Annotated in this window: 62 protein-coding genes and 3 pseudogenes (2 of these 65 running past the window's edge); 13 read left to right on the top strand and 52 right to left on the bottom strand. The window is 63.5% G+C overall.

Annotated features, from left to right (window positions below):
- From RPMA_RS11125 to RPMA_RS11045, 17 genes are all read right to left on the bottom strand, one after another.
- Positions 1–296, bottom strand: partial view of a heme lyase CcmF/NrfE family subunit gene (locus RPMA_RS11125; protein WP_211912859.1) — the start only. The gene continues 1,687 nt to the left of window position 1, outside the view; only the first 296 of its 1,983 coding nucleotides appear in the window; the start codon lies at positions 294–296; the stop codon falls past the left edge of the window.
- Positions 293–802, bottom strand: a complete 510-nt coding sequence (gene ccmE / locus RPMA_RS11120) for a cytochrome c maturation protein CcmE (protein ID WP_211912858.1) — start codon at positions 800–802, stop codon at positions 293–295. Before ccmE ends, RPMA_RS11125 begins: the two co-directional genes overlap by 4 nt.
- A 62-nt stretch (positions 803–864) precedes the next feature.
- Complete coding sequence (gene ccmI, locus RPMA_RS11115; protein WP_211912857.1) at positions 865–1,983, bottom strand: c-type cytochrome biogenesis protein CcmI; 1,119 nt, start codon at positions 1,981–1,983, stop codon at positions 865–867.
- Between the two features lie 220 nt (positions 1,984–2,203).
- Positions 2,204–3,070: a hypothetical protein gene (locus RPMA_RS11110; protein WP_211912856.1), complete on the bottom strand. Its 867-nt coding sequence runs from the start codon at positions 3,068–3,070 to the stop codon at positions 2,204–2,206.
- 99 nt (positions 3,071–3,169) lie between these two features.
- Positions 3,170–4,492, bottom strand: coding sequence for an HlyD family type I secretion periplasmic adaptor subunit (locus RPMA_RS11105; RefSeq protein WP_211912855.1), 1,323 nt, complete (start codon positions 4,490–4,492; stop codon positions 3,170–3,172).
- On the bottom strand, positions 4,492–6,198 hold the full coding sequence (locus tag RPMA_RS11100) for a type I secretion system permease/ATPase (protein WP_249225632.1): 1,707 nt from the start codon (positions 6,196–6,198) through the stop codon (positions 4,492–4,494). The genes RPMA_RS11105 and RPMA_RS11100 overlap by 1 nt, the downstream gene beginning before the upstream one ends.
- Before the next feature lie 118 nt (positions 6,199–6,316).
- Positions 6,317–6,586 carry a hypothetical protein gene (locus RPMA_RS11095; protein WP_211912854.1) on the bottom strand — a complete coding sequence of 90 codons (270 nt, stop codon included), beginning with the start codon at positions 6,584–6,586 and terminating at the stop codon, positions 6,317–6,319.
- 330 nt (positions 6,587–6,916) lie between these two features.
- Complete coding sequence (locus RPMA_RS11090; protein ID WP_211912853.1) at positions 6,917–8,299, bottom strand: hypothetical protein; 1,383 nt, start codon at positions 8,297–8,299, stop codon at positions 6,917–6,919.
- 98 nt (positions 8,300–8,397) lie between these two features.
- A complete protein-coding gene (locus tag RPMA_RS11085; protein WP_211912852.1) occupies positions 8,398–8,871 on the bottom strand; it encodes an RT0821/Lpp0805 family surface protein in 474 nt (157 codons plus the stop codon).
- Between the two features lie 103 nt (positions 8,872–8,974).
- A complete protein-coding gene (locus tag RPMA_RS11080; protein ID WP_211912851.1) occupies positions 8,975–10,366 on the bottom strand; it encodes an ATP-binding protein in 1,392 nt (463 codons plus the stop codon).
- Between the two features lie 181 nt (positions 10,367–10,547).
- On the bottom strand, positions 10,548–11,219 hold the full coding sequence (locus RPMA_RS11075) for a response regulator transcription factor (RefSeq protein ID WP_211912850.1): 672 nt from the start codon (positions 11,217–11,219) through the stop codon (positions 10,548–10,550).
- A gap of 78 nt (positions 11,220–11,297) precedes the next feature.
- Positions 11,298–11,885 carry a 3TM-type holin gene (locus tag RPMA_RS11070; RefSeq protein ID WP_211913613.1) on the bottom strand — a complete coding sequence of 196 codons (588 nt, stop codon included), beginning with the start codon at positions 11,883–11,885 and terminating at the stop codon, positions 11,298–11,300.
- Between the two features lie 2 nt (positions 11,886–11,887).
- Positions 11,888–12,625, bottom strand: coding sequence for a glycoside hydrolase family 19 protein (locus tag RPMA_RS11065; protein WP_211912849.1), 738 nt, complete (start codon positions 12,623–12,625; stop codon positions 11,888–11,890).
- A 185-nt stretch (positions 12,626–12,810) separates the two neighbouring features.
- Positions 12,811–13,869, bottom strand: a complete 1,059-nt coding sequence (locus RPMA_RS11060) for a DUF2793 domain-containing protein (protein WP_211912848.1) — start codon at positions 13,867–13,869, stop codon at positions 12,811–12,813.
- A gap of 115 nt (positions 13,870–13,984) precedes the next feature.
- Positions 13,985–17,827 carry a baseplate multidomain protein megatron gene (locus RPMA_RS11055; RefSeq protein ID WP_211912847.1) on the bottom strand — a complete coding sequence of 1,281 codons (3,843 nt, stop codon included), beginning with the start codon at positions 17,825–17,827 and terminating at the stop codon, positions 13,985–13,987.
- A gap of 97 nt (positions 17,828–17,924) precedes the next feature.
- Positions 17,925–18,470 (bottom strand): hypothetical protein, encoded by a 546-nt coding sequence (locus tag RPMA_RS11050; protein ID WP_211912846.1) that lies wholly within the window; start codon positions 18,468–18,470, stop codon positions 17,925–17,927.
- Between the two features lie 306 nt (positions 18,471–18,776).
- Positions 18,777–19,259, bottom strand: coding sequence for a C40 family peptidase (locus RPMA_RS11045; RefSeq protein WP_211912845.1), 483 nt, complete (start codon positions 19,257–19,259; stop codon positions 18,777–18,779).
- Between the two features lie 173 nt (positions 19,260–19,432).
- Here RPMA_RS11045 and RPMA_RS11040 point away from each other — a divergent pair, with 173 nt between their 5' ends.
- The 4 genes from RPMA_RS11040 to RPMA_RS28240 all read left to right on the top strand — a co-directional run bounded on the left by RPMA_RS11040 (position 19,433) and on the right by RPMA_RS28240 (position 22,101).
- Positions 19,433–19,855: a GFA family protein gene (locus RPMA_RS11040; protein WP_211913612.1), complete on the top strand. Its 423-nt coding sequence runs from the start codon at positions 19,433–19,435 to the stop codon at positions 19,853–19,855.
- A 17-nt stretch (positions 19,856–19,872) separates the two neighbouring features.
- Positions 19,873–20,391: a DUF3455 domain-containing protein gene (locus tag RPMA_RS11035; RefSeq protein ID WP_249225631.1), complete on the top strand. Its 519-nt coding sequence runs from the start codon at positions 19,873–19,875 to the stop codon at positions 20,389–20,391.
- 292 nt (positions 20,392–20,683) lie between these two features.
- A complete protein-coding gene (locus RPMA_RS11030) occupies positions 20,684–21,865 on the top strand; it encodes a helix-turn-helix transcriptional regulator (RefSeq protein WP_249225630.1) in 1,182 nt (393 codons plus the stop codon).
- A 107-nt stretch (positions 21,866–21,972) separates the two neighbouring features.
- The gene (locus RPMA_RS28240; protein ID WP_256438236.1) at positions 21,973–22,101 is read left to right on the top strand and encodes a hypothetical protein; all 129 of its coding nucleotides are present in this window, start codon (positions 21,973–21,975) and stop codon (positions 22,099–22,101) included.
- Between the two features lie 4 nt (positions 22,102–22,105).
- On the opposite strand, the gene RPMA_RS11025 is transcribed toward RPMA_RS28240, so the two are convergent.
- The 9 genes and pseudogenes from RPMA_RS11025 to RPMA_RS10985 all read right to left on the bottom strand — a co-directional run bounded on the left by RPMA_RS11025 (position 22,106) and on the right by RPMA_RS10985 (position 26,261).
- Entirely contained in the window at positions 22,106–23,008 is a 903-nt protein-coding gene (locus tag RPMA_RS11025) for a DUF2163 domain-containing protein (RefSeq protein WP_211912844.1), read from the bottom strand.
- The gene (locus RPMA_RS11020; protein WP_211912843.1) at positions 23,005–23,631 is read right to left on the bottom strand and encodes a DUF2460 domain-containing protein; all 627 of its coding nucleotides are present in this window, start codon (positions 23,629–23,631) and stop codon (positions 23,005–23,007) included. Before RPMA_RS11020 ends, RPMA_RS11025 begins: the two co-directional genes overlap by 4 nt.
- 12 nt (positions 23,632–23,643) lie before the next feature.
- Positions 23,644–23,913: pseudogene (locus tag RPMA_RS11015) on the bottom strand (phage tail tape measure protein); the annotation flags it as partial.
- 88 nt (positions 23,914–24,001) lie between these two features.
- Positions 24,002–24,214, bottom strand: coding sequence for a rcc01693 family protein (locus RPMA_RS11010; protein ID WP_211912842.1), 213 nt, complete (start codon positions 24,212–24,214; stop codon positions 24,002–24,004).
- A complete protein-coding gene (locus tag RPMA_RS11005; RefSeq protein WP_211912841.1) occupies positions 24,211–24,528 on the bottom strand; it encodes a gene transfer agent family protein in 318 nt (105 codons plus the stop codon). Before RPMA_RS11005 ends, RPMA_RS11010 begins: the two co-directional genes overlap by 4 nt.
- A 10-nt stretch (positions 24,529–24,538) precedes the next feature.
- Positions 24,539–24,946 (bottom strand): phage major tail protein, TP901-1 family, encoded by a 408-nt coding sequence (locus RPMA_RS11000; protein WP_211912840.1) that lies wholly within the window; start codon positions 24,944–24,946, stop codon positions 24,539–24,541.
- An 11-nt stretch (positions 24,947–24,957) separates the two neighbouring features.
- A complete protein-coding gene (locus RPMA_RS10995; protein ID WP_211912839.1) occupies positions 24,958–25,368 on the bottom strand; it encodes a DUF3168 domain-containing protein in 411 nt (136 codons plus the stop codon).
- A gap of 15 nt (positions 25,369–25,383) precedes the next feature.
- Positions 25,384–25,704, bottom strand: coding sequence for a head-tail adaptor protein (locus tag RPMA_RS10990; protein ID WP_211912838.1), 321 nt, complete (start codon positions 25,702–25,704; stop codon positions 25,384–25,386).
- Complete coding sequence (locus tag RPMA_RS10985) at positions 25,701–26,261, bottom strand: head-tail connector protein (protein WP_211912837.1); 561 nt, start codon at positions 26,259–26,261, stop codon at positions 25,701–25,703. Before RPMA_RS10985 ends, RPMA_RS10990 begins: the two co-directional genes overlap by 4 nt.
- A gap of 72 nt (positions 26,262–26,333) precedes the next feature.
- Between RPMA_RS10985 and RPMA_RS10980 the strand changes: the two genes are divergently transcribed.
- From RPMA_RS10980 to RPMA_RS10970, 3 genes are all read left to right on the top strand, one after another.
- The gene (locus tag RPMA_RS10980; protein ID WP_211912836.1) at positions 26,334–27,116 is read left to right on the top strand and encodes a S1 family peptidase; all 783 of its coding nucleotides are present in this window, start codon (positions 26,334–26,336) and stop codon (positions 27,114–27,116) included.
- A 138-nt stretch (positions 27,117–27,254) separates the two neighbouring features.
- Complete coding sequence (locus RPMA_RS10975; RefSeq protein ID WP_211912835.1) at positions 27,255–27,587, top strand: hypothetical protein; 333 nt, start codon at positions 27,255–27,257, stop codon at positions 27,585–27,587.
- Between the two features lie 132 nt (positions 27,588–27,719).
- A complete protein-coding gene (locus RPMA_RS10970; protein WP_211912834.1) occupies positions 27,720–27,929 on the top strand; it encodes a hypothetical protein in 210 nt (69 codons plus the stop codon).
- A 38-nt stretch (positions 27,930–27,967) separates the two neighbouring features.
- Here RPMA_RS10970 and RPMA_RS10965 read toward each other — a convergent pair whose 3' ends face one another.
- The 10 genes from RPMA_RS10965 to RPMA_RS10920 form a co-directional block, all read right to left on the bottom strand.
- Positions 27,968–28,660: a hypothetical protein gene (locus RPMA_RS10965; RefSeq protein ID WP_211912833.1), complete on the bottom strand. Its 693-nt coding sequence runs from the start codon at positions 28,658–28,660 to the stop codon at positions 27,968–27,970.
- Between the two features lie 524 nt (positions 28,661–29,184).
- Positions 29,185–30,480 (bottom strand): DNA-packaging protein, encoded by a 1,296-nt coding sequence (locus RPMA_RS10960; protein WP_211912832.1) that lies wholly within the window; start codon positions 30,478–30,480, stop codon positions 29,185–29,187.
- On the bottom strand, positions 30,428–31,126 hold the full coding sequence (locus tag RPMA_RS10955) for a hypothetical protein (RefSeq protein WP_211912831.1): 699 nt from the start codon (positions 31,124–31,126) through the stop codon (positions 30,428–30,430). Before RPMA_RS10955 ends, RPMA_RS10960 begins: the two co-directional genes overlap by 53 nt.
- A gap of 334 nt (positions 31,127–31,460) precedes the next feature.
- Positions 31,461–31,862, bottom strand: a complete 402-nt coding sequence (locus RPMA_RS10950; RefSeq protein ID WP_211912830.1) for a hypothetical protein — start codon at positions 31,860–31,862, stop codon at positions 31,461–31,463.
- The gene (locus RPMA_RS10945) at positions 31,852–32,334 is read right to left on the bottom strand and encodes a Panacea domain-containing protein (protein WP_249225629.1); all 483 of its coding nucleotides are present in this window, start codon (positions 32,332–32,334) and stop codon (positions 31,852–31,854) included. Before RPMA_RS10945 ends, RPMA_RS10950 begins: the two co-directional genes overlap by 11 nt.
- A gap of 346 nt (positions 32,335–32,680) precedes the next feature.
- Entirely contained in the window at positions 32,681–33,943 is a 1,263-nt protein-coding gene (locus RPMA_RS10940) for a phage major capsid protein (protein WP_211912828.1), read from the bottom strand.
- A complete protein-coding gene (locus RPMA_RS10935; protein ID WP_211912827.1) occupies positions 33,940–34,611 on the bottom strand; it encodes an HK97 family phage prohead protease in 672 nt (223 codons plus the stop codon). The genes RPMA_RS10940 and RPMA_RS10935 overlap by 4 nt, the downstream gene beginning before the upstream one ends.
- Positions 34,612–34,864: 253 nt before the next feature.
- Positions 34,865–35,035, bottom strand: a complete 171-nt coding sequence (locus RPMA_RS10930; RefSeq protein WP_211913879.1) for a hypothetical protein — start codon at positions 35,033–35,035, stop codon at positions 34,865–34,867.
- A gap of 20 nt (positions 35,036–35,055) precedes the next feature.
- A complete protein-coding gene (locus RPMA_RS10925; protein ID WP_211912826.1) occupies positions 35,056–35,280 on the bottom strand; it encodes a hypothetical protein in 225 nt (74 codons plus the stop codon).
- A gap of 39 nt (positions 35,281–35,319) precedes the next feature.
- The gene (locus tag RPMA_RS10920) at positions 35,320–35,988 is read right to left on the bottom strand and encodes a metallophosphoesterase (RefSeq protein ID WP_211912825.1); all 669 of its coding nucleotides are present in this window, start codon (positions 35,986–35,988) and stop codon (positions 35,320–35,322) included.
- Between the two features lie 195 nt (positions 35,989–36,183).
- Between RPMA_RS10920 and RPMA_RS10915 the strand changes: the two genes are divergently transcribed.
- Complete coding sequence (locus RPMA_RS10915) at positions 36,184–36,378, top strand: hypothetical protein (protein WP_211912824.1); 195 nt, start codon at positions 36,184–36,186, stop codon at positions 36,376–36,378.
- Here RPMA_RS10915 and RPMA_RS10910 read toward each other — a convergent pair.
- From RPMA_RS10910 to RPMA_RS10855, 12 genes and pseudogenes are all read right to left on the bottom strand, one after another.
- Positions 36,370–37,544 (bottom strand): annotated as a pseudogene (locus tag RPMA_RS10910) (phage portal protein). The gene RPMA_RS10915 and the pseudogene RPMA_RS10910 overlap by 9 nt on opposite strands.
- Before the next feature lie 13 nt (positions 37,545–37,557).
- Positions 37,558–38,829, bottom strand: coding sequence for a DNA-packaging protein (locus RPMA_RS10905; RefSeq protein ID WP_211913609.1), 1,272 nt, complete (start codon positions 38,827–38,829; stop codon positions 37,558–37,560).
- On the bottom strand, positions 38,798–39,427 hold the full coding sequence (locus RPMA_RS10900; RefSeq protein WP_211912823.1) for a hypothetical protein: 630 nt from the start codon (positions 39,425–39,427) through the stop codon (positions 38,798–38,800). The genes RPMA_RS10905 and RPMA_RS10900 overlap by 32 nt, the downstream gene beginning before the upstream one ends.
- Positions 39,428–39,503: 76 nt before the next feature.
- A complete protein-coding gene (locus RPMA_RS10895) occupies positions 39,504–39,656 on the bottom strand; it encodes a hypothetical protein (RefSeq protein WP_211912822.1) in 153 nt (50 codons plus the stop codon).
- 306 nt (positions 39,657–39,962) lie between these two features.
- Positions 39,963–40,262: a DUF3551 domain-containing protein gene (locus RPMA_RS10890; RefSeq protein WP_211912821.1), complete on the bottom strand. Its 300-nt coding sequence runs from the start codon at positions 40,260–40,262 to the stop codon at positions 39,963–39,965.
- Positions 40,263–40,284: 22 nt separating this feature from the next.
- Positions 40,285–40,560: a DUF3551 domain-containing protein gene (locus RPMA_RS10885; protein ID WP_211912820.1), complete on the bottom strand. Its 276-nt coding sequence runs from the start codon at positions 40,558–40,560 to the stop codon at positions 40,285–40,287.
- Between the two features lie 197 nt (positions 40,561–40,757).
- A complete protein-coding gene (locus RPMA_RS10880) occupies positions 40,758–40,922 on the bottom strand; it encodes a Flp family type IVb pilin (RefSeq protein WP_211912819.1) in 165 nt (54 codons plus the stop codon).
- Between the two features lie 152 nt (positions 40,923–41,074).
- Complete coding sequence (locus RPMA_RS10875) at positions 41,075–41,368, bottom strand: hypothetical protein (protein WP_211912818.1); 294 nt, start codon at positions 41,366–41,368, stop codon at positions 41,075–41,077.
- Positions 41,365–42,684: an EF-hand domain-containing protein gene (locus RPMA_RS10870; protein ID WP_211912817.1), complete on the bottom strand. Its 1,320-nt coding sequence runs from the start codon at positions 42,682–42,684 to the stop codon at positions 41,365–41,367. Before RPMA_RS10870 ends, RPMA_RS10875 begins: the two co-directional genes overlap by 4 nt.
- A gap of 131 nt (positions 42,685–42,815) precedes the next feature.
- Positions 42,816–44,416: pseudogene (locus RPMA_RS10865) on the bottom strand (MDR family MFS transporter).
- A gap of 167 nt (positions 44,417–44,583) precedes the next feature.
- Positions 44,584–45,345, bottom strand: coding sequence for a glycosyltransferase family 2 protein (locus RPMA_RS10860; RefSeq protein WP_211912816.1), 762 nt, complete (start codon positions 45,343–45,345; stop codon positions 44,584–44,586).
- A complete protein-coding gene (locus RPMA_RS10855) occupies positions 45,342–45,857 on the bottom strand; it encodes a YcgN family cysteine cluster protein (RefSeq protein ID WP_211912815.1) in 516 nt (171 codons plus the stop codon). Before RPMA_RS10855 ends, RPMA_RS10860 begins: the two co-directional genes overlap by 4 nt.
- A 284-nt stretch (positions 45,858–46,141) precedes the next feature.
- Between RPMA_RS10855 and RPMA_RS10850 the strand changes: the two genes are divergently transcribed.
- From RPMA_RS10850 to RPMA_RS10835, 4 genes are all read left to right on the top strand, one after another.
- Positions 46,142–48,412, top strand: coding sequence for a transglycosylase domain-containing protein (locus RPMA_RS10850; protein WP_211912814.1), 2,271 nt, complete (start codon positions 46,142–46,144; stop codon positions 48,410–48,412).
- 24 nt (positions 48,413–48,436) lie between these two features.
- Positions 48,437–49,015, top strand: a complete 579-nt coding sequence (locus tag RPMA_RS10845) for a DUF1214 domain-containing protein (protein ID WP_211912813.1) — start codon at positions 48,437–48,439, stop codon at positions 49,013–49,015.
- Positions 49,012–49,590, top strand: coding sequence for a DUF1254 domain-containing protein (locus RPMA_RS10840; RefSeq protein ID WP_211912812.1), 579 nt, complete (start codon positions 49,012–49,014; stop codon positions 49,588–49,590). Before RPMA_RS10845 ends, RPMA_RS10840 begins: the two co-directional genes overlap by 4 nt.
- Before the next feature lie 225 nt (positions 49,591–49,815).
- On the top strand, positions 49,816–50,799 hold the full coding sequence (locus RPMA_RS10835; RefSeq protein ID WP_211912811.1) for a sterol desaturase family protein: 984 nt from the start codon (positions 49,816–49,818) through the stop codon (positions 50,797–50,799).
- A 28-nt stretch (positions 50,800–50,827) separates the two neighbouring features.
- Here RPMA_RS10835 and RPMA_RS10830 read toward each other — a convergent pair whose 3' ends face one another.
- Positions 50,828–51,607: a hypothetical protein gene (locus RPMA_RS10830; protein ID WP_211912810.1), complete on the bottom strand. Its 780-nt coding sequence runs from the start codon at positions 51,605–51,607 to the stop codon at positions 50,828–50,830.
- A 16-nt stretch (positions 51,608–51,623) separates the two neighbouring features.
- The gene (locus RPMA_RS10825) at positions 51,624–51,830 is read right to left on the bottom strand and encodes a hypothetical protein (RefSeq protein WP_211912809.1); all 207 of its coding nucleotides are present in this window, start codon (positions 51,828–51,830) and stop codon (positions 51,624–51,626) included.
- A 197-nt stretch (positions 51,831–52,027) separates the two neighbouring features.
- Between RPMA_RS10825 and RPMA_RS10820 the strand changes: the two genes are divergently transcribed.
- A complete protein-coding gene (locus tag RPMA_RS10820; RefSeq protein ID WP_249225628.1) occupies positions 52,028–53,011 on the top strand; it encodes a class I SAM-dependent methyltransferase in 984 nt (327 codons plus the stop codon).
- A 4-nt stretch (positions 53,012–53,015) separates the two neighbouring features.
- On the opposite strand, the gene RPMA_RS10815 is transcribed toward RPMA_RS10820, so the two are convergent.
- Together RPMA_RS10815 and RPMA_RS10810 are read right to left on the bottom strand one after the other, a co-directional pair.
- A complete protein-coding gene (locus RPMA_RS10815; RefSeq protein WP_211912808.1) occupies positions 53,016–55,298 on the bottom strand; it encodes an autotransporter domain-containing protein in 2,283 nt (760 codons plus the stop codon).
- A gap of 101 nt (positions 55,299–55,399) precedes the next feature.
- Positions 55,400–55,546, bottom strand: the 3' end of a protein-coding gene (locus RPMA_RS10810; RefSeq protein ID WP_211912807.1) for a beta strand repeat-containing protein. It continues 1,962 nt past the right edge of the window; the window shows 147 of its 2,109 coding nt (coding positions 1,963–2,109); the start codon falls outside the window, past its right edge; the stop codon is at positions 55,400–55,402.

Raw genomic sequence — 55,546 nt, 5'->3', positions numbered from 1 at the left:
CACAGCAGCATCGAGCCTTCGTGGTTCCCCCACACGCCGGTGATCTTATAGAGCAGCGGCTTTGCCGAGTGCGAATTCTGGAACACGTTGGCGACGGAGAAATCCGACGTCACGTAAAGCGTCGTCAGCGCCAGGAATGACAGGCCGGCGAACATGAACTGCGCCATGGCGGTGGAGCGCGCCACATTCATCAGCGCCACGTCGCGCAGCTTCGCACCGGCCACCGGCACGGTCGACTGAATCAAGGCCAATGCGAGCGCCAGGATCAGCGCATAATGTCCGGCTTCGGCGATCATTGCGTCACACTCGGCTTGCCGCCGGTCGTGTTGGCACTGGTCGTGTCTTGCGAGACCACGGGCTTGCCGCCCTCGCCTTCCTTCCAGCGCCCTTGCTTCTTCAGCGCGTCGGCGACTTCCTTCGGCATATAGGTTTCGTCATGTTTGGCGAGAACCGTATCGGCCTTGAACACGCCATTGGCATCCAGCGCGCCCTCGGTCACGACGCCCTGCCCTTCACGAAACAGATCCGGAAGAATGCCCTTGTAGTTCACCGGCAATGTCGCGCCGCCGTCGGAGACCTTGAAACTGACCGCGAGATTTTCGCCGCGCACCAGCGAGCCCGCTTCGACCATGCCGCCGAGGCGGAAACGCTTGCCGGCGGGGATCTGCTTTTCCGCCGCCATGGTCGGGGTCGAGAAGAACACGATGGAATCGCGCATGGCGTTCAGCACGAGGCCAGCCGCGATCGCCAGGATCGCGAGCGCACCTGATATCATCGTCAATCGCCGCTGCTTGCGTGTCATGATGCACCTTCAAGGCGCATGATGTCGTCCGAAAACCGTTGCACACTTTTCGGCATCATGCGTTATCCATCCAGCCCAGTCTCTTTCAGGCCGTCATTCAGTTTACGCAGTCGCTCGGCATCGCTGCCGACCGCCTGCCTTGCATCGGCAAGCGCGCTCTTTGCCTTGTCGCGATCGCCGAGCACGAGATAGGCGCGCACCAGCCGCACCCAGCCTTCGACATCGCTGCCGTCCTGCTTCAATCGTGTGGCCAGGCGATCGACCATGCCCTGGATCATCGCGTTGCGATCGTCGGTGGCCATGCCTTCGGTCGCCGCCACCGTCTCCTGCGACAGCGCCGGCAGATTCGGTCCCAAGTTAGGGCCCTTGCCGCCGACACGGGTGAGCGCAGCGGTGACCACCGGGCGCCACGGCGCATCCGCGGGGCCCTTCTCCAGCATCGCGCGCCAGATCGCGGCCGCGTCGGTGCCGCGGCCATCCTGCTCCGCCGCGAGGCCGAGGAAATAGCGCGCCTTCACTTCATCGGCGTCCTGCGCCACGGCGCGATCGAATTCCGCCTTGGCATCGGCGGTGATCACGCCATTGGCCGCCATGGTCAGCGCCTCGCCGAGATCGGCGCGGCTGGCAGCGCTGTCGCCGCCATAGGTGATGATGTTGCGATAGGCACGCACCGCCTCGTCATGGCGGCCGATCCGCGCCAGCACCGGCGCCAGCACGGTCCAGCCGCGCGCATCGGTCGGGTTCTTTTCGAGATGCGCCTCGACCTGCGCGATCAGGCTCACCACGGACTGATTGGGATTGGTGTTTTGCTGGCGCGATGCCAGCGGCATGTCGGGCATGTCAGGCGAGCCCAGCGGCAGATAGGCGCCAATGGCAATCAGCGGCAGCCCGATCAGCGCCACCAGCGACACCGCCTTGCGCATGCCGGGCGCACTGCCCGCAACGCTCTTGCCATCGGCTTCGGCGGCCGCCAGCAGGCGCCGTCCGATCTCGACCCGCGCAGCCTCGGCCTCGGCCGGCCCGATCAGCCCGGCTGCGACATCGCGTCCGACCTCGGCGAGTTGATCCTTATAGACGGCGACGTCGGTGCCGCCAGCCTCGGCGCTTTTCCGGCCAAGCGGCAACAACACGGCGAAAGTCGCCGCAGCCGTCATCAATGCGAAGACAAACCACAATGCCATCAATGGGTTCCAGCATACCCTTGAGTCGATCTAAACGACGCTGAGCCGGTTACACCATGGCCACCACCCCCGCGCAATTGACTTTTATGCCATTGCGCCGGGCGGGAGATTGCTTTGGATCAAGGATGGATGTGGATGCGACGAAACCTGCCGGACATTCCCGTCATTCGATGGCGGAAATTTGCAGCTCAAGCCGAAAGGCCGTCGCCGAATGGCCGGCTTAAACCAGCCCGTGGGTCAGTCCCTGCAGGCCATGGACCGTGTGATCGGCGACATCGGTATAGGACTGTCCGAGAAATGCCATCGGGGCGTCGTGTATGGTCGAGCCGAAACTCGCCAGACCGCTCGTGTCGATGACCTCCCCCGCAAGGGTATGGATGTCATTTGCCGGACCGAACGCTTGGTGGAAAATAGGATCGACGACCGCCGCTGCCGTTGAGGTGGCGGGACCGACGAGTTCGCCGGCAAGCCCTGTCGCCACATTCGCGGTTTGCGACAATTGCTCCCCAGGACCGGCAACGAGATCGCCGATATGCGACGTCAGTGACAACACCTGACTGGTGACTGCGCTCAGTGAGGCATCGAGCGCCTGGCTGGTCGCGGACGTCATCGCGTCCAGCCTCTGCTCCAGCCCATGCGTGATGTCAGCGATGGCGGACGATGCCCCCGACAGCAGATTTTGCAATCCACTGGTCGCGGCGTGACCGGGCTCCGAATGATCGACCGATACCGAGCCAATCGCGAACGGCGAGCCGCTCGGCGTCTCGAGAGCTGAGTTCGTGTCGTCCTGCAGACGAGCATCTCGATCATGATGTTCGCTGCCAAGCGAACCCGTATCCCTCGAGTCCATCTGCGAGCCCGGATCATCGCGGTGACCTGCATCCAGGTCGGAGCCCGATGGTGCAAACTCCGTTCGATGATCATGCGTCGCCGTAGCCTCGTCACTGGGCCGATCCGGCTGGCCGTTAGCGGATCTATCGATTGCAGCCGGGGTGACATCTGCGGAGTTGCGCCCGTCCGTGGTCGTGGCCTTAGCTTCAGACGTCTGATGATGCAGCAATGCGAGACCCAATCCGCCCGCGGCCATACCTGCCGCTGTGGTATCCATGCCGAGATGGTTGGCTTCCGAATTGCGCTCGCGGCGGGCTTCAGCTTTCGATGTTTTCTGTTGGGTCATGGGACACCTTTATTTCTCGCGGAACGCACCGCTGATCTCGTCAGTCAGCGGACCGATGAGATAGCCGACCAGCGTTCGCGGCCGGGTGGTGACGATGATCTCCGTCGGCATGCCGGGCTGGAGTGCGATCTTCGACGCTCTGACGTCATCGTCGTTCAGCTTGACGCGCACTGCGTAATAGCCCTTGCCTGTCTTGTCGTCGGTGAGCTTGTCGGCGGAGACCGTCATGATCTCGCCGCGGATCTGCGGACGTTCGTTGCGCGGCACGCTGGTGAGCCGGACATCCGCGGGCTGCGCACGACGGACATCGCCGATATCCGTCAATTGCAGCCGGGCATCGACGATCAACGGATCGTCCTGCGGCACCACATCCATCAATTTGGCGCCCGGCTGGATGACGCCGCCTTCGGTAAACACCGACAGTCCGACGACAGTGCCTGACGACGGCGCCGTGATGGCGGTGCGGTTGAGAACATCGCTTGCCGCTTCAAGCTTCGGGCCATTCTCTGCAAGGCTCGACGAGACCTGACGGAGGTCGTTCGTGATTTCCGTGACGCGCTCGCGTTCGAGCTTGGCAAGGCCGAGTTTTGCCTCACCGATTGCCTGCTGCAGCGACGCAGCCTCTGCCTGCTTCGATCCACGCTCGCCGTCCAATTGCGCGGCGGTGCGATCGAGCGCCAGCACGCGTGTTTTGGGCGTGAACCCGGATGCAAGCAGTTGCCGTGCGCCCTGCGCTTCTTCTTCCAGCAATTCGCTCTGCTTTTTCAGGCCATCCACCTGCGCTTGCAGGCCAGACGTCTGCTCGCTGAGCTGCGAGATTTTCGACTCCAGCATATTTTTCTGGGTGTCGAATTGTCGTTGCCGCGCACCGAGCACAGCCCGTTCGCTGGCAATCGCCTGCACGGCATTGGCATGCTGCGAAAACACCGCCAGCCGCTTGTCGAAATCCGGATCGGTTTGATGGTCGCGCTCGGCCACCAGACGCGCCTCCTGCGCCAGTAACGTGATCCGTTCGGCACGCAAGACATCGAGGCGCGCGCGTGGCTCGTGATCAGTGAGCTGGATCAGCAGTTCGCCCTTCTTGACCTCCTGGCCATCCACAACATTCAGCTTCTCGACGACGCCGCCATAGGGATGCTGCACCGATTGCCGCTGGCCTTTGACCTGCAGGCTGCCTTCGGCGACCGCAGCGCCGGACACCGGCGCGGTGAGTCCCCAGATCGTCAAGAATGTCAGGAACAGAACAATGACGCCGCCACCCCACATGGCCGGGCGCATCGGATTGCTGATGCTGGTCTGGGCCTTCGGCCTGCTGTGCTCGGTATTATTCATCACGCCACCCTGTTCTGCGGCGCACTGGACATGGCCTTGAGATGGTCGAACACTACGGTCGGCGGGCCCACCAGTTCGATCCGCCCCGCCCGCAGCACCATCATGCTGTCGACGACTTCAAGCACAGTCGTGCGATGCGTGATCACGACAATGGTCGTGCCCTGCTCCTTGAGTGCCAGCAGCGCATCTTTCAGTGCGACCTCGCCCACCGTATCGAGATTGGCGTTGGGCTCATCGAGTACGAGCAACTTTGGTTTGCCAAGCAATGCGCGCGCGAGGCCGAGTCGCTGCCGCTGCCCACCGGACAGGCCGACGCCACCTGGGCCGAGCCGCGTGTCGTACTGGTTCGGTAATTCGAGGATCATGTTGTGAATGCCGGCGCGTTTAGCGGCCTCGATAATCTCCGCCGTCGTCACCTCACCGAAGCGTGCGATGTTCTCCCGCACCGTGCCCGCGAACAGTCCGACATCCTGCGGCAGATAGCCGACCAAACGACCAAACTCGGCCTTGTCCCACTGCGCGTAATCGAGCCCACCGAGCTTGAGCGCGCCGCCGGACGGCGTGATCGCGCCGATCAGCATCCGCGCCAATGTGCTTTTACCGGATCCGCTTGGCCCGACGATGCCGATGGCATGGCCCTTATCGATCTCGAACGAAACATCCTGCAACACCGGCTGCTTCCGTTCAGGCAATCGGTAGTCGATGCTGTCCGCGACCACTGCATGCTCGGTCACCGGAACGATCGTCCGCACCGGCTCGCGCGGAAACGCGCTCAACAGTTCGCGAACGCGGCGATAGCCCTCACGCGCAGCGTTAAACTGCTTGGCAGTTGCGACGCCCTGCTCGACCGGCACCAAAGCCCGACCGAGAATGATACTCGCGGCAAAAATTGTTGCCGGCATGATGCTGTGATCGATGGCAAGCCACGCGCCAGTGCCAAGCATCAGCGACTGCAGCAGCAGGCGCGCAAAGCGGATGCCCGAAGACACCGCCGCATTGCGATCGCTTGCAAAGGCCTGCTCGCGCACCATCTGGCCACGACTCCGGCTCCAGTGCTGGGCCACCGACTGTTTCATGCCCATGGCCACAATCACATCCGCATGCCGCAGCACATTCTCGGTGAACACGAACGACGCCTTGGACGACTCCTGCGCCGACCGCATCGGGCGGCTGGTGATGATCTCGTTGAAATAAGCAAGCCCGAGCAGGATCAACGCGCCGACCGTCGCAACCGTCCCAAGCACGGGATGAATGAGAAACAGGATCAGCAGATAGACCGGGATCCAGGGAAGATCGAACGCGAAATAAATGCCGGGACCGGTGATGAAAGCCCGGAAGTCGTCGAGTTCGCGCAGCTGCTGAGCGCCTTTGGAATAGCCTTGCTTCGCGGACCGCGCGATCAGGGCGTCGAATACCCGACCGGACAAGCGCCCGTCGAGAATGATGCCGAGACGGATCAGGATCTGCGCGCGGAGAGCATCAAGCGCCCCCATGGTCGCGAGCGCGACGATCAGAATGACGGTCAGAAGAACGAGCGTCGTGATGTTCTCATTGACGAGAACGCGATTATAGACCTGCATCAGGTAAAGCGGCGAACTGAGATACAGCAGATTGACGCAACCCGAAAAGATTGCAGCCATCACGAAGTGACGCCGCACCGATCTCAGCGCTTCGGCAAGCTCGTCGCGTTGATGATCCTCGGCCACGGCAAGCCCCTTCAAATGCGATCACTGAAATGGAAAACAGAACGTTTGGAGCAGCGGCCGGTACGCGCGAGGCGACCGGCCACCACTTGCGGGCTAAATGAGCCCTGAGATCGCAGCCTTAGAGAAGGCCGCCGAGCAGCCCGCCGTCATTGTTGTCGGAGCTGCTGTAATCCTGGCTGTCGCTGGACGATGACACACCGATCAGCGTCGGCGCGGAAAGGCCGAGGCCGATATCGCCAATGCCGGTAAAGCTCGATGAATCGCCATCGCCGCCATCGCTGTTGGACGAGTGCAGGATGTCGGAGGCCTGGAAGCCGAGCGCCGGGCTGGTGCCGATCGTCGTACCAAAATCGTTGGAATCGTTCGTGAACTGAATATCGTCAGCCATAATTGAATCCTTCTCTGTGAGTTGAGCTCACCTTGGTTTCAAAAATGACGGCCGCGACCCGACCGCCATTGCAGGCCCAACCGCATATTTGGCGAACTGTTGCGGTCACATTCTTGGAAAATTGTCGTCAACTTTGCGGGATCGTCGCCACAAATGATGCGACAATCTGACTCGCAGCTGAGCCCTTGGCCTGTGGAAATAGACATCGGCTCTGGAAACGACGAACACATTTCGTCGACAAAGCGCCGGTCGGTCGCCCTGCTGCATACGCGAACTATATTTTTCGCAGGAATCAAAACTATTCGGCGTCTCCGCCGTAGGGAGAGATAATCAGCCTGCCCGCTTTGGCTTGCGCTCGACGACGACCATGGCCTGCTCGGCGGCACGGGTCATCAGCGCCGCATATTCCTGCCCGAACAGCACCTGGCAGAAACGGATCGCCGCTTTCGCCTGCATCTGGCGATAATTGCGCACGCGGGGCTCGCCCGCGCGCAGCGACTGCACCAGCGCTTCGGTGGACTTCTCGACATATTGCTGCAGGTCGGAATAGGTGCGCAGCGTCACCTCGTTGATCGCGAGTTCGCTGGCATAGGTCCGGCACACCGCGACGAAATTGATCAGCGCCACGACTTCCTCGACCTCGGCCGGATCGATGCTCGCGGTCGGGGCGATTTCCTTGTCCGGGCGCTGGCGCAGCAGGCGGCGGACACGGCCCGGCACGCTCTCGATTTCCGACTGCACCGTGCTCGAAATCTCGACACGGATCGACGCCATCTGGCGGCCCCATGTGGAGTCGTTGCGCATGTCGAGTTCGGTGCGCAAGCCGCGCACGCCGTCATGGGCGCTCTTGAGATGTTCCGGCGCACGATCGAGCATGCCGCGCTTGATGTCCTGACGCAGGCTCATGGCCACGGCATGGACATCCGCCAGCGCCATGGTCACGGCCACGCCGTACGGCGTCGCGGCGACGCGGATCTCGTCATCGGAGGATGCGATCTTCACCGCGATGCGGATGATCTGCCACGGCGATGTCAGCCGCTGCATGATCAGCGACAGCGCGAATGGCAGCACCTGCGGCGTGGTCAGGCTCGGCACGTTGAGGCCGCTATTGACCGAGGCAATCTGGGAGTCGCCGAAGCTGCGCAGCACGCCCGGCAGCTTGCCGGCGAAGGCATCGAGCTGCTCGCGGGCCTTGAGCAGCGCGCCGATGGACGGCAGGTCCTCGACCGCATGGGTCGGGCCGATGCGCGCCGAACGGCTGCCGCCTGCTCCCGACACCACATGCGCAATCGCGGCGGCTGCCGCCTGCTGGAATTTCTTGACCGCCCGCTCCACCGCGGCGGCATTGTCGCCCGCGGCAGCGATGGTGTCTTCAAACTCGCGGGTCGCATCCGGGACGTCGCGCTCCAGCCATTGCCAGATCGGCAACAGCGAGGCGCGGCGAACCTGGCCGGGGCGCTGCAAATGATTGCCATCGATGAGGAACGGTTCCAGCGACTTGAACACCAGGCGCGACGGGTCCTCGACCCGCGGCCGCACCGCGTCCTCATGGCCACGCACGACCCCGCGCAGCTGCTCGAGCACGAAATGGGCGACTTTGATGTCCTCGCCCCGCTCGATCGCCCGCTCATACTCGCGCATCAGAAGCATCTGCGACTGCGGTGGCAGTTGCGCGAGATAGTCCCGAAGTCGATCGATGGAGGTCTTGTTCATGCAGCCCAGAAATCAGGGTTTGCCGACGGGTTCAAGACCGCCAGCGACCACCGGATTGTGTAACACGAGCTGCGTTAAGAACCGGTTGAGGAACCGGCTCAGGCTGCCGCGGCCCAGGCGCCTTCCGGGCTCTTGCAGGCGGTGCCGCGGGTCGACTTGATGTCGCCGCTGACCGTGATCGTGTGCGAGAAACCACGGCACTGCAGGCCCTTCTGGCTGTAAAGCGGACCGGCAACAATATTGCCGTAGCGCCCGGATTCCACGTTCCGCCACGGCACCGGTGCTCCCGGCGCGCCGCGGTCCAGCGCCACCAGTTGCGCCTCATAGGCGAGCCGGCGGTCCTCGTCATTGAGTTGGGCGCCGATCTTGGTGCCGATCAGGCCGCCGAATGCGGCATTGGTCACGGCCGCGGCCGCGTTTTCCTCGGACAGGCCGACGGCGGATTTGGTGCTGCTATAGGCCCGCGCCAGGGTGTCGGTGCCAAGGCTCATGCCGCCATCCGACGTCGTCATGTCACAGCCGCCCAGCGCCAATGCCAGCGCGACAACACAAAGGGCCTTGAACTTGAACATCAACCCGGGCCTCAAACGCAAAACAGGTGAGCAGAGAAACGCAAAGACGTTACGAACGGGATAATTCAGGCGGGATCAGGGCGCAGCGCGGGAACCGGAGCAGCTAGACCGCGGGCAGGACGAGTTCCGCCCGCAGCCCGCCGATCGGCGCCTGGCCGAGCGTCAGGCCGCCACCATAAAGCGCGGCGAGATCGACCACGATGGACAGGCCGAGGCCGGAGCCCGGCTTGGTTTCGTCGAGGCGCTGGCCGCGGCGCGCCACCTGGGCGCGCTCGGCGTCGGACAGTCCCTTGCCGTCATCATCGACCACGATGCGCAGTTTCGGCGACGGATCATGCGCCCCCATCCGCTCGATCTCGACCACAATGGTGACATGGTGCTCGGCCCATTTGCAGGCATTATCGACGAGATTGCCGACCATCTCTTCGAGGTCCTGCTTCTCGCCGCGGAATTTCGCGTCGCCGTCGGCCTTCAGTTCGATGTCGCAGCCGCGATGGATCTTCTCCATGGTCCGGCACAGCGCTTCCAGCGCTGGCGTGACATCGGTGACGGTGCCGATGATGGTCACGCGGGCGGCGATGCGGGCGCGTTCGAGATGATGCGTGAGCTGGTCGCGCATCACATCGGCCTGCTCCAGCACCTTGCTCGCCAGCGGATCGGTGGCGCTGCCATTCTGCCGGGTGGTGTTGGCCTCGTTGACGATCACCGACAGCGGCGTCTTGATCGCATGCGCGAGATTGCCGACATGGGTCCGCGCGCGCTCCACGATGGCGCGGTTGGCATCGAGCAGCGCGTTCATCTCGCGCGCCAGCGGTGCAAGCTCGGCGGGATAGTTGCCCTCCAGCCGTTCGGTGCGGCCGGACCTGATATCGGAAATCGCTTCGGAAAGCCGCTTCAGCGGCACCAGACCGAAACGAACCTGGAACAGCGTCGTCAGCACCAGCACGATCGACAGCGCCGCAAAGGTGCCGCCGAGATAATAGTCGAACGCGCGCGTCTCCTCGGTGATCTCCGTGGCGTCACCGGCGACGCTGATGCGGAATTTGCCGTCGGCGCCGAGATCGACGGGACGCTCGACCAGCCGCAGATGCTGCCCTTCCGGCCCATCCACATAGCCGAGCCGCACGCCCGATGCGGTGAGTTCGGCGCCCTGATCCTCGAGTTTCGGCAGCTTCTTGTCCCACAGCGAGCGCGAGGCGCGGATCTCGGTCTTGTCGCCATCGGTCGGCGCGATTTCCCAATACCAGCCGGACAGCGGCAATTCGAACAGCGGCTCGCCGAGCGACGGCGTCTGCTGCTGTTCGGCGGGATCGGGTGGCGATGCAACCTCGGCCACCAGCGTGCGCAGATACAGATTGAGCCGGCGATCGAAGGCGCGCTCAGTGGCGCCGCGATAGACCGAGGACAGGATGATGCCGGTGATGAGCAGGATCACCACCACCCAGGCGGTCGCCGTCACGAACAGGCGGGTGGCGAGCGAATGCGGACGCTTCACGATGTGCCCCGATGAGATGAACGCGAAGCGATAGGCAAGCGCCGTAGATTCCCTCTCCCCTCCGGGGAGAGGGTTAGGGTGAGGGGAGCCACACACTCCGTCGGCGTGTAGCCCCTCACCCGGATTGCTTCGCAATCCGACCTCTCCCCGGTGGGAGAGGTGAAGAGAAGAGGCATCGCCATCACGTCGGCGCTTGCGGCGGCGTCAGGAGATAGCCGAGGCCACGCACGGTCTGGATAATATCGACGCCGAGCTTCTTGCGGATGCGGCCGACGAACACTTCGATCGTGTTCGAGTCGCGGTCGAAATCCTGATCGTAGAGATGCTCCACCAGTTCGGTACGCGAGATCACGCGGCCGGTGTGATGCATCAGATAGGATAGCAGCCGGTATTCGTGGCTCGTCATCTTGATCGGATTGCCGGACACGCTGACGCGGCCGGTGCGGGTATCCAGCACCACCGGGCCGCAGGACAGTTCCGACTGCGCATGACCGGTCGAGCGGCGCAGCAGCGCGCGGATGCGGGCCAGCACTTCCTCGAGATGAAACGGCTTCGCCACATAGTCGTCGGCGCCAGCGTCGAAGCCTTGCACCTTGTCGCTCCAGCGATCGCGCGCGGTGAGGATCAGCACCGGCATCACGCGATGATTGCGCCGCCAGGCTTCCAGCACCGAAATGCCATCCATCTTCGGCAGGCCGATATCGAGCACGACGGCGTCATAAGGTTCGCTGTCGCCGAGAAAGTGCCCCTCCTCGCCATCGAAGGCGCGGTCGACCACATAGCCGGCGTCGGTCAGCGCCGTGGTGAGCTGACGGTTGAGATCGGGATCATCTTCGACGACGAGCAGACGCAAGGCAGTTCTCCACGTTCACACGCCCGAGTGGAGCCCCCGGCGGGTGAACGCCAAATGAATACCGGCCGACCGCCGATATTACTTTTTCTTCACGCCCTCTTTGAGGAGGACAGTCTTGACCAGCTTTTCGATCATGCCGGGCGCATCCTGCCCGGTGACCGCGCTGACCTTTTCGCGGGTACGGCCGCTGATATAGACGCCTAGCACGCCGAACCGGAACCCCCAATAGGTCACCAGCAGCGCCGTAGCATTGACCAGCGCATTGATGGTCTGGATATCCCCGGTCCAGAACTCGTGCATCAGGACGGCCCAGAGCGCGGCGCATTCCACCGTCAATTCCAGCGCATAGGCCGGCCGCCACCAGCGCTGCAGGGGATCGTCGCTGGCGATCTCGGCCCGGATCGTCGCCTGGGTCTCGCTGATCGCCGCGCGCTGCGTCTCCGCCTCGGCACGGATCATCTCCGCCCAGCGCGCTTCGGCCTCGGCAAGCCTGGTCGGATCGGCGGATGGCAGGGCCGCCTGCACGCCGGCCGGTGTCAGCGTCACCGAGCCGATGGTCTTGGCCAGGATTTCGCCTGCGACGCCGCCGAGCGGTCCGCCCAGCGCCGTGCCGAGCATCGGCGCCCCCAGCGTGATCACCTGCTTTGCAAGATCGCCCCATTCCATGCTCATGCCCTCCGGAAGGCCGCGATCACCGCGGCGAGTATCGATGCGACGGTGGACGGCGCCGAACGCGGCGCGAGCGGCGGCGACGCGACGACGGGCGCGGTGGGCGCCGGCATGTCCCGCAACGCTGCTTTCCATCTCGCCAGCCACACCTTGCGCTCCGCCAGCCCGATGGCGCCGCCGTTCAATCGCCGGGTCACGCCGACCACATCATCCGCTTTGGCGAACGGCAGACAGCCGCAATTGATGAAATCGGACACCGCGCAATCGAGGAAGTGTCGGGGATCAATCAGCAGCTCCGGCTGTTCGATCACGTCCAGCCCGGTGGCTGTCTTCACCCGCGCATAGCCTTCGCGGCCGGTGGTCTGCGCGCCGCCGCGGCCGCGGAAATTCCAGCCGTCGTCCGAGCCCGCGCGATTGCCCATGCGGCCGTTATAGACCTTGTTGGCGAGCGCCCGCGGATTGCCCGCGTAAGGCTGTGCACTCGCCAGCGTCGGAAACCGCGACGGCCAGACCTGCATCATGCGGCCGGCGGTGTAGTTCAGGTTCTCGACGATGTCGCGCCCTGCCCCGCATTCGTGGCTGATCTGCGCCATCACATGCGCGACCAGTTGCGGCGTGACGATGCCGTAGCGTGCGAATACCTGGTCCGACGATTGCACGATGCCCGCGATCAATCGGGGCACGCGACTATCGCCCCGCGGCCACAGGCGCCGCAAGGTGGCTTCATCGAGATGCATGATGCTGTCCTCTGGTTACATCGAATGCGGGAAGCCACGACATACTCACCCCTCATCCTGAGGAGCCGCGTAGCGGCGTCTCGAAGGATGGCGGCACGCTCCGAGCGCGCTATCTCATGGTTCGAGACGGCGCTATCGCGCCTCCTCACCATGAGGGACGGAGATGGGCGCGCCGTTCAGCCTGATCAGGGAATGCGATAACCGTAAAAGCTGTTCTGCGCGGCAGCGACGTAGCCATCATTGGTTTCCATGATGGCCCAGACAGCGATGGCGTCGCCCGCAGCGAGCTTGAGCACGACATTGGCGGATAGCGACGAGCGGTTGTTCACCAGCGCAGACGATGTCTGCATGCGCGCATCATCGACCAGCTCGACGCCGTTCTTGTACAGCGTCGCAGTCATGGAGGCCGGCAGCGCTGCATTGGCCTTGAACAACACGCGATAGCCGAGCGCATAGTAACCCGCGACCGGCGCGACGAACTGATTGTTGGCAGCATCGAACGTGTTGAAATCATTGTGACGCGCATTGTTGAACTGCACTTTGGTCCAGCTGTTCGCGGCACAGTATTTGTCGAAGTTGAGATAGGCGGAGAATTTCGCCGACTGGGCGAGACTGACCTGCCCGCTGGCGCGATCGATGGTCAGCGCATCCTTGAAGGTCGAACCGTCCGCAGACACCTTGACGGCAAGATCGTCGCTGCCGAGCGTTCCGAGCAGCGCACGCGCGGAGAAACCGGTTTGCAGCACCAGCGCTGCATCCTTCGCGGCCGCAGACTTGTTCAGCACCATGCGGACATCGCCCGTGCCTGGTGTGACGTCATCATGCGAGAGCAAAACCGCATTCGACTTGATGCTCAGGCGATTGGTCGCATCGGCCGTGGTGTTGATGCCGAGATGCGCGGCCTGATCGAGCACGTCGCGCCAGGCGGTGCCTGTGAATACTTTCAGCCCGCCATCCGCTACCGACCAGATGGTCCACCCCTGCTGCGGGGCAAGAAATTTCCAGGCACCGTCCTGCCAGCAGGCGATCTCGGTCTCGTGCCCTACCCAGTCGCCGGTCGCGCTGGCCGCGACCACATAGCGCTCGCCGTTATACGGCGTAATCGGCGGCGCGCTATGCGTCATGTCGGTGACAGCCGCCTGCACGGCGGAATCAAGAATGCGCAGCGCCTCGTTATGCGTGACATGCTTCTGCGCCTGCCCGGCATCGATATAAGGCAGTCGGAGATTGGGAGTATCGGTCATAACATGCTCGCTCTCTCAGCAGTCATTGCGAGGAGCCCTTGCGACGAAGCAATCCAGAGCCCGCACGAAGGAAGAACTGGATTGCTTCGTCGCCTTCGGCTCCTCGCAATGACGATCAAATTGAAATCGTGATATCAGTCGCCCAGCCTGCGCCGACGGTGCATGACACTTGCGCCACGCGAAGATGCAGGCTCGCTTGCGGCGTGCCGAAATCGGCGAGTTCGTCGGCTGCCGCATAAAGCACCTGCGGTGTCGTGCAGGTGATGCTGCGCATGACGACGTCGTCGGCCATGATCTCGAGCCGATAGTGCTCGGCATCCTCGCCGAGCGGCACCTCGCCGGCCCAGCCATCGCCGTCGATCCGCGTGCGGCGGATCCAGCTGACATGCACGCCGTCGCTTTTGCGCTTGGCCGTGACATGAACCGGCGCCAGCGGCAGCAGCGCGGTGCGGTCCGGCACCACCGTCACCGCAATCGCACTGGGATCGTCGGTGCTGCGCCCGCGGCCGACGAGCCGCAGCGACAGCGGCCGGTCCAGTGCATCCAGTCCGCTGGCGATGGGCACGAGGCTGCCGTCGAGCAGGACGAACCGGGAGCCCGCCGGCAACAGGGGCGCCATCGCCTGTTCGGAGCCGCACTGCCCGCGCAACAGGCGCGACAGGCGATAGGTCCGTTGATCCACGAGTTCGGCCTGCGCGAATTGCAGGATCTCCCATCGTCCATCGCCATTCTGCACCGCCGCTGCATTGCCGCCACCCAGCACCCGCGCATCCGACAGCGATGTCAGCGCGCCGCCCGAGAGCCTCACGCGGACCACCGACGCGTGATCCCAGCGCGCCGCCGGCCCTGCAGGCAACGGATCGATCGTCTCGCCGATCACCGCCGGCAAGGTCGCGCTCGCCGCAACCTGGAAACTCGCATCGTCCTTCGACTGCCAGATCGTGACACCACCCGGCCAGGGATTGGCAAACACCGCGAGGCGCGTGAGTACATCGGGATTGCCACTGTCGATCACCGGCAGATTGAGCGCCACCACCTGCACCGGCCCGAGCGCCGCCGGCATCGCCGGCGCCCGGATCGTCGGCATCGGGAGCGGTACGTCGAACAGGTCGGGATCGATGCTGCGGGCCGTCACCTGTCGCGCATCGGTGTCCACGATGCCGTCGATCTCGAAAAGCCGCCGCCGCGCGTCCAATGTCAGCGCCACCACATCGCCTGGCGCCAGCTTGAGCGTCACCTTGCCAAGCGCAAATTCGGCGCGCTCGCGTCCGGCCCAGAGATCCTGCAGCCAGACGTCCGCGCGCTGCGTCGCCGCCGCATCGCTGGTGATGACGGCGAGATCGGCCTGCAGCAGACGATGGGCTCCGCCGGTCAGCTTTCGCGAGGTCACCGCCGCGCGGCGATAATCGGCCAGCGCATCGGAAAAGCCGATACCGACTTGCAACGGCAGTTCGGTCTCCTGCGCGCGCACCACCTGCGCCAGCGCCCCTTGCTCCGGTGCGACGAGATCGTCTTCAGAAAACTCGGCCACGACATCGCCGCCGCGCGGTACGAAGCGCAGCACGCCATCTGCCGCCGTCGCGTTGAACGCATAGGCTACCGCAAGCGGCTCGATCATCGCGCGCGGCGTCATCGGCCGATCGACCACATAGCCGTCGCAGCCGCCACGCAGCGCGCGGGCATCGATGCCGGTCACGCCGCTATCACTGGCCAGCCGTTCCACCAGCGCATCCAGCGGCGCGCCGCCGAGCCGGCCGTTGAGCCAATGGCCGGTATGCCAGTTGGCGCCGTCGCTCCACACATCCTGCGCCGCCGGAAACACCGGATATGGCCGGGAATCCCAGCTCCACAGATGGATGGCGGACACATCGATCATCCGCCCGCCATAGATTGGCGACACCGGATTGAGCGCATCGCTCGCGCCGAAAGCGGGATCGAAGGCCGACAGCAGCGCCTCCAGATAGCGCCGCTGCATCAGGTCATCGCGCGCGCCGTTGGAGAAATATGGCGCAGAATTCTCCGACGATTTCGGATCGGGAAACACGCTCGGCTGATTGGCACCCTTGTCCACCGCAGGACAACCCACTTCGGTGAGCCAGATCGGCTTGCTCTTCGGCACCCACGCACTCGCGCCGACCTCGACGCCGCCGACACGCGGGTGATGTTCATTCGCCCACCAGCCCCACAGATCCTTGAGGCGAAACATCCATGGCTTGCCGAGACCATCGGTGAGCGGCAGGCGCGCCTGCGCGGCCCGCCCCTCGTCATCGGCATAGTACCAGTCAAAGGTCTCGCCGCCGTCGACATTGCCGCGCAGATAGGCGCGGTCATAAATCGAACTCGCCTGCGCACGATCGAGATGAAAGGCGCCGTCGCGCCAGTCGGACAGCGGCGCGTAATAATCGATGCCCACCGCATCCACGGATGGCGATGCCCAGAGCACATCGAGCGGAAAGCGCACCTCCGACGCGTCCGATGTCACCACATCGGCACCATATTCGGTCCAATCGGCGCCATAGGTGACCACCGTGCCGCCGCCGACAATGGCCTTCACATCCGATGCCAATGCAGCGAGTTGCGTCACTGCGGGATAGACACCCGCGCCCGATCGCACATGCGTCAGTCCGCGCAATTCCGAGCCGATCAGGAATGCATCGATACCACCCGCTGCCATGACGAGCTGCGCATAGTGCAGCACCATGCGGCGATAATTCCACACGCCGCCACTGAAGAACGCGTTCACCTGCGTCGCTGCAGTTGCAGTCCCCTGCGGCGACCCGGCAACACCCGGGGCGGGATCGCAGGTGATCCGCCCGCGCCATGGATAGGCCGGTTGCGATGCGGCTCCGGTCCATGGGTCCGGCAGTGCATTGCCCGCAGCGATATCCATCATGACGAATGGATAGAGCGTCACCTTCAATCCGCGCGCTTTCAGCTCCGCGATCAGCTGCAGCACGCTGTCATCGGAGGGCGTGCCGCCGAAGGCCGGCCGGCCGCCGGATTGCGACACCACGTAAGCAAGCGCGCGCGCCACACCATTGACCGACCACAGCAACGGGTCGGTGAGTTTGCCCGCACTATCGACACCAGGCTGCACCCGACACTCGCCGGCGCGCAGATCGGAGCCGAACCAGGCCACCACAATGGCAACACGCTCGAGGTTTGGACACATGCCCTGCAGGTCGTCGAGCGCCGCCACCACATCGGATCGTGCCGATGCGATGTGCCGGTTCTCAGGCGCCGCCTGTCCGGGCCCGAGCACCTGCACCACTGCGGACGTCGCATAGCCGAATTCCGTGGTGCCGGGGATCAGCGTCACCGCCCGCGTCATCTGCTCCAGCAGGCCGATCGGCCTGACGATCTCGAATGACAGTTGCGGAATGCGATTGCCGAAATTCGCCAGCGGCAGCCGTTCGAACACCACATAAGCGAGGCCGCGATAGGCCGGCGCATGACCGGCGCCTTCCTTGGCGACGATCAACGCGTCCGGCGGCTGATCCTCGGTGCCGCGATAAACGCGAAAATTGAGGCCGTCGAGATCCAACGGCTTGCCATCGGCCCAGACACGCGCCACGCGGCCGATCACACCTTCGCACAGGCCGATGGCGACATTCGCGAAGTAGCTGTAGGTCTCCGGGCCGTCGATGGCACCGCCAAATCCCTTGCCGCCCGATGCACTTTCGTCGGTGCCCGCGATTTCCTCGAGCTGCGTCGCCCAGATCACCTGCCCGGCCAACCGCGCACGACCATAGACGCGCGGGATCGGCGCGCCTTCGGACGAGGCCATCACATCGAGGCTGCCAAGCCGGGGTCCATCGCGGCCGGCGCCCGATCCGGACAGCGCCTTGTCGATCATGCCGCCGAGCTTCGCACCGGCGATGTCGCCGATCAGCCATCCCAGCGGCCCGAACATCCCGCCGATGGCGCCGCCAGCCGTTGTGAGCGCGAGCGTGGACATGAAGCTACCTGTATGGTCTCGCGGAAATGCAAAGAGCCCCGGCACGCCGGGGCTCTGCAGTCATCCGTATCTGGCATTCAGCACAAGGACGCTGCGTTCAACCAGCCTTCTTTGCAAACATCGCACGATCACGCTCAGCCCGCTCCAGCAGGCGCTTGCGAAGATGCTTCTCTCCACGCTCGATCGCACGGTTCGCTTCTTTCACCACACCTGCTTCGACCGCGGTGTCAGCAGGAAGTCCCTTATACGAAACCATCCAGCCGGCCACTTCGGCCCAGTCCCATAAAGGCGTATCAGACGTCACGCGTGCGACCGGCGCGGGAAAGCGCTTTGCCCCCACGGCATTTGCATATTTTGAGATGGCAGCGCGCGTCAGTGCAGTACGCCCGGCAATGTCTGACAAGTTCACCAACGGATCGGGCTCGATCCGATCGACGACAGCGCCAGCAGCGACCACGTTCTCGACCGCGGACGCAATGGCATGCGCCAGCGAATCCGCCTCGCGGGCAAAGTCGATGATCGTGTGCCCCTTCTGGAACGCCACCAGCGCGTCATCGCATCCGGCATCGTAGAAACGATCACCGAAATCCTCAGCTGCGGGATCGACGCCGGACGCCACGATGCTGAATTCAAATGTCTTCATGTTTGCCCCCGCTCGCGCTGGTGCGGGCATCGCTCGACGGCCCGTCGAATCTGCTTCGCATGGTTTTCGGCATTTCTCGGCGTTCCGTTCACCTGCTGTGCGCATCCGTCCCGGTCCGCGTGTTCACAAAACAACCGGCCCCAATGACCCATTTTCCGAAACCGCCACCCCATGGATTCCGCATGGCAAATGGCTGCCTCGACCTCCTTGCTGGTATGGGTCGGCCTGACCACGGACGTACTCCAATCATAAGACACCGTTGACACATGTCAACAATACTTGCAGAAGGCGAGGAAGGGTGTATCGCTACCGGACGCTACCTTTGCGTGCCGGACGGAAACAAGTCGTTTCAGCGGTTTTGGGAAATCGAAATGCAAAAGCCAGCCGCCGTCGCCACCACGGCGCGAGTGCGACTTCGCATACCGCGGCGCCGTCATGGGCGTGGATCATGGTGGCGTCCCCACTCGCGATAGCCGCGTGTTTCGCCACGCAGCCAGTGCGCCATCGAAACAGCAGCACGTCGCCGGCCTCGAACGCAGCGGGATCGATCGCGACGAGATGCCGATGCGCCGCGCGCGCCAGCGTTTCTTCGCTGCGCGCTTCGGCCCAGTCCGGCGCGTAAGGCGGCGGCACTTCCGGTTCCTCGCCCAGGCAGTTGCGCCAGACGCCGCGAATTAGTCCCAGGCAATCGCAGCCGATGCCTTTCACCGATGCCTGATGACGATACGGCGTGCCGATCCAGCTTCGCGCCTCGTCAACCACCGCGGCGCGCGTGAGAAGGTCCATCATCGCTTTCCTGCGGTGTCGCGTCCTGCGCATTACGTCATCTGCGCCGACATATCTCGTGATGCCGTCTCGTCCGATCGAAGGACGCCACGTCTTTCCACCCTCTGCTAGCGAAGCGCCCGCCGCTCTCGCCCATGACGAGAGCCATGGCGATCAAATCAAAGGAAACGAGAACGATGACGCATAACGGCAAGTGCTTTTGTGGTGCAGTGGAGATCGAGGTCAGCGGTGCGCCCGAAGCCATGGGCTATTGTCACTGCAGTTCGTGTCGTTCCTGGTCGGGCGGACCGGTGAACGCTTTCAGCCTGTGGCAACCATCTGCCGTGCGCGTCACCTCCGGTGCGGAACACATCGCGACATTCCAGAAAGGCGAGCTCAGCCAGCGGCAATATTGCGCCAAATGCGGCGGCCACCTGATGACCAATCATCCGCCCTTCGGCCTGGTCGATGTTTTCACGGCGACGATCCCGACCCTGCATTTCGAGCCGGTCGTGCATGTGAACTATGCCGAGACCGTGCTGCCGATGAAGGACGGCCTGCCGAAGCTGAAAGATTTTCCGGCGGAGCTCGGTGGCTCCGGCGAAGCCATTGCCGAATGATGCACAGGAGATCCCCCATGAACATAAACATGAACATGCCTATGATCCGAACAAGCCTTGCGGTTGTGGCCCCGCTGATCGCGCTATCCGCCACTGCGTCTGCACAGGTGCCGCAAAGCATCGCCGAGCCCGACGCTACCATCGTCGCGATCTATCATGCCGAAGGCACGCAGATTTACGAATGCACGGCCGACGCCGACAAGCAACTGTCCTGGGTGTTTCGCGAACCGACGGCGAGCCTGTTCGCCGATGGTCTCACGGTCGGCCGTCACTATGCCGGACCGCGCTGGGAACTGAGTGATGGAAGCATCGTCGCGGCCAAACCGGTGGGGCGTGCGCCGGGCAAGACCGCTGGCGATATCCAGTGGCTGAAGCTCGCTGTCACCGTCAATCGCGGCGACGGCAAGCTTGCGCATGTCGATGTCATCCAGCGCATCAACACCTCAGGCGGCGTTGCAAGTGGCCGATGTGAGGAGGCGGGCCAGCTGCTCAACGTCCCCTACTCCGCCGACTACGCATTCCTGCGCAAAGACTGAAACGGCAACAGTTTCGCATTCAATTCAAAATGACGGCGCCCGCAGCGCCGTCATTTTGTTATCGGGCCAATTTTTATCAGACCTGAGAAGATGCAGATGTCCACGCCGGACGAATTATTCCCCATCCACACCGGGAAATATTTTATACACACAACTACACTTTTTGCGTGTCCAGCCACGACGCGCAGCGCGAAGCCCCCTATCGTCCGGACACTTGCTGCAGCGACGTCATGTGATGTCGCAACATCGCGACCGGTCGCGATATCCAGGCAGCTATCCAGGGACCATGCCCGTGACTTCGCTCTGGCCCATCGCCGCTCGTCTCATGTCGCCTGAACTCGGCGACAGCAGTCAGGATCTCAGCGACCTGATCGGGTGCGTGTATGACACCGTCCTCGATTCATCGTCGTGGACCGGCGTGATCGAAAAGGCCATGCAGTTCGTCGGCGGCATTGGCGCCAGTCTCTACACCAAGAATGCAGCGCTGCCGTCCGGCCACGCCCATCACGTCATCGGAATCGCGCAGGAATATCAGGACTCCTACTTCAGCAAATATGTCGCTTTCGATCCCACCACCACCGGGCAATTCTTTGCCGAGGTCGATGAACCCATCGGCATCGAGGATGTCCTGCCTTTCAGCGATTTCACCGAGACCCGATTCTATCGCGAATGGGCGCAGCCACAGGGGCTGGTGGATTGCCTCAGCACGGTGCTCGACAAATCGGTGACCAATGTCGCCATGTTCGGCGTCTTCCGCCATGTCCGCGACGGCGTCGCAGATGATGCCGCGCGCCACCGGCTGCGACTGCTGGCACCGCATATTCGCCGCGCCGTCATGATCGGCCGCATTTTCGATCTGAAGACGAGCGAAGCGGCCACGCTGGCCGATACGCTCGACGGGCTGAGCGTCGGCCTGTTTCTCGTCAGCTCGCAGGGCCGTATCGTTCACGCCAATGCGGCCGGACATGCTTTGCTCGACAGCGCCGATATCCTGCGTGCCGTATCGGGGCGTCTCGTTGCCGCCGACGGTCAGGCAGACCGCACCTTGCGCGATGCCTATGCCGCTGCGGCCCAAGGCGATGAGGCACTCGGCACCCGCGGCATTGCGGTCCCGCTCATGGGCCAGGACGAAACGCGCTATCTCGCCCACCTCCTCCCGCTGACATCGGGTGCCCGCCGCGACGCCGGCCTGACGCGCAGCGCCGCTGCAGCTTTGTTCGTGCGCAAGGCCGAGCTCTCCGTCGCATCGCCGCCGGAAGTAATCAGCAAGGCCTTCAAGCTGACACCATCCGAATTGCGCGTGCTGCTCGCCATCGTCGAGGTCGGTGGCGTGCCCGATGTGGCCGCAGCACTCGGCGTGGCCGAAACCACCATCAAGACGCATCTCGGCCGGTTGTTCGAAAAGACCGGTGCGACGCGGCAGGCCGATCTCGTCAAACTGTTTGCCGGCTACAGCACGCCGCTGATTGCCTGACCACACATTGCACGCGGATGTGATGCCGCCTCCATCGATCGAACGACGATCGCGCGAGCGGATCCCGCAATGGTCCCACGAGTCACCTCGTCCGGAGATCGTCGTCGATGCCGTTGCGCCACCTGTTCTACCTGATCGTTACCGTCTGTTTCCTCACTGCCCACGGCTTCGCCATTCTCAAGATCGCCGATGTCGCGCACGAGCCCGCGCCGGCCATGCTGTCTGCGGGCGATTGATTGCCTACGCTGCGCCGAACAGCGAACCGCCGCTGCCGTCGGACAGCGCGCCCGGAAGCGGATAGCTCAGGATGAAATCATTGCCGGGGATATGCGGGAAGCCGCGAAAATTCGCGACATTGGCGAAGCGATCGCGGCAGGTCGCCAGCGTCTTGTCGCAGCCGGCGGTGATAGTGAAGGCATCGCCGATCTCGACCGGCTCCGGCATCGTCTGCCACAGCCGCAACACGACCTCGTCGTCTTCAACGCGATGCTGCTTGACCTCGGTGGCCAGGCCGGCATTGCCGCCGCTGCTCCAGCGCAAGCGGCCCGACGTGAACAGCCCGCTATCGAAACTGGCGAGCCCTGCAACCACGAAGGTCGACGAGCTCGACAACGCCGTCACGGTGCCTTCCCCCGCAAGCAATGGATTGGACAACACCACACGGCAGCGGCCATCACCGAGATCGGCGCCGCATGTCGCTGTGAACAGCCGCCCGCTTTCCTGCGACAATAAATCAGCCATGCCACGCAGCTCCGCAACGAAGGCGATGCCCTCGCGCTTGACCTCGCCGAGCAGGCTTCGCGCGGTGAGGACACGCAACGTGACATCGCTCCAGTCCACCAGCCAGGTTTCGATCTCCGCCGCATCATAGCGGCCGGCCGCGAGATCATCCGCGTTCAACCCGTCGCTATCGAACGCGCCCGCGATGTCGCCGCCCTCCACCGACAGGTCGAAACGGCTGCTCGCTTCAGACGCCGCGAAGCCCGTGCCGGCGCGAAAGGTGACGCTGTCGAAGACAAGATCATCATCGTGATCAGTGAATCCCGCCACGACGCCATCGCGCCGCGTCAGTTTCCACGCCTGCGCCATTGTCGTGACGCCCGTTGCAAGCCTCATCTGCAACGCTTCGGGGATCGTCCTCATGGGCGGATCTCCACCACCGGGATTTTCGGGATCGCGCCGGCCGCAAAGGCGGAGAGATCGACTTCGAGATAGTCGGTGTCGAAACGCACGGGCACGTCGAACTGAAAGCCCGCGGTCACCGCAGCGCCGGTCGCAGGTGCAGCGACCAGCGTCACCAGCCCGGTGGTCATATCGCAGCTGAATGCACTCGACGACAGTTCGTGGCCGTTCACCGCAACGCGTACACTGCCTGTCACCGGCTTGGTGATCGGCCGCGGATATGGCGCGAAGGCGCTGCCATAGGTCTTCACCAGCTGAAACGCTTTCCGCGCGCCATCGCCGGTCCCGATGCCCTGGTCCAGCGGCGTGATCCCCGCGATGCCCGAGATCTGATCGAGGCGGTCGCGCCAGCGAAAGCCATGGAGCCGCCCGCGTCGCTCCTCGAAAAACGCGACGGCGCTGCGCAGCGCCGTCAGCGTCTTGATGCCGTAGCCCGCATCATAGCGCCGCCGCGAATGCGCCCAGCGCGCATTGCGTTCTTCGCGGCCGGAGCCGAATGACACGATCTCGGTGCGCCGCTCCGGCCCACCCGCGCTCTTCAGCGCGATATCGAGCGGAAACAGCACCTCATGAAAGCCTGACATGGGAATGCTCCGCTACAGATTGCGCTGCCCGCGCGCCACCGCACGGGCGATCTGGCCGGTGACATAGGTCTCCGACCTGCGAAAGCTTGCGGCATCGGGTGTCGCGATCTGCACATGGATCGTGTTGCCACCGCTTTGCGCGGCCACACCAAGACTGCCATCGGCGCCGCGCTGCAGCGGCATGATCGCCTCTGGCCCGGCCTCTCCGGCCAGGCCCGTGCCCCCCGCGATCGGAAAATAGGTCGGCGTGCCGATTACCCCGCCCGCGGCAAATGCCTTGACCGAATGGCCGAAGGCCCGCGTCATCGTCGCCGCAAAACCATTCGCGGCTGCCGTGAGCCCGTCCATATCGGCCACCCCCGTCTCGAATTTATCCGTCTCGCTCATCGGCGCCCTCGTGATCGGGAAACTGCTGCATCAAGGCGTCGAGCCCTGCACGGTCAATCGCGACCGGCACCGGCCCCTGCACCGCGATCATTGCTGCGGCGAGTTCGCGCGGCGTCATGCGCCAGAACGCATCTGGCGACAGCCGCAGCACGCCGAAGCCGAACTGCATCGCGCGGTCCCACGGAAATGGCGTCATGGCGCCTGCTCCCCGAAACTCGCGGCGATCAGCTCCGCCGCGATGCCGACAAAGCCCGCGGCGCCGCCGGCCGCGGTCATCGCCGCCACCTCGTCATCCCCGATGGCTTCGCCGGCACCGCGCAACCCGGCGCCGATGATGCGGATGAGATCACGCGCCGACAGCCGGCCCGCTCCAAAACGCTCGGCCAATGCGACGAGATCGCCGCTGCCGAACGCAGCTTCCAGCTCCGCCAGCGCACCCAGCGTCAGCACCAGCACGCGTGTCCGCCCGCCAATCTCTGCGGCGATTTCGCCGCGATGTCGGTTCGCCATGCGCATCGCCTCACGCCGCCACGAAAGTCAGCGACCCCGCCGACTCCAGCGCGATGTCGAACGTCACCTCGCCATTGTGCTCGCCGGCGAATTCCAGGCTGGCGATCTGGAACAGGCCGGTGATGGTGCCGAAATCCGGCACCGCGACCTGGCAGTTGCCGATGACCCCGTCGAAGAACTGCTGCCGCACCAGCGCATCCGATGCGCCGTCCTTGAACAGCCCGCGGCCGGACAGCGAAGCGCGGCGCACACCGGCACCCGCCAGCAATTCACGCCAGCGATCGACGGACTCCGCATGGGTGATATCGACCAGCTCCGCATTGAACGCGATGCGCCGGCTGCGCAGCCCGGCCACCGTCACATAGGTGGTGCCGTTATGGATCTTGAGCAGCAGATCCTTGCCCTTCTGTGCCGCCATGTTGCGCTCCGTCAGCTCAAGGGTTCGGTGACCGCGCGAAACCGCACCACCGCGTGATAGGTGCGGCCGTCACGCTCGCGGCGGATGTCGGCCACCGCAAATCGCAGATTGACGAGCCGATGGCCGGAAGGCGTCAGCGGCGCATCATCGAGTGCCGCCAGCAGCGCGCCGGCGATCACATGCGCCTCCTTGTGGCCGCCCTGCCGCGACCACGCATGCAGCTCCAGCCGATGCTCCTGCACATCGCCGTCATCGGTGGAGATGTCGCTGATCCCACCGTCGCCGAGCGTCACATAGGGAAAGGCCGCATCGCGCGGCACCTCGTCATGCACATGCGCGCCGCCGAGCGCGGCGATGAGCGCCGTATCGGCTTTCAGCGCCGCATGAATGGCCGCGCGCAGCGCGACATGGGCAGCAGGCATGATCCCCTCCCGGTGTCAGGTGATCCGATAGTCCACATGCAGTTCGGTGAAGCGGCGATCCGCGCTGTCGCGCAGCGCCGTGATGCGATAGATCCTGTCGCCATCGACCAGGCGATGCCGCAGCGACAGCGCGTGCCCACTGCGCAGCACGATGCGCAGCCGCACCACCGCGCCATCCGCATCGGCCTCGACGCCATGCTGCACGCTGTCCGGCATCACGGCGGCCCACACGGTGGCGACCGGCACATAGCCGCGCAGCACGCCACCCTGCCCGTCATCGCTCTCCACGGGCGCCTCGATGACGAGACGCGTCTTCATGCGGCCGGGATCTGTCATAGCGCCAGCATCCGATACGGCGCCACCAGCGCGCCGACGCCCGCGGGCACCATCGCCCCATCCGCCGTGGCCACGCGATGATCGTACCAATGCGCCAGCAGCAGCCGGATGGCGTGGCGCAGATCCGCCGGCACGTCAGAGGCATCGGCGCCATAGCCACACGCCACATCGAGCGCGATCCCCGCTTGCGCGCGGCCGGGCACCGGCAGCGCGAAACATGGCGCCGCAATCACGTTCGCCGCGCTATCGACGACGAACATCTCGCCATCGATCGCATGCGCCGTACCATCAGCGTCGAACACCTGCGCCGCCAAAAGCGCACGCAGCGGCCCGATCCGCGGCGCAAAGCGTCCGTCGCGCGGCCATGCGTCCAGCACGAAGCGCCAGGTCTGCGCCAGCAGCGCGCGCCGTGTCATCGCCTCCACATGAACGCGCGCCGCCGCAATCAATGCGGTGATGACGGCATCGTCATCCGCATGTTCGACGCGGATAAACGACTTCGCCTCGTCCAGCGTCAGCGGCTCCTGCGCTGGCGGTGTCAGCAGAATCGCAGCCATGCGGCCCTCGGCATATGTGATGGGACAAATCGGTGCATTGACATCGGGGTGGCGCGGCGGTGACATCCCGCCATGATTCAGACAGGTCGCGCGCTGGCCATGGCAGCGCTCACGTCATCGCTGATTGCTTCAGCGTTTATTTCGCCCGCGCAGGCGCTGGTCGGCGGCGCCGAACGGGATCAGAGCGCGCTCGGCCGCGCGGTGATCACCATTGTCGGCTCGCGCGGCAATTTCTGTTCCGGCACCTTGATCGCGCCGACGCTGGTGCTCTCCGCCGCGCATTGCGTGACGCCCGGCGCCAGCTACAAGATCGTGCAATATGATGCCGACCGGCAGCCGCAATTGCTGGCCGTGAAACGCGTCGCCGATCATCCCGGGTTCAATGCCCAGGGCATCAAGGCGCATCGCGCCAGCGCCGATGTCGCGCTGCTGCAGCTGAGCGATCCGCTGCCCGGCCGGACCACGCTGCCGCTCGGCATTCCCACCGAGCCGTTCCAGGCCGGCCAGAGCTACACAATCGCCGGCATCGGCGTGGCCGCGCGCGGCGATGGCAAGAGCGGCGGCACCGTGCGCTCGGCGCAGCTCGTCTCCACCAGCCATCCCGGCAAATTGCAGATCCGCCTGCTCGATCCCGCCACCAATAACGAACGCCCGGGATTGGGCGCCTGCACCGGCGACAGCGGCGGCCCGGTGCTGCAACAGCAGAACGGCCGCACTATCGTGATCGGCGTCATCTCCTGGTCCACAGGTGCAAAGAGCGCCGCCGGCTGCGGCGGCCTTACCGGCGTGACACCGCTGACGCTCTATCGCGACTGGATCGTGCAGACCGCGAAGGCCTGGGGTGTGAATTTGTAGGGTGGGCAAAGGCGTTTTTGCCGTGCCCACCTTCAAATGTCGCGCGCGTGAAGGTGGGCACGCTCCGCTATGCCCACCCTACAGCTGAGCGCCCATCGTTAACATTCGTGAAACCTTCTCCGCTATCCTTGACGAATCATGCGCAGCCTCGCCCTCATCCTGTTCCTCGCCGCCGCGACCACGGCAGACGCCGCCGATCTCGCGGGCCAGAGCCGCATCGGCGCCCTGTTCGCCGAGCCCGTGGCCAAGGGCCGCCGCGTCGTCGTGGCGAAGACGGAAAAGCCGGTCGAGGAACCGATCGTCACCTATGCGCCCGAAGTCTATGTCCCCTCGATCGTGCACGGCTATTACGGCAAGCCGAATTCCTATTATTACCGCTCCTATTATGGCACCAAGCCCGGCAACATCTTCGACCTCGGCCCGATTTCGTCGCGGGCGCCCTATGGCTGCGGTCTCTACGGATACTGCTGAGCCCCGGCGTAAGCCTGCGCGCGCGACGATACCTGCGAACGGATGACCGCGGCCTCGCCGGTTTGTGAACGTGCAACGCCGAAACGCATCACCACATCAGAGAGTAGCTTTCACCAGCAGCGGGGAAGCCACGTGGCCAAAGACGAAAAGACCGAAGCCGAACTCGAAGAGATGATCGCCCAGCGCATCGTGGTCGGCGGCGTCTATGTCTCCGTGCGCCCGGATCCCCTGCTCGGCTGGCGCCCCATGGTCATCACCGCACCGAAACACGCGACCTATGCGCAGAAGATGGCGGATGATGTCGCGGTGGAATTGCGGAAGAGGTTTGTGTTGAAGGGGTGAGCTCCGCCAATCGCTAAGCTCGAGCAGCGCTTTCGTAGCTATTTTGTCGGGGTCGCACCAGGTGTTGGGTCTTCTGTGGGTTTCGCCGGAGGCGTTACGGCTGTTCCACCAAGACCGAGAAACGGCAACGGCGTTTTCGCGTTCGCTCTCTGTGTGTCGCTCTGTTCGCTAGGAGCTTCCTGCTTCAACTCTTTGCTGGTGTAAACCCACGCGACGTAGACCATAAAAAATGCAAACGACATCGCAAAAATCATCAAGCCGGTAACCGACGACTTCACGGAAATCTTATTCTGCTCAAGAGTCAGCTCTTGAGACTGCGCGAGCTCCCCTTTTCCTCCGGATGCCAGCCGAAACGCTGCAAGAAGCTGCAAGGCGGCTAAGGCGATTCCGGAAATTGTGATAGCGACCACCATCCAAAGAATGACGGCACCATCGATCTGCTGATTGACCAGCGCTAGTCGCCTGATATTGAAATCCACAAGTATCGCTTCTCCGCGAACCTGCGTGTAGCAGTGCCAGGATATCTGCCCGAGAAGATCGAAATTGGGCTTCTCGATGCCTAGTTGTTTGATAGTCTCGGTTCGACAATTTGAGGCGCGGGAAGCTACATCGATTTGAGCGGGAACGGTAGGTTGCCAGCTCTTTAAAACAGGAACCAGCCCGAGCGTAAGAAGCACGGGAAACACAAGCGCCGCTGCCCAAACAGCCGCCAGCCATGATCGAGCTTTCATGACTACTGGGCCAGACCTGGCAACGGCCCGTTTGGCGTCGGACAAAAGCAAGCTGCTCCGACCGCTATCGGTATCGCCATATAACAGTAACCAAAATTCGTTACGCACGTGGGCGCAACGCTTCCCTGCTGAGTGACCGGCTGGCTCTGAAGCGACAGAGGCGGTTGAGGCGGCAATGCCATTCCAGACGCTGGCGGCATTGCGATCTGCGGCACTACAGGAGCCGGACTAGGATAGCTCGGCATCGCACTTCCGCCCGAACTGTTTCGAGGATTGGGCGCCGCTGACGGGATTCCCGGCATCTTACTTGGCAGATCGATCGATCCCGATTGCGCGGACACCTGCTCCAAAGAACTGGCACCCAAAATCGCTAAGACGGGCAGAAGAGTTGAAAACCGATGTCGAGAGCACGCCATCGTACCTCTCCAAATCGCGACCTTTTTAAAATGACCGTCATTGATAAAGTCAGCAATCTATAATTGATTTACTACAACATCACCACCTTAAACGTCAAGATTAATTGGTCAAAGCAGCCTGATCCTAGGCCCACCAAACGTCGGCCCCGTCATCAGCGACGTAATCCCCCAAACCATGGCATCCAGCCGATCCGGTGACCGACCACTGGACAGCCCCTCGACTCCGAAGTCGCACATCTCGTCTTCGAGATCGGGGAAGCAGCCGACATGCTTCACCTTGCCCTGTTCATAAAGCGCCGCCACCGGCTCGGCGCGCATATATTTGCCGCGCGTGGCATGCACTTCCTTGATCGGCACGGTGTGGTCCACCTCGCGCAGCACCGCGCGCACCATCTCGCCGCCCATATTCACTTCGGCGACGATATTGTTGGCGTTGTAGCGGCGATACAGCGCCATCGCCTTGTTCGCCCAGGCCGATGGCGACAGCCCCGCCGCCGAGGCATCTTCCAGTACATAGAACCAACCGCTCTCGGAGCGCCCTGTCACGACGAGGCCGCAGGCATCCGCGCCCTTGCGCGAGGTGCCGGGCGGATCGATCGCCACCACGATCTTTGACAGCGCGGGCGGCTCGATCACGCGACATGCCTCGATCACCGCCCGCGACCACAATGCATCCGGCCGGTCCTCAATCAGTTCGCCATCCAGCTCCTGCCGCCCCATCCGCGTGCCGGCATAGCGGCCAACCACCGCTTCAAAGAAGGCAGGCGACAGATAATCCTTGTTCGCCGATGTCGGCGCCCGCGTCACCCGCGTGCGAGGATCTGCCAGCAACCGCTTGATCAGCGGCAGCGGCCGCGGTGTCGTGGTGATCAACTGCCGCGGGTGTCTCCCAAGCCGCAGCCCGAATTGCAGCATATCGAAGGTCGCTTCCGCATAGCGCCACTTCGCCAATTCATCACACCACGCGGCCTCGAATTGCGGCCCACGCAGCGCCGCCGGTTCTTCGGCCGAAAACACTTCGCCGATGGCGCCATTCGGCCATTCCAGCCGTTTTCGCGAAGCGATCCATGTCGGTCGCTCCGCATGCGGACATATGCGTAGCAATCCAGACTCGCCCTCCAGCATCACCGCGCGGGCGTCATGCATTGTCTCGCCCACCAGCGCGATGCGCCCATGGGGACGGGTGGCATAGGGCGGCGTGCCATGCACCAGCGCGCGCACCCATTCGGCGCCCGTCCGCGTCTTGCCGGCGCCGCGCCCACCGAGCATGAGCCAGGTGGTCCATGGCCCGCCATTATTGCCGATGGCAGCATGCTCCTGATGCGAATGCGCGAAGGCTGCAAAATCCTGATCAAGCCGTAGCAGTGTCCGTGCCGCCTGCGTCTGCAGGAACGCCTCCGTCATCCCGGCTGCGGACAAACGCGTCCATGCGCTCCGCAAGCGCGCGACGGAATCCGTCGATATCGGTTGGCAGATCGTCATCGGTCAACACTCCGCCCTGCGCCGGCTCGCGCAGCCGGCGAACCTTGAACAGCACCTCCGTCAGCGTGGCCAGTGTCCGCGCAATGCGCTCCGCCTCGATCGAGCGATGCGTCACAGGCCCGAACTCGCTGCGAAGGGCCTCCAGCTTGCGCAGTTCTTTTTCGAGCGCCGCTTCAAGACGCGACGCGATGGCGGAAGAGACAGCAGGCGCTTCAGCCGCAGCGGTGATTTCGTCAAGTACGGGCTGCGTATCGGCCAGCTTGGTCCCACCGATTGCCTGATTGGCTTCCATGGTCAGCCTGATCGCCGGCGGCAAATCGCGAGGCGGCCGATCCTTACGCAGTTTCCAGCCTTCCTTGTGCGCCAGCGTATTGATTGTTTTGGCATGAACACCGAAGTCGGCTGCGATGGATGAGACCTTCTCGTCGGTTTCTTCGTAACGGTGCCGCAAATGCAAAACCGCCTCCGGCGTGAAACCGCGCATCGCACGTTTGGCGTAGGATGGTGAGGGCATCATGTTTCCTAACAGCCTCCTGGTGGAACGCCACTTGGGTGTCCCACCAGACAATCTCGACCGCAACAACCTGTTGCGACTGCGTCGCCTAGCTCACCGCAAACTTCAGCAGTTTGATCGCGTTGAAGTCCTGCCCCCGCCACTGACACGCATGGTCGTGCGGAAGCACATAGGGGGTTCCAGCGACACGCGTCGCGGAACACCCACACGTCCCGCGATCCACCGTGAAAAAGTTATGTATGTGAACATCTGCACCAAGCGCCTGCATCTGGGGCAAATAGACGTCGTCAGCGGCGAGATCGACGACAGCTACAGATAAATAGTGGCGTTCGCTATTGCATGTACCCGTGCGTGAGTTGATGCATACGCAATTTCCGCCTTGTCGGGGTCAGGCATTCTTCTTGAAGTAGTGCCTGGCCCATCCAGGCGTAAAATCTGAAGCCTCTACCCCGTCGCAAATTCTCGTAAACTGCTCGTCCGGCATTTCGCCCCGTGGCTTATATGTCCAGCCGGCCACGCATTTCGAGATATGGGCTGATCGCAGCTTCTCGATCTTGCCGTACATGACAAAGCTCTGCGCCGTTACGAAGTCATGACAGCCGGCATCCAGCACACATGTCGGATCGTGTTTGACGCCCGCCTTAACCGAACTCAGCGACACCGCAAGGTGAAACCCTTGTTCGCAGGCTTCCGTTAGAATAACGAACAAATGGTGCCGATCGGGATCATCATGCGTTCCCGATGGAATCAAGATGCACTTCTTTTTGGATGGCACCCATTCATCGAGCATGGGCCAGAGACTCGTCGAGAGACCGAAGCGCTTCAATTTCGCTCTCGATGTCTTGACTGTTCTCCTTGCCGAGAAATTTCAGGACGCGCTGATAAGGGATCGGCGTCGAAGATCCGTTGGGGTCTTCCCACTCCGGACAGTGCTGATGCGTATAGTCGCGCAATTCGAACGGCTTCATACCGCCAAACTTTTCCCAGATCGCATCCAGCACACGCAGCTCTGCCTTGGAAAGCTCATCCAGATCATCGATGGTAATGTCGGGCCGCGCGAGGCCAAGCTGATAGTCCGCCCGATCATTGACGAATTCAGACCACCCGCCCCGGTCCACCTCATAGCCATTGACGTAGTTATACGTCATCGACGTCACAGGACCGTGCGGCATGGACACAAGTTTGTCGAACAGGATCGGCATATCATAGCGATCGAGGAATTCACGATCAGCGAGATAAAGCAGCTTTGCGAGCTTCAGCACGTTGATCTTGCCGCCCGACTTGCTGGCAAAAAATGCAGCGACCTGGGCAGCCTTGCGAACCTTATATCCGGGAATGGACATATCGAGAGCCCTCAATCACGCTGCGAAAGTCGGCGCCCCACAATTGGCAATCGCGCTGGTACTCTATTTGTTCCACAGAGGCTGTTTCTATGCGTTCGTCCGGATTCTATCAATAGCCGGATGAATGGCAGCTTAAAGAAACACTACCAGGAGTGGCTGAACCGCCACATGATGTGGCAGCGCGTGATCCGAAGCGCCGCGACGACCAACCGGGGACAGAGCGCAAGCGAGCCTGCCCCCCATCCCCCGGAAGTCATTGAGCTCGTCAGCTCACCGCAAACTTCAGCAGCTTGATCGCATCAAAGTCCTGCACGCCGCCGCCCACCCGCTTTGTGGTGTAGAACAGCACATAGGGCTTAGAGCTATAGGGATCGCGCAGCACGCGCACGCCCTGGCGGTCCACGATCAGATAGCCGCGCTTGAAATCGCCGAAGGCGATGGACAGCGAATTTGCTCCGACATCCGGCATGTCCTCGGTATCCGCGAGCGGGAAGCCGATCAGGCTGGCGCGGCTGGAGGCGGTGGCCGGCGGCTGCCAGATATAGACGCCGGTGGTGTCCTTGAACTTGCGGATCAAGGCCTGCGTGCGGCGGTTCATCACGAAGGTCGCGTTCTGCCGATAGCCGGCCTTCAGCGCATAGATCAGATCGACCAGGCTGTCCGACGGATTGGAGGCCGCGAAGGCGCCCGCGACGCCGGTGGCGATATGGCCGAGATTGCCCCAGGTCCATGCGGCATTGGCCACCGTCGTGTAGTTTAGAAAGCCCTTCGGCTTGTTGACGCCGTCGCCATTGACGAAGGCGATGCCCTCCTGCTCGGCAAAGACCTGATCGATCTCGCTGGCCAGCCACTCGTCGAGATTGACCGCGGCGTCATCCAGCAGTGTCGCCGTGGCGGCCGGCATCGCGTAAAGCTCCATGGCCGGAAACGACAGCGCATCCAGCGTCGGAGATGCGGTCTGCGGCCGCGCTGCGGTCTCGCCGACCCAGCCGGTGGCCGGGCCCGAGGTCATGAACGGCTTCTTGTAGACGCTGCCGGAAATGGTGCGCACGCCGGCAATGCTGCGGATCGGTGAAATCGCCGCCAGCCGTTCGGCAATCACCGTGTCCAGCTCCACCGGCACCAGATAGCCGCCGTCGGGGTTCGAGCCCACGGACATCGCCTTGGTCTCGATGGCGCGCAGGCCCTCGCTGGCGCCCGAGCGCACATAGGCGTCGAAGGCCGATTTGTGCTCGCTCACCGCCGGCTTGCTGCCGGGCTCCGCCGCCATCACCGGCCGCGCCGCCCGTAGCACCACGGCATCCAGCCGCCGCTGCTGCGCATCCAGCGCCGCATTGATGCGGTCCACTTTCTGCTCCAGCAACACGTCACTGCGTTTGTGCTCGATCTCCGCCAGGCGCTCGTCATTGGCGGCCTTGAAGTCCTCGAAGGTCTGGCGAAGTTCGTCATAGCTTTCACGCGGCGTGGCGAAGCCGGCCGAAAAGCCAGCCTTGTGTTCGGGGGCAGCGTCGGTGAGATCGAAATTCATGATGTCGTCTCCGTGGGTTGAGATGGGGTGATTGGTGAGAAGAGCGCAGTGGCGCGGCCGATGCCGCGCAGCGCCTGTTTTCGAGCGGCGCGGGAGTGCAGTGAACACGCCACCACTCTCCCGCGCCTTGCAGGCGGCGGCGGTGCGTCCGCGCCGCCACCTGGACCCATTAATTGCTGCCATTCGCGCTCCGCGGCGCTGCGCAGGCGCGTCTGCTTCACGGCATCGACGCGAGCGCCGTCGAGCAGCGGGAATGTCACCAGCGAGATCTCCCAGAGATCGACCTCGTGCAGCCGGCGGATCCGCGTCTTCGGATCGATCGCACCGCGCCGGGTGCGATAGCCGATCGACAGCCCGTCCACGGCGCCGGCCTTGAGCAGCGCATAGAGTTCGCGCGCCCGCGTCACTTCGGGGATCAGCTTTCCGCGCGCCCACAGCCCGCGCATGTCTTCGCGCAGCTCCAGCCAGATACCCACGGGCTCTGAGGGATCGTGCTGGAACAGCATTGGAATGCGCCGGACGCCGCGCTGCTGCAGCGTCAGTTTGAAGGCGCCGGGCATCACCATGTCGCGCGCCTGGTCGATGGCGCCGAACAGCGAGGCATAGCCCTCGATGAGGCCATCCGGCGTCAGCGCCAGACGCGCGGGATCAGGCGTGGGCGCAAGCATGGCGACCTCGGGGATGAGGGGTGTGTGATTAAGCTTGGTCAGCAGTGTCCCCTCCCTCCAGCACAGCGAAGCTGTGCGCAGTGCGGAGGGTCAGGGCGAGCCACGGCGAAGCTCGCAGAGCGAAGACGGGTGGGGTGCTTCCACAAGTGATGTCGCTTGCGGACACACCCCACCCGTCTCGCAGCTCGCTGAACGCTCGCTGCGATCCACCCTCCCCGCTGCGCGGCTTCGCCGCTTGAGGGAGGGAAAAGAGCTACGCCTTTTGCCGCACGGCCTTGCGCCGCATCGGCGCATTCGCGCCGGGCGGCTGGCGTTGCAGCTGGTCGAGATGGGCGAGAAATTCGCGAAACACGCTCAGATGATCCTTCGCCGCCTTGGTCTCCGGCCGGATCGCGCGCAGCACGTCATGCAACCTGTCCATCATCGCACTCCTGGGAAGCGCGATCATTCGCGATCGCTTTGGCCATCATTGTCCGCGCCGCATTTGCGCCGCCCGACACGGCGATTGAACAGCGCCAGCTGGCGGACGAATTCGTCGAAGCGGCGCGACGCACCGGCCAGCTCGCGCAGCGCGAACAGCGCGGCGAGACTCGCCACCGACGCCCACAGGAACAGCGCCAGATGCGCGAGATCACCCCGCTCGTTGAAGGTGCGGATCAATTCATTCATCGGTTGGCCTTGAAACAAGAGAGGGCCGCGCCGGCGGCGTCACACAGCCGGCGGCGCCGTCACCGTAATGACCTCCACCGGCCCGCCCGGCACATGGTCGTCGAACACGCCGATCGCCAGCCGCCCGGTCTTCCAGGCATTGGTGTCGAGATTGCTGCGGTTCGCCAGCAGCAGCGGCCCGTCGGGATGGCGGTCATGGCCATGCACCACATGTTTGCCGCCGAGCCCGCTGTCGTCGTCATCGGCATAGCGCTTGGTCAGCAGCGTCCACACATCTTGCGCACGCAGCGGCAAGGCCGGTTCGACGCCGGCATGCACATAGACCCGGTGCGCATCCTCGTGAAACAGCGGCCGGCCATCGAGCCAGTCCACGTCATGCACCGGCACATCGGCGGCATCACCGCCATAGGACATCAGCGCAGCGTCGCCGCCCTTTTCCAGCCAGTCGGTAATGGCAATGTCGCCGCGCAGCGCCGCCACCATCAAGGCATCGTGATTGCCTTTCAGCGTCACCACGCGCCACGAGGCCGGCAGCCCCGTCCGCAGCCGCGCGATCACACCGCGCGAGTCCGGCCCCTTGTCGACGAAATCACCGAGCACGACCAATGTCGCCGGCGCGTCCATGGCATGCGCAACGATGCGCGCCAGTGCGAGATCCAGCAGGTCGCGGCGGCCGTGCAGATCGGGAATGACATAGGTCAGCGGCATCACATGACTCTATCCTGATGACTGGTTCACTTCCACCGGAGGCCCCGTCATCAATGTCGTCATCGTCCTGTCACAACAGCGAAACGCAGCCATGCCGAAACGACGGGCTGAGCTTGATGCAGCGCAAGCTGCGGATCACACGCTGTGTCACATTGTGCGCAACGCCCGATCAGGACGTGCCTCACGGAAACTGCCATGGCCGAGATCGACACCCCGCACACCACACACACGATCCAGGAGATCATTGCGCGCGAGCTCGACAAGTTCGAGCTGGAGGAAAGCGCGTTCAATGCCAGCGACCGCCGCGAACGCGCCGCCGCGCTCGGCCTGCCGCTGTCGCTCGATGACAAGGCGGATCGTGCCAGGCGCGAGCCGTCCTCGTCACATTAGGCGGTCCCCGCCCTGCACCGGCGCATAGCCCACCGCCGCGCGTTTTTCGTTCAGCGTCAAAAATTCCGCGGCATTGACGCGCTCCCATAACGCAACGCGATCGGCGGCCAATGCGTCGATGCGATCGGTGTCGATCTCGACGCGGATGCCGTCGCCATATTCGGGCGCCAGCCATTGCACCAGTGCATCGCCGGTGCGCGCGGCCAGCGGCAGCACGGTCTGGCGGAAGAACATGCGATTGGCTTCCTGGAAATTGGCGAATGTGTTGTCGCCGGGAATACCGAGCAGCATCGGCGGCACGCCGAAGGCCAAGGCGATCTCGCGCGCCGCGGTATGGCGCGCTTCAAGGAAATCCATGTCCTTCGGCGTCAGCGCCATCGGCTTCCAGTCGAGCCCGCCTTCCAGCAACAGCGGCCGGCCCGCATTGACCGCGCCCTGATAATTGCCCTCGAGCTCGCGCTTGAGGCGATCGAATTGCGCATCGTTGAGCACCGATCCCTCCGCGCCGGCATAGACCAGCGCGCCGGAGGGCCGCGCGGCATTGTCGAGCAGCGCCTTGTTCCATTTCGCCGAGGCGTTGTGCGTGTCGAGCGCGGTCGCCGCCGCATCGATGGGCGCGAGGCCATAGTGATCGTCGAGCGGATGGAAGAAGGTCAAATGCAGGATCGGCGGCACGCGGGTGGCGGTCTGGTCGAACCGCACGCTGCGGCCGTTGACATTGTAGTCGTAGGCGTCGGCCCAGCCGTCATGGCCGGCGATCAGCTTCATGCGGTCGGGCCGCAGCGCATAGAGTTCGCGCACGGCATCGTCCAGCGTCACCGCTTCGAGATAGGCATTGCCGGCGAGCAGCAGATGCGCGTAGAGCGTCTCGAAGAACACGCTGCCGTCCTGGCGCGGATTGGGCCGCGTCAACAGTTGCAGCAGCGGATGCGCCTCGCTTTCATCGGCGCCGTCGAACACGATGAAACGGCACGCCGCCGCATTCTCCGCGATCAGCCGGACGGCGCGATGCACGACGGCATTCGCCATATATCCCTCGCGCGCCAGCGACGCGTAATCCCTGGCCGTCCACCGCGCCCTCCCTCACACTGGTATGCGAGAAATTTCGCCGCGCGCGACACCTTGCTCTCCGGCGGCGCGAGATAGGCTTTCAGGCGTGAGAACATCGGTATGCTCCGCTTACAGCATTCGTATCCGCGGCCCGTCGCCCGGCCGGTTCAGCGCCAGCGATGCGACAGCCCAGACCAGTGCATCCAGCCGATCCGGCGATTTCCCAGAAGACAATCCCGTGCTCGCAAAGTCGCACATCTCGTCTTCGAGTTCGGCGAAGCCTCCGACATGCCTGACGCGTCCTTGTTCGTACAATGTCGCTACAGGCTCGGCACGCAGCCACTTATTACGGTTGGCGCGCACCGACGTTACCGGCACGCCGGCATCGATCTCGTTGATCACGGTGCGCACCATGTCGCCGCCCTGATTGACCTCCACGACCAGCGCATCGGCCTGCAGCCGCCGCCACAGTGCAATCGCCTTGTTGGCCCACATCGTCGGCGTGGCATGCGCCACGCTCTCGTCGGCCAGGACGTAGACCGCGCCGCTCTCTGCAATCCCCGCTGCGACGATGCCGCATGCATCGGCCCGCTTGCCCGATGTGGCCGGCGGATCGACGGCCACGACAATACGCTGCAGCGACGGCGCGCCGGAGACGCGACATTGTTCGAGCAACGTCCGCGACCACAAGGCGTCCGGCCGGTCATCAATGATCTCGCCGTTCAGCTCCTGTCGCCCCAGCCGCGTGCCGGCATAGCGGCGCAGCACGTTCTGCAGAAAGTTCGGCGCGAGGTGATAGGCATTCGCCAGCGTCGCCGCGTGCGTGATCACCGTGCCGGGATCCGCCATCAGGCGTTTTAGCAACGCGCCTGGCCGTGGCGTCGTGGTGATGATCTGGCGTGGATGGTCGCCTAATCTCAGCCCGAATTGCAGCATGTCGAATGCCGCCTCGGCCTGTCGCCACTTCGCCATCTCGTCGGACCACGCGCAGTGGAATTGCGGCCCGCGCAGGCTGTCCGGATCCTCTGCCGAAAACACCTCTGCAATAGCGCCATTGTGCCATTGCAGCCGTCGTCGCGACGGCGTCCACACCGGTCGCTCGCCACGCTGATGCACGCTCAGAATGCCCGACACGCCCTCGATCATGACTTCGCGGACATCGTGTTCGGTCTCGCCCACCAGCGCGATACGGCCGGCCTTGCGGTCGGCCAGCGGTGGTAGTCCCAAGGCCTGCGCGCGAATCCATTCGGCTCCGGCCCGCGTCTTGCCGGCACCGCGGCCGCCGATCAGGAGCCAGGTCAGCCACGCCTCGCCACTGGCTGTCCGCTCCGGAGGTATCTGATGGTCGTGGGCAAATACATCCCAACGGTCAGCCAGAAACCGGATCTCCGCCGCCGGCATGGTCGACCACAGGAAGCGTCGATCGTCCATCGATGCGTTCTGCCAGACGGTGAGAAAGTCGCTCACGGAGTTCGTCGAGGTCACGCGGCCGGTCGGCATTGTAATCAGGACCTCGCTTGTCACCGCCCTGCTCTTTCTTCAATTCATTGAGCACACGCACCAACATCGCGATGGTGCGCGCCTGGCGCTCGCCGTCGGCCATATTGCAGCCGGCACCCGCCGTAATCCCGTCGATGGCATCCAGTCGGCGCGCGATCACGTCGGCAAGACGATTGATGAGTTGCAAGCGCGATGCCAGATGTTTGCGTTTGGGCAGCGAAGCCACCGCAACCGGCACAGCAATGTCACCCTTCAACACAGATAAGTCCGGCGACTCGGCCCCGCATGAAATCGCGGCTGGCTTCGCGGCGCGGACTCGTTGCGAACGTTTGACGCCGACAGCAACCTTTCTCTTTTGCTCAGTATCGGCGGTGCTTTTAAGGTCACCCCGCTTCTGTCGTGCCGTCTCACTCGTCGCAGTCTTGCGTGTTCTGACGTCACACGCAGCAACGGCCCGCGCCGGCTTCTGCACCGTGCGGACTTTCGATTTTCGAGCCATGTGTGCAACTCACTTTGCGACGCCTAAAGCGTCGCGGTGACGTCACGCCGTCGAAGACTGCATCAATGCCAGGCGATTACGTGCGGAAAAAAACGAACCACACCACGGCAAGGATGAGGACGGCGAGACCGGTACTGATGGACAACAGGGCCAGCACCGACGGGCCGGGTTCGGCCTGGCGCGCCTCGGTTGCCGTTTCAGTAATCTGTTCGTTTTCTTGGGTTGCCATCGCGTCCTCGCTTCGCTCGGGCGACATATCGAGATCGATCGCCCGGGTGCATCAAGGCACCTCATTCACAGGTGCCAAACGCATCCTGCTGAAAAAGCAACGCATCATCGGAAACGATGTTCCGGTATCAAGGCGAGCACTGATGATCGAAAACAAGCTCCGCTGCAGGGCCTTCATGCGAATATCCCGCGTGTTGCGAACCCAATTCTGGAGCATGCAGTAAACCTACCTCCACAGCGCAACGCTGTCAAGGCTATAAATCCTAGAATAAGAAATTAGTCACCAATCCGGGTTTCTTGCGCAGCGTCAGCGTGTTGGACGCTGCGGCGGCTGCGACCAGTTGGCGCCGGGCGCGCTGGTGATCTTGTCGGGATAATCGATATTGATCACGCAATTGCCGCGCATGTCGGCTGCCGCCTGCAGGCATTGCCTATAATCGAAGAACTCGCAGATCTGCGGCAGTGGGAAGCCGCGTGGTCCAGTGATGAGCACGCAGAACGGCGGAATATTGGAGCGCGCGCCTTTGGCAGGCCGCGCATCGGCTGTCATCGGTGCGACAATCGCCGACGCCAATGCGGCGGCCATGAAGAAACGGCTGGATATCATGTCAGTCCCTAGATGATGTAGATCACCGCATACGACGGCCGCGCGGCGTTGGCGATGCGGCAGAACCGCCGCGATATTCCACATTGCCAACGCAGTTGCCGCGCGATCCGACCGACGCGGCGATGCATTGCTCATATGTGGAATAAATGCAATTGCCTACATAGGTGCCGGAACCGTTGGTGCCGCTCTGCGCGATGCAATATTGCGCGCCGTCAGCGAGTACCGGCGAAGGTGCAGCCAACAGAAAAGCTGCGGAGGCCAGGCCAGCCAGTGCGGCCAGTCGCAGATGCAAAGTCATGATCATTGCCCCATATGAAAATGCGCGGGCAAATGCCCGCGCAAGATCATATAGGCAGTGTCATCGCCACGAATAGGACATTCACGACATTGCGTTCCAGCAAGACAGCCACGTCTTGTGCGAATGCACCGCGATGACAGCAAGGCAACGGTGGCAATATCCCGGGCAGTACGGGGACCAGGCCGCCCTTCCCTTTCCTATTTCAGCGACGTATTCACGGCAGCGTAGCGGCCATTGAGCGTGGAGCCGAGCCCCTGCACGGTGGCAATGATGGCGAGGCTGATGCCGCAGGCGATCAGCGCATATTCGATGGCGGTCGCACCGGAATCATCTTTTGCAAAGTTCGAAATCAAACGCAGCACTTCTGCCTCCTCGCTTCGATGCCGAAATTCTTCCGTCACCGTCCCCAGCAATGGTTGCACGGTACAGGCGAGAAGTTGCGGTCAAGTTCATGAACAGCATCAATTATGAATTAATGATGTGGTAACTATCTGCGCCGGGGCCAGCGCACCGATCAGTTGCTGCAGGTAGCGCCCTTCTTGATCCCGCTTTCCTCGACGACCACGCATGAATGACCGGGGTCACCGTCAGGGTAAGGCACCCCATTCATCACCAGAAACGTCACGGAGTGCGCGCCGCCGAGCCCCGCCGGAAAACGAGTTTTGCGATTTACGATATATTCGCCGCGACGGTTCTGCGTCAGAGCGCCCGTCTGCAGCAATTGAACCAGCCCAGCCTGCTGCGGCAGCACCTCGTAATTCTCAGCCTTTTCGCTACCAACCACCGCTGTCGCATCGATCTCGATCACACCGCCCGGAGAAACCGGTTGAGTTCATTTTTGGCATCGCTTGCGGGTGCTTGCGCGATGACACTGCTTTGCGGCCCGGCCGCAGTGAGTTCGAAAGTAGGGTATTTGTCGGCTGCTCGTTTACGTGCCGAGGCAACCTTGCCCGACGGAATGGAAAACGCAGCGACCTCATAAACCGCCACCGTCGTCTCTGCCGCTTTACCGGCCGCGACGCGCACTGTGCCCGAGGCCTGCAACGAACCGCTTGTCGGCATTTCATAGAAATAGTTGAGGCAGTTCGAACGGTCGAAGAAAGTCAGGCGATCGCGACTCAATCCCGTCGCTCCGACCAGCGGTCGTTTGCCCGGCGGGCCACCATTCGGCCCGGTCAACGCGCTCGTCAGCACCACGCGCTCGATGCGGTCGGTGGCTCCGGAAAATTGCCAGATGGTCGCTGCATAGGTCGGGATCACCACATAAAGCGGCTCAGTGCCGGGCTCGACGATGACTCGGCCGGCATGCACCACGGTCTCCTGCGCGCCTAGCGTCACGCTCGACAGCGCTTCCGTCTCGTAGGCGCTCAGCAGCATGACCTTCGCATTCGCAGACGCCTTCGGCATTTCGCAACCCGCACGCTCGGCGCGCGTGCTGTAGTCAACATATTCCTGCCGCGAGATCGTCCCGTCCTTGTCATCGTCGATGCTGCGAAACAGGTCCTGCCCCGCAGCCTCGAACTCAGCCCATGACACGGTTTTGGGCGATCCCGTATCGGTTTCCAGGAAACGTTTGACCCGGTTGGACAACAGCCAGCCTTGCCCGCGGCGCTCGAGCGGTTTTGTCGCCTCGGAAAAACTGATCTTGCCGTCCTTGTCCACGTCCAGTGCCAGCGTCTGCCGAACTTTGGTGTCGACCATCCTTGCTAGATTTGCAGCGGCCGCATTCTTGTCGTGCGCATTGGCAGACGGTGCATTCAGGATCGTGCGGGACTCATAGCGCGCACCGCGGCGGATTTCGTCCTCGGTAACAAAGCCGTCGCCATCAAGATCGTAGCGCATGATTCCCAGCGAGTGGGACCGGACCTGCGCCGCCTCGATCGTTGCATGCAGATCGACATCATGCGCAGTCAATTGCTCGTCGCTATCCGCATCGGCCAGATCGAAGCTGGAGCGAAGTCCCGCAAGATATTGCTGTAGAGACGCCCCCGCCTGCGGCGGCTGCAACAAGGATTCATGCATTTGCACCGCAGAGCGTTGTGCGAATGCCGTCCCATAAGCAGACATCACGGCAAAAGATGCCGCACAAGCACCGATCAGACGGATCAAGCCGGATGACTGCATGCTGATACTCCCCGATCAGCCGTCGTAAATAACAGTCGGACTGCAGGCAAGCACGACCTGCGATTGCAAGCGATCGCGGTTAAACAATGCTTGCAGGGATAGCGGGGAAACGCGACGGTCGAATGAACCGCCTATTCCGCCACCACGCTCGCCACTTCTTTCGCCGGCCCAGCCAGCGGGCGTTCTTCCATCAGCACAAGGAAAAACGCAGCCAGCGCCAGCATGGCCGCGGCAGATTCGAATACGTAGCGGAAGGCCTCGACCATGTCGTGCCGCGCGATCGCCTGCGTCGCCTGGGCGTGTTCGCCCGCGATGGTCAGGTTCGGCCCCAGCGCCATCAGCAGCACCGTGGTGAAAGCCGCCACCGTGAAGGACGACACCAGCGCACGGAAGAAGTTCATCGCGCCGGTGACCGTGCCGACCTGCGGTCGCGGCACCGCGTTCTGGATCGAGACCAGGCTGACCGGGAAGATCATGCCAAGGCCGATGGCGAGAATGCCGAGCATGGTGAGCAACTGCCACAGCGGCAGCGGCGTCAGCAATGCGATGGCCAGCCCCATCACGGCGGCGACCGAGGTGCCGAAAATGGCGATCCGCTTGTAGTGCACCGCTCTGGCCATGGTGCGGCCGGCGATCAGCGCGCCCAGCACCGACACCGCAGCGATCGGGATCAGCGCGAGTCCGGCTTCGGCGGCGGTCAGTCCGTAGACCACCTCGTAGTAGAGCGGCATATGCACGGTGAGTCCGAGCATCGCGCCCATGCAGCAGCCCCGGCGGCCATCGCATAGGGCACCACGCGTCCGCCGATCAGCGACAGCGGCAGGAACGGCTGCTCGGTATGCATCGCATGCCAGACGAACGCGAAGCCGATGGCGACGGCAGAGCCGAGCAGCGCGATGATGGTTGGCGACATCCACGAAAAGCGCGTGCCGCCCCAGGTCAGCGCCAGCATGAAGGCGACGGCCGAGACCATCAGCATGATGCCGCCGAGCCAGTCGACCTTGCGGCGACGATGGAAGACCGGAATCTTCTTCATGTTCGGCAGCATCAGAGCGAGCGCGCCGATACCGAGCGGGATGTTGATCCAGAAGATCATCGACCAGTGCAGATGTTCGGCGAATACGCCGCCGAGGATCGGGCCGCCGATACCGGCCGCGACCCAGACGCTGCTGAAATAGGCCTGATACTGGCCGCGCTCCTTCGGCGAGACGACGTCGGAAATGATGGTCTGCACGATGGGAAGGATGCCGCCGCCGCCGAGGCCCTGCAACGCGCGGGCGATGATGAGCGTGATCATGTTCGGCGCCAGCGCGCACAGCACCGAGCCGACCAGAAACAACGCCATCGCGGCGATGATCGTGGCGCGGCGACCATAGATGTCGCTGAGCGTACCGAACACCGGCGCCACGGCGGTGGAGGCCAGCAGATAGGCGGTGATCACCCAGGACAGGTTGGAGACGTCGTCGAATTGCCGACCGATGGTGGGCAGCGCCGAGGCAACGATGGTCTGGTCAAGCGCCGCCAGGAACATCGCCAGCAGCAGGCTGATCAGGATGGTGCGGATTTCGGCCTGCGTCAGCGGCGCGGGCGTAACCGGCGGCGGCGCATGCGTGAGGTCGATGGTTTCGGTCGGAATGCGCGACAGTTCTTCGGCAATTTCATCGGACAGAATGTCGTCGGACAATGGCTGGTCGTCGGGCGCACCGCGACTCTGGCGTTCAATCTTGTTCATGAAGACTTCGATGCAACGGAAAATCTCGGGAAAAATCACGCTGTCGGCGGCACAAAAACAGCGCGCGCCCGAACACTGCGAGAAATCTATGCCTCCCCGCAGTCACGCGACAGTTGTTTCATTGCATGGGAGCGTCCCGCCGCGGGCAGTCGCTCGCGAAGGCGTGATCAGCGCGCGCGGCCGAGCTCGGATAGCCGGCGCCATTTCTCATAGACGTAGCGCCGATTGTAGTTGGCGACACCGAGACCCGCATGACCGTCGAGAAAACCGGCGCGGAACACGAAGGTTTTCAGGAACGCGGCACCGCCATGCAGCACCGCCTGCAGCTGCGAGCCGCGGCGACCGCGCGCGAACATCTGTTCTGCCCCGGCTGTCGCATAGCGCACAATCTTGTCTTCGGCGTCGTCCCAGGACGTGATGGAGTCGTGATCGATCTTGAACGGTGTCGGGCGCACCACGCCTTCGACAATCAGCCGCTCATGCACGAGATCGTCGGAGAAGCGCGCATGGCCGCGGCGAAACAGCCTGATGACGTAATCCGGCGACCAGCCGCTATGACGGATCACCGTCCCGCAGAAACGCGAGCGGCGGGACGTCCTGTAGGCCGCCGGCGGATCGGGATCGGCGATCGCAGCCTTCAGCGCCGCAAGATATTGCGGCTCGATCCATTCATCCGCATCGAGCGACAGCACCCATGCGCCCCGCGCCAGATCGAGCGCCCGCGCCTTTTGCGGCCCGAAGCCCGGCCAGTCCGGTGTCGCGACAACCTTCGCGCCAAGGGATTCCGCAATCGCCACCGTGCGGTCGGTGCTGCCGCTATCGACCACGATGATCTCGTCGGCGAAATCCACCGAGGCGAGACAGCGCCCGATCGACGCTTCCTCGTTCTTCGTGATCACAATGAGCGACAGCTTCGGCGCCGGGGTCATTCCACCGGTCGCTTCTTCAGCTTGGCCCGGCGAGGCAACTGCGCCGGCCACGAGACGATGTGATTCTCGAGTTCCTCATCGGGCACCGTCTCCTCGCTGGCCTCGACGCGGCCGCGGACCGAAACGCCGGCCTCATGCACGGTCTCGGAACTGCCGGAAATCAGCGGATGCCACCAATAGAGGTCACGCTTCTCAGCCGCGAGCTTGTAGCCGCAGCTCAGCGGCAGCCAGCTCAGCGAGCGGACATTCTCCGGCGTCAGGCGAACGCAATCGGGCACCTGGTCGGAGCGATTTGGATAGTCTTTGCAAGCACATAGATTGGCATCGAGTAGCTTGCAGGAGACGTGGGTGTAATAGATCCGCCCGGTATCTTCGTCTTCCAGCTTGTTCAGGCAGCAGCGCCCGCAGCCGTCGCACAGGCTCTCCCACTCGGCGTCGGACATGTCCTCCAAAGCCTTGGTTTTCCAGAACATTCCCTCCTGCTCGGAGCGACGTGGGGGGCGTGCGATCATACGATTTGAACAGGTCCAGTCTTGGGGGCGAAAACGCCTTCTAGGAGCACCCGAGGTGCTCCTGCAAGCAACATCGTAACACCGGCCGCGCAAAGGCGGGAAAAACCCGAGGCCACGTTAGCCCTGACGCGCAATTGTTCCGCGATACCATTGGTTTATCGCCCCTGCTCGGCTACAAGTCGGACGAGTCTCCCGCGCCGCCATACTGCCGCCGGGATGCCATATTGATTACCGTATGAGACGCCGGCTCACGCGCCAGCACTGACAAGAACCCAAGGGCCACCGTGCCGAAGATCGACCCGTCGAAGTGGATCACCAAATTCCGGCATTTCCTGCTGGACCTCGACGCGCGTATCGACTCCGGCCTGTTCTCCTCCGGCCGCGGCACCCGCGAATTGTGGGAACGCTATTCCACCTTCATGGATCGCTTCCATGTGGGCAGCTGGAAGCGCTGGCTATTCATCGAGCCGCTGTCCGAAGCCGCCACCCTCGGCCTAGGTGGCCTCGTCCTGATGCTCGCCCTCGCACAGCCGGCGTTCCGCGAAACCGCGGATGAAGACTGGCTGAAGAAGTCGGACCTCGCCGTCACCTTCCTCGACCGCTACGGCAATCCGATCGGCAGCCGCGGCATCAAGCACAATGACTCGATTCCGCTGGAAGACTTCCCGGACAATCTGATCAAGGCGACGCTCGCCACCGAGGACCGCCGCTTCTACGATCATTTCGGCATCGATATTGCCGGCACCGCGCGCGCGCTCGTCACCAATGCGCAGGCCGGCGGCGTGCGCCAGGGGGGCTCGTCGATCTCGCAGCAGCTTGCGAAAAACCTGTTCCTGACCAATGAGCGCACCATCGAGCGCAAGGTCAATGAAGCGTTCCTCGCCATCTGGCTCGAGACGCGCCTGACCAAGAACGAGATTCTGAAACTCTATCTGGACCGCGCCTATATGGGCGGCGGCACGTTCGGCGTCGACGGCGCCGCGCATTTCTACTTCAACAAGTCGGCGCGCGACGTGACGCTGGCGGAAGCCGCAATGCTGGCCGGCCTGTTCAAGGCGCCGACCAAATATGCGCCGCATATCAACCTGCCCGCCGCGCGTGCCCGCGCCAATCAGGTGCTCGACAATCTCGTCGATGCCGGCTTCATGACCGAAGGCCAGGTGTTCGGCGCCCGCCGCAATCCCGCCATCGCGGTGGATCGCCGCCAGGAAGTGTCGCCGAACTACTATCTCGACTGGGCATTCGACGAGATGCGCCGCCTCGTCAACACGTTCCCCAAATCCTATGTCGAGCGCGTCTTCGTCGTCCGTACTGCCATCGACATGAATGTGCAGCGCGCCGCGGAAACGACGGTCGAAAACCAGCTGCGCCAGTTCGGCCGCGACTATCACGCGACGCAGGCCGCCGCCGTGCTGGCCGATCTCGATGGCGGCATCCGCGCCATGGTGGGCGGCCGCGATTATGGCGCCAGCCAGTTCAACCGCGCGGTGGACGCGATGCGCCAGCCCGGCTCGTCGTTCAAGCCCTATGTCTATACGGCAGCGCTGCTGAACGGCTATACGCCGAAATCGGTGATCCTCGACGGCCCCGTTTGCATCGGCAATTGGTGCCCGCAGAATTACGGCCACTCCTATTCCGGCAATGTCACGCTGACGCAGGCGATCACGCGATCGATCAATGTGGTGCCGGTGAAAATCTCCATTGCGCTCGGCAAGGGCAGCCCGAAGGCCGGTCGCGCCAAGATCGTCGAAGTCGCGCGCAAGTTCGGCATCAAGGCGCCGCTGCTCGACACGCCGTCGCTGCCGATCGGCTCCACCGAAGTCTCGGTGGTCGAACACGCCACCGCTTATGTCACCTTCCCCAACAAGGGCCGTGCGGTGTCGCCGCATGCGGTGCTGGAAGTGCGCACCGGCGCCGGCGATCTGGTCTGGCGCTATGACCGCGACGGACCGAAGCCGACCCAGGCGATCCCCGCTTCCGTCGCTGCCGACATGGCCGAGATGATGAGCCATGTGGTGAGCGAAGGCACGGCACGCCGCGCAGCACTCGACGGCATTCCCACCGCCGGCAAGACCGGCACGACCAATGCGTATCGCGACGCCTGGTTCGCCGGCTACACCGGCAACTTCGCTGCCGCCGTCTGGTACGGGAATGACGACTATTCGCCGACTAACCGCATGACCGGCGGCTCGCTGCCCGCGCAGACCTGGCGCGATATCATGCTTGCCGCGCATCAGGGCATCGAGATCCGCGAATTGCCGGGCGTCGGCATGGGCACGCGCAATCCCGCCGCTGCAGCCGCTGCGGCGCTTGCCGCCAACGCGCAGGACAGCAAGCCCGGCCCGCCGCCCGTCCTCACGCGTCGTGGCGCCGACATCCTGCTGCGCGTCGAGAAGATGCTCGACGATGCCGGCAAGTCGGTCGGCCGCACCTCGTCGAACGAGAATGCGCCGAAGCCCGCGGCTTCCACGATGCTCGCCTTCCCGGAAAACTATGCGTCGGCCACGACTGACGCGCCCGCGAAGCCCGCTCCTGCCCCGACCCGCAAGAACTGATGTGCTGAACATGACGGTGGCGACGTGCGGCTGATCATTCTCGCGCTCCTGACGCTGGCGATTGCAGCCGGCGTTGGCCTCGGCCTGACCTGGACCACCGCCACGCGCGGCATCGATCTGGGCACGCTGACCATCGGCTCGTGGACCGCGCGCCCGCGCAGCGGCAGCAACGACATCGACCCCTATGCGCGCGCCAGCGTCGCCCGCTCCGGCGAATTGCCCATCGGCACCGGCGACGGCATCACCTTCACCGCGGCGACCGACGACAACAACAAGCCGCTCGACGGCCGCTGCGATGTGATCGTCAGCGGCGTCACGCCGCCGGCCCGCTTCTGGACGCTGACGCTCTACGACACCAAAGGTCGCCTCGTCGCCAATACGCTGGAGCGCTACGGCTTCACCAGCCAGGAAGTGGTGCGCAGCGCCGATGGCGCCTTCGAGGTGCGCATCGCTGCACGCTCGCGCGCCGGCAACTGGCTGCCGACCAGCGCCATCGATCGCTACGTGCTCGCCTTGCGGCTCTACGATACGCCGGTAGGGATCGCCACGCGCAGCCAGAAGGACGCGCCGATGCCCGCCATCGCGACGGTGGGCTGCCCATGATCCGGCTGCTGTTCGCTATTGTCGGTGGTGTGCTGCTCGGCGGCGTTGTGCATCTCGTCAGCGTGCTGGCGCTGCCGCGTATCGCCACCCAGGACGCCTATTCGCGTATTGCCGCCGTCTCCAAGGAAAACGCGGTGACGCCGTTGGCGCAGACCAATCCGTCGAATGCGCTGCTGCCATTCATGGACCCGGCCTTCGCCATGGCCGTGTGCCGCTACGATCTCTCCAAAGGCCCGATCAAGCTGACGGTGCCGGTGAGCCAGTCCTACACGTCGGTGTCGTTCTATACGCGCAGCGACGTCGCCTATTACGCCATCAACGACCGCTCCGCCGGCCGCCGCGTCATCGAGCTCGACCTGATGACCGAGGCGCAGCATGAAGCCTTGCCGGAAGAAGAAGACGTCACCGCCGCCGACCGCCTCATCATCGACTCGCCGACCGAGACCGGCCTGATCGTGCTCAAGGCCCTCGCCGCCGAGCCCGGCCTGATGACGCAGGCGCAAGCCTCACTCGCCGCATCGAACTGCCGCGTGCAGACCGATCCGCCAGCTGCGCCCATCAAGGGCAAGCGCTGATTTCGCAGCCCGGATGAAGCGAAGCGCAATCCGGGGACAGCAGAGATAGCGGAAACGCCAGTCCCTGGATTGCGCTTCGCTCCATCCAGGCTACCGATCGGCGCCCGTGACGTTTCCGCGCATGGAAAACATCTAAGCTCCGGCCTCGCCTAATCTGCCTGCCATCTGCCGCAGCGATGCTGCCGGTCGATCATCGACACGGCGAATCGACTGCGGCGGATATCCATGCATCATCAAGCGGCATCATACACATCCCCGGCATACCTGCTGTCTTTCCTATGGTGGCCGCTGCTGTATTTCGGCGCGCTGGCCGGCGCCTGGCTCGCTTTCGCCAGCGATCAGCCGATCCTGTGGTTCAACCTCGTCTATGTCACGCTGTTCTTGTCGATCATCCTGCTCGAACGCGTGATGCCGCATCGCGCCGAGTGGCTGGACCATGACGGCGAAACCCTCAACGATATCGGCCACACGCTGCTGACCAAAGGCGCTGCACAACTCGCCGTCGCCGCGACGTCTATCGTGCCGATGGCGGTGGCGACGCTCACCCGCACCGACGACCATGCCTCGCATCTATGGCCCAGCGACTGGCCGTTGATCGCACAGGTCGTGCTGGCCGTGGTGATTGCCGAATTCGGCCTCTACTGGTCGCACCGGATCGCGCATGAGAATCTGTTTCTGTGGCGCTTCCATGCGCTGCATCACAGCGTCATCAGGCTCTGGGTGGTGAATACCGGCCGCTTCCATGTGATCGATACGCTGATCAAGGTCGTCCTCAGCCAGGGCCCGCTCTACCTGCTCGACGCTCCGCTGCAGGTGTTCCTGTGGGTCGGTGCGGTGACAGCGATCACCGGCCTCCTCACCCATTGCAATGTGGAGACGCGCACAGCGCTGTTCGATCCCGTCTTCGCGACGCCGAAGCTACATCGCTGGCATCATTCGAAGACGCTCAAGGAAGGCAACAGCAATTACGGCGAGAACGTCATGATCTGGGACCATGTGTTCGGCACCTATCTCAATCCCGACAAGGCCTCGCCGGATCGCCTCGGCATCAGCGGCAAGGTGGCGCCGGATTTCATCGGGCAGATCATGCAACCCTTCTCCCGCAAAGGTGGCCGACAGATTCTCGGGCAACGCGTGGAGAGCGACGAAGGCAAAAGCGCGGATGAAAATGCAAGCGCACCGGCCGTAGGACGGATTAGCGAAGCGTAATCCGCCACGGAGTTTCAACGACAGAGTTTTATCCGCCGACGCGGAGCGCCTTGCCTGGGCGTGCCGGCACGATGGAGCCGGCGGCCACGGTGGTCTGCGCCGCGAGTTCGTTGATCAGCATGTCGGCACTGGCTGCAACACCGTCCGGTGCATGGATCACCAGCCGCTCCAGTGCCCATTTGTAGGATGACACGCGCCGCTGCAGACACTGCTCGACCCACTGCACGATGAGCGCATTCTCGTCCATGCGCGCGGTGGCGTCGAGACGTTCGCTGCGCTCTAGCCCGGACACCAGTTTCAGGCTCGCGCCGCGCTTGTGGTCGAGTTCGACCACGCGGCTGGCCGTGCCATAGAAGGATTCAAACCGAATGATGTCGTTGCGCACATCGTCCATCAGCACGGCATAGCGCGAGGAGTGCGAACGATGCGGCTCGTCGATCAGCAATTTGCCGTAAGCGCTGCGATCGAACACCACATTCTGACGCCACGGCGCTTCGATCGTCTTGTAGTCGCCGAACACGCTCTTCCATAGCGGCCGCGAATGCGGCGGCTCGATCAACGGATAGGCCTGATCGCGCATCTGGCGTTCAAGATCGGTGAGCTGGAACTGGGATGGCGCCTGCCCGACGCTGCCGGTGGCTTCCTTGCCGAGCCAGCGATGCATGTCGTCGGTGACGGCATTGTTGCGCGTGCGGCCGAGATCGCCGCCGGCACATCCGCCAAGCGTCGTGCCCAGCAATGTGACAACCGCAAGAAACGGCGTCAGTTGCCGAAGCCCTGTGCGGTTCGGTGTGCGCATCGATGGCATCAATCGGGTTCCGCGATCAGGAGCGCGCGCGGCGCTTGCGGCGACGGTTCGGTGCTGTGCCTTCTTCCGGGCCTTGATCGCCGCAGCTGTCATCGATGTGACGCTCGATGCGGATCACCGGAAGAATCAAAATCTGTGCAGATGTCTTGCGAAGCTGAGGAGCCATATCCGTGCCCAGCCGTCGCATTGCCGCTTCTGCCGGGAACTTGATGATGCTGCCCATTGTCTCCGCCTCTCGCATCGTCTCCGCACGAACGATGCCGCTGCATTAGGGGCCCTTATGGTTAACGAGTCCTTAACCGCACCCTGAAGACTTTAACGAGATGTCGCCGCATTCTTGTCTGAAACTACCTTCGGGGAACGGATTGGTGCGTCCCCGCATAGACTCAACCAACCGGACATGCAGGACGACAACGCACAATGAGCGCAACACTGCACAGCGTAGACGACCTCCCTCTCTCCACGAACTGGAAGGAGCGGATGCGATGTCCGCGTTGCGGCTCGCCGATTTCGGATATCCACGCCAAGCCGTCCTGCGTGAACTATAGCTGCGATTATTCAACAGCGGGCTTCCCGATGGTGGATGGCCAGCCGGTGCTGATCGATTTCGAGGCCAGCGTATTCGCGCGCGAGAGCTATCGCGAAGCGCATGGATCGGTGATGACGCGCGACGTGGCCGGCCGCTCGCTCGGCTCGCGCCTGCATCGCTTCACCTTCGGCGGCAATCCCGTCGCCGCCAGTAATTGCGAGAAGTTCGTCGCGCTGTTGAAGAAGGATTCGGCGCGACCGGTGGTGCTGGTGGTCGGTGGCGCGACTGTCGGCTCCGGCGCCGACAGTCTCTACAATGATCCCGACATCGAAGTGGTCGGCAGCGACGTGTTCTCCTCGGAGAACACCGCGCTGGTCGCCGATGCGCATCGCCTTCCCTTCCATGATGCGACCTTCGACGGCGTCTGGATTCAGGCCGTGCTCGAACATGTGCTGGAGCCCGCGACGGTGGCGGCGGAGATTCATCGCGTGCTGAAGCCCAAGGGGCTGGTCTATGCCGAGACGCCGTTCATGCAGCAGGTGCATGAGCGCGCCTATGATTTCTCGCGCTTCACCCGCAGCGGCCATCGCTGGCTGTTTCGCCACTTTGCCGAGGTCGAGGCCGGTGCCGTCACCGGCGCGGGCGTCGCCTTGCTGTGGTCGATCCGCTATTTCTCGCGCACGCTCGGCGCCGGCGACAAGATGTCCCGCATCGTGACGCTGCCGTTCTTCTGGCTGCGCTTTCTCGATCGCTTCGGCAAATCCCGCGCCCGCGCCGATGCGGCGGGCGGCGTCTATTTCATGGGTCGCCGCGCCGAACAGGCGATCCTCCCCAGCGAGATGCCGCTCTATTACGACGTCCAGGCGCGCGCGTGATTCATCACCACGCGTAGCGCACCACGCCCTTCCCCGCATAGCTCTGCGTGACGTCGGAGAATTCGCCGTCGAATGTCGCGGATAGCGAGATGCCATTGCTGAAGGCAATCTCCGCCGAAGCCGATGTCAGTGCGGTGTTCGCCGCCTGCTGCGCACCGTTCACGACGAAACTCGCCCCCGGCAATGACTGGAATGCCGCGGCCACGCTGCGATCACGGTTGAAGTCATGCGCCCAGGCGGCGCGTCCGCGCAGCGTGAGGATCGCATCCTGCATCGCGAACGACTTGTCGCCGCGCAGGCCGAGCTCGGTGCGCGTGCTGATGGCCGTCTTCGCCGCATAGTCAAGCGTAAACAGCGATGCGCCGGCTGCCTGCTCCGCATAGGCGGGCAAATCGAGCGCCGTCACCTGCGCCGCAGCGAATGGCGTAAGACCAAATCCGCCGATCCACGGCATCACGAGACGGTTGCCGAGTTCGACACGGCCCGAATAGGCATGCGCAGTGAATTGCGCGTGCAGGCGATCTGAACCTGCGGCCGTCATGATGCGATCGGTCGAGATGTTCTGCCAGCCATAGGCTGCCGCTGCGGTGACATAGGCCGAACCGACATGATGGCGCAGGAAGGCGCCGGCCTGGAACAGGTCCGTGCTGCCCGAGCCGCCATTGGCCACCGAGAAACTGGTGCCGCCGCCGGCCATCGACAAGCCCGCGATGGTGTTGGGCGCGATACGATAGTCAGCACCGACTACAGAGCCGGCAATGCGCGAGGTGGTGGTGTTAGATCCGGTCAGCGCATGGCCATCCGTCGATCGCGTGCCGCCAACGCCCGCGGCCCAGACATTCCAGTATCCTTCGAAGGCCGGCACCACAGGCGCCGCCTTCGTTGCCATCGCAAGCGCATCGCGGATATCGCGGCCGCGCGGCGCATAGGCCATCGCGTCGTCTTCCGCGAAGGCCGCAGCCCCCTGCCCGGCCATATTGCGGCCTGCGGTGAACGGATCGGTCATGACGCCCATGAACTGGCTCATGGCGTCGAAGGTCGTCTGCTGCGCGCCCGTCGCGGTTTCGCCGGAGACCTGCGTCAGCCCCATCGGCGTCAGCGCGCCGAAGGCAAGCGGAATGCCGCCGGTCGCGTCGTAATATCCGACCAGCGCATTGGCGACATGGCGCTGGTTGCCCGACAGTCCGCCGCCGAATGTCGGCGGATCGTAGTTGAGCGCGAGATACAGATAGACATTGTTGCCATCATAACCGAGCGTCGAATTGAAACTGCTCGGCAGATCGGTGTTCACCTGCGCACCGAATTTGCCATCGATACCGCCGGCCGCATTGAGGATGGTGTAGGTCTTCGCGATATAGCTGCCGGGCGCAAAATGCGCGTTCACGGTGGCGTTGCCGAGCTTGGCGATATCCGTCACATTGACGCGATCCGCATTGGTCGGTGACACTTCGACCATGTAATGCGACGCCGCATCGAGGGTGAGGCTGCCCTGCACCGTCAGCGTGCCGATGGAGTTGCCCGGCGCCAGCGTGCCGCCATTGATGGTCAGATTGCCGACCGTGCCGTTGCCGCCGATCTCGCCGCCGGTGTTCACCGTCAGCGCCGATGTCAGCAACGTGGTGTTCACCGCGAGACGACCGCCGTTCACATTGGTCGCGCCTGTATAGTCGATGGAGCCGGAGAGCGTCGTCAGGCCCGCCGTGGTCGTCAGCGATGCCGCGCCGGACATATTTGCGATGATGCCGCCTTCCGAGAAAATGTCCCCCGCGAGCGCGCCGTTCTTCAGCGTACCGCCGGCAAGAACCAGTTTATCGACTGCCTGCAATGTCGCGCCGAGATCCAGTACCGCACCACTATTGACGGTGGTGAGGCTGCCCTGGCTGAGCGTATAATCATTGCCGACCCGCAGCGTGCCACCATTCAGGGTCGTGTCGCCGGTGAATGTGTTGGCGCCGCGCAGCATCGCGTCGCCGCTGTTTAAGGTGAACGATGCGATCCCCCCGATATCGATCATGATGCCGCCGGTGGACGTGATGGCGCCCGTGAGCGTGCCGTATTGCAGATAGCCGCCGGCAAGATTGACCTTGGCGATGTTCTGCGCGAAGCCGCCGAGATCCAGCGTGCCGTCGGCGGCCACCGTCGTCTCACTATCTGCGCTGAATGCATTCGCCGTGCCGATCAGCGTGCCGCTGGTGACGAGTGTAGCCCCCGTATAGATGTTGGTCCCGGACAGAGTCGTCGTGCCCGATGTCACCTCCAGCGACGCCGTGCCTGACAAGCCCGACACGGAGCCGCCTTCGGACGTGATCTCGCCTGTCAGCGCGCCATTGCTCAGCGTGCCACCGGTAAGAGTGACACGATTGATCGTCTGTGCGAGACCTCCGAGATTCAGCGTCCCCCAGCTTCGACTGTCGTCGCGCTTGCAGCGCTGAACGCATTGGCGGATGTCGCCGTGAGCGTTCCACTCTTGACGACGGTCGCGCCGGTATAGGCGTTGCTGCCCGACAATGTTGTCAAGGCGTCGGCGAGCGGGCT

This window comes from Tardiphaga alba, from assembly GCF_018279705.1.
In the GTDB taxonomy this organism is placed as follows: Bacteria; Pseudomonadota; Alphaproteobacteria; order Rhizobiales; family Xanthobacteraceae; genus Tardiphaga; species Tardiphaga alba.
This window is presented reverse-complemented; position numbering and strand designations above follow the sequence as displayed.

Coding starts and splice junctions, on each gene's coding strand:
- RPMA_RS10840 (WP_211912812.1), top strand. CDS start 49,012: ATGATCCGGCTGCTGTTCGCTATTGTCGGTGGTGTGCTGCTCGGCGGC.
- RPMA_RS11000 (WP_211912840.1), bottom strand. CDS start 24,946: ATGGCGGCACAGAAGGGCAAGGATCTGCTGCTCAAGATCCATAACGGC.
- RPMA_RS11055 (WP_211912847.1), bottom strand. CDS start 17,827: ATGTCCACGCTCGCGCTCACAACGGCTGGCGGCGCCATCGGCGGGATG.
- RPMA_RS11005 (WP_211912841.1), bottom strand. CDS start 24,528: ATGGCGAACCGACATCGCGGCGAAATCGCCGCAGAGATTGGCGGGCGG.
- RPMA_RS10820 (WP_249225628.1), top strand. CDS start 52,028: ATGAGCGCAACACTGCACAGCGTAGACGACCTCCCTCTCTCCACGAAC.
- RPMA_RS10995 (WP_211912839.1), bottom strand. CDS start 25,368: ATGCCTGCTGCCCATGTCGCGCTGCGCGCGGCCATTCATGCGGCGCTG.
- RPMA_RS10980 (WP_211912836.1), top strand. CDS start 26,334: ATGATTCAGACAGGTCGCGCGCTGGCCATGGCAGCGCTCACGTCATCG.
- ccmE (WP_211912858.1), bottom strand. CDS start 802: ATGACACGCAAGCAGCGGCGATTGACGATGATATCAGGTGCGCTCGCG.
- RPMA_RS11090 (WP_211912853.1), bottom strand. CDS start 8,299: ATGAACAAGACCTCCATCGATCGACTTCGGGACTATCTCGCGCAACTG.
- RPMA_RS10905 (WP_211913609.1), bottom strand. CDS start 38,829: ATGCCGGCGGCGGAGATCCGGTTTCTGGCTGACCGTTGGGATGTATTT.
- RPMA_RS10855 (WP_211912815.1), bottom strand. CDS start 45,857: ATGATCGCACGCCCCCCACGTCGCTCCGAGCAGGAGGGAATGTTCTGG.
- RPMA_RS10860 (WP_211912816.1), bottom strand. CDS start 45,345: ATGACCCCGGCGCCGAAGCTGTCGCTCATTGTGATCACGAAGAACGAG.
- RPMA_RS11105 (WP_211912855.1), bottom strand. CDS start 4,492: ATGAATAATACCGAGCACAGCAGGCCGAAGGCCCAGACCAGCATCAGC.
- RPMA_RS11045 (WP_211912845.1), bottom strand. CDS start 19,259: ATGATGGACCTTCTCACGCGCGCCGCGGTGGTTGACGAGGCGCGAAGC.
- RPMA_RS10990 (WP_211912838.1), bottom strand. CDS start 25,704: ATGACAGATCCCGGCCGCATGAAGACGCGTCTCGTCATCGAGGCGCCC.
- RPMA_RS10915 (WP_211912824.1), top strand. CDS start 36,184: ATGGCCGAGATCGACACCCCGCACACCACACACACGATCCAGGAGATC.
- RPMA_RS10935 (WP_211912827.1), bottom strand. CDS start 34,611: ATGCTTGCGCCCACGCCTGATCCCGCGCGTCTGGCGCTGACGCCGGAT.
- RPMA_RS10835 (WP_211912811.1), top strand. CDS start 49,816: ATGCATCATCAAGCGGCATCATACACATCCCCGGCATACCTGCTGTCT.
- RPMA_RS11070 (WP_211913613.1), bottom strand. CDS start 11,885: ATGGAATGGGGCGATCTTGCAAAGCAGGTGATCACGCTGGGGGCGCCG.
- RPMA_RS10960 (WP_211912832.1), bottom strand. CDS start 30,480: ATGACGGAGGCGTTCCTGCAGACGCAGGCGGCACGGACACTGCTACGG.
- RPMA_RS11060 (WP_211912848.1), bottom strand. CDS start 13,869: ATGACCGATACTCCCAATCTCCGACTGCCTTATATCGATGCCGGGCAG.
- RPMA_RS10950 (WP_211912830.1), bottom strand. CDS start 31,862: ATGCTCGATGAATGGGTGCCATCCAAAAAGAAGTGCATCTTGATTCCA.
- RPMA_RS11085 (WP_211912852.1), bottom strand. CDS start 8,871: ATGTTCAAGTTCAAGGCCCTTTGTGTTGTCGCGCTGGCATTGGCGCTG.
- RPMA_RS10925 (WP_211912826.1), bottom strand. CDS start 35,280: ATGAATGAATTGATCCGCACCTTCAACGAGCGGGGTGATCTCGCGCAT.
- RPMA_RS10985 (WP_211912837.1), bottom strand. CDS start 26,261: ATGGCTGCGATTCTGCTGACACCGCCAGCGCAGGAGCCGCTGACGCTG.
- RPMA_RS10900 (WP_211912823.1), bottom strand. CDS start 39,427: ATGGCTCGAAAATCGAAAGTCCGCACGGTGCAGAAGCCGGCGCGGGCC.
- RPMA_RS11025 (WP_211912844.1), bottom strand. CDS start 23,008: ATGAGGACGATCCCCGAAGCGTTGCAGATGAGGCTTGCAACGGGCGTC.
- RPMA_RS10975 (WP_211912835.1), top strand. CDS start 27,255: ATGCGCAGCCTCGCCCTCATCCTGTTCCTCGCCGCCGCGACCACGGCA.
- RPMA_RS11040 (WP_211913612.1), top strand. CDS start 19,433: ATGACGCATAACGGCAAGTGCTTTTGTGGTGCAGTGGAGATCGAGGTC.
- RPMA_RS11035 (WP_249225631.1), top strand. CDS start 19,873: ATGAACATAAACATGAACATGCCTATGATCCGAACAAGCCTTGCGGTT.
- RPMA_RS11110 (WP_211912856.1), bottom strand. CDS start 3,070: ATGGCCGCGGGCGGATTGGGTCTCGCATTGCTGCATCATCAGACGTCT.
- RPMA_RS10965 (WP_211912833.1), bottom strand. CDS start 28,660: ATGAAAGCTCGATCATGGCTGGCGGCTGTTTGGGCAGCGGCGCTTGTG.
- RPMA_RS10870 (WP_211912817.1), bottom strand. CDS start 42,684: ATGCAGTCATCCGGCTTGATCCGTCTGATCGGTGCTTGTGCGGCATCT.
- RPMA_RS10920 (WP_211912825.1), bottom strand. CDS start 35,988: ATGCCGCTGACCTATGTCATTCCCGATCTGCACGGCCGCCGCGACCTG.
- RPMA_RS11010 (WP_211912842.1), bottom strand. CDS start 24,214: ATGACGCCATTTCCGTGGGACCGCGCGATGCAGTTCGGCTTCGGCGTG.
- RPMA_RS10885 (WP_211912820.1), bottom strand. CDS start 40,560: ATGACTTTGCATCTGCGACTGGCCGCACTGGCTGGCCTGGCCTCCGCA.
- RPMA_RS10825 (WP_211912809.1), bottom strand. CDS start 51,830: ATGGGCAGCATCATCAAGTTCCCGGCAGAAGCGGCAATGCGACGGCTG.
- RPMA_RS10930 (WP_211913879.1), bottom strand. CDS start 35,035: ATGATGGACAGGTTGCATGACGTGCTGCGCGCGATCCGGCCGGAGACC.
- RPMA_RS11050 (WP_211912846.1), bottom strand. CDS start 18,470: ATGAAGACATTTGAATTCAGCATCGTGGCGTCCGGCGTCGATCCCGCA.
- RPMA_RS11065 (WP_211912849.1), bottom strand. CDS start 12,625: ATGCATCTCGATGAAGCCACCTTGCGGCGCCTGTGGCCGCGGGGCGAT.
- RPMA_RS11095 (WP_211912854.1), bottom strand. CDS start 6,586: ATGGCTGACGATATTCAGTTCACGAACGATTCCAACGATTTTGGTACG.
- RPMA_RS10830 (WP_211912810.1), bottom strand. CDS start 51,607: ATGCCATCGATGCGCACACCGAACCGCACAGGGCTTCGGCAACTGACG.
- ccmI (WP_211912857.1), bottom strand. CDS start 1,983: ATGGCATTGTGGTTTGTCTTCGCATTGATGACGGCTGCGGCGACTTTC.
- RPMA_RS11020 (WP_211912843.1), bottom strand. CDS start 23,631: ATGTCAGGCTTTCATGAGGTGCTGTTTCCGCTCGATATCGCGCTGAAG.
- RPMA_RS10895 (WP_211912822.1), bottom strand. CDS start 39,656: ATGGCAACCCAAGAAAACGAACAGATTACTGAAACGGCAACCGAGGCG.
- RPMA_RS10890 (WP_211912821.1), bottom strand. CDS start 40,262: ATGATATCCAGCCGTTTCTTCATGGCCGCCGCATTGGCGTCGGCGATT.
- RPMA_RS28240 (WP_256438236.1), top strand. CDS start 21,973: ATGCCGTTGCGCCACCTGTTCTACCTGATCGTTACCGTCTGTTTCCTC.
- RPMA_RS10940 (WP_211912828.1), bottom strand. CDS start 33,943: ATGAATTTCGATCTCACCGACGCTGCCCCCGAACACAAGGCTGGCTTT.